General features: G+C 70.9%; 44 protein-coding genes, 3 tRNA genes, 1 other RNA gene and 1 pseudogene (1 of these 49 cut by a window edge). 17 read left to right on the top strand and 32 right to left on the bottom strand.

The genetic code is table 11. The annotated features are described in order from the left end of the window. From D8M39_RS02860 to D8M39_RS02845, 4 genes are all read right to left on the bottom strand, one after another. Window positions 1-475, bottom strand: the 5' portion of a protein-coding gene (locus D8M39_RS02860; protein ID WP_126874355.1) for an alkaline phosphatase family protein. The gene continues 596 nt to the left of window position 1, outside the view; the window shows 475 of its 1,071 coding nt (coding positions 1-475); the start codon lies at window positions 473-475; its stop codon lies off the left edge, out of view. Between the two features lie 71 nt (window positions 476-546). Next, a complete protein-coding gene (locus D8M39_RS02855; protein ID WP_055082694.1) occupies window positions 547-1,254 on the bottom strand; it encodes a DUF5998 family protein in 708 nt (235 codons plus the stop codon). Between the two features lie 58 nt (window positions 1,255-1,312). After that, entirely contained in the window at window positions 1,313-3,001 is a 1,689-nt protein-coding gene (locus tag D8M39_RS02850; RefSeq protein WP_126874344.1) for a serine/threonine-protein kinase, read from the bottom strand. A 13-nt stretch (window positions 3,002-3,014) separates the two neighbouring features. After that, window positions 3,015-5,705 (bottom strand): GNAT family N-acetyltransferase, encoded by a 2,691-nt coding sequence (locus D8M39_RS02845; protein ID WP_126874343.1) that lies wholly within the window; start codon window positions 5,703-5,705, stop codon window positions 3,015-3,017. Between the two features lie 70 nt (window positions 5,706-5,775). Here D8M39_RS02845 and D8M39_RS02840 point away from each other — a divergent pair, with 70 nt between their 5' ends. Further along, entirely contained in the window at window positions 5,776-8,340 is a 2,565-nt protein-coding gene (locus D8M39_RS02840) for a DNA topoisomerase (ATP-hydrolyzing) subunit A (protein ID WP_126874342.1), read from the top strand. 86 nt (window positions 8,341-8,426) lie between these two features. Here the strand turns inward: D8M39_RS02840 and D8M39_RS02835 are convergent, their stop codons facing one another. Next, complete coding sequence (locus tag D8M39_RS02835) at window positions 8,427-10,535, bottom strand: type IIA DNA topoisomerase subunit B (RefSeq protein WP_126874341.1); 2,109 nt, start codon at window positions 10,533-10,535, stop codon at window positions 8,427-8,429. A 230-nt stretch (window positions 10,536-10,765) separates the two neighbouring features. Here D8M39_RS02835 and D8M39_RS02830 point away from each other — a divergent pair, with 230 nt between their 5' ends. After that, window positions 10,766-10,966, top strand: a complete 201-nt coding sequence (locus D8M39_RS02830; protein ID WP_094393794.1) for a hypothetical protein — start codon at window positions 10,766-10,768, stop codon at window positions 10,964-10,966. 107 nt (window positions 10,967-11,073) lie between these two features. Here D8M39_RS02830 and D8M39_RS02825 read toward each other — a convergent pair whose 3' ends face one another. The 5 genes from D8M39_RS02825 to D8M39_RS02805 all read right to left on the bottom strand — a co-directional run bounded on the left by D8M39_RS02825 (window position 11,074) and on the right by D8M39_RS02805 (window position 17,586). Next, on the bottom strand, window positions 11,074-11,766 hold the full coding sequence (locus D8M39_RS02825; RefSeq protein ID WP_094393791.1) for a ubiquinone/menaquinone biosynthesis methyltransferase: 693 nt from the start codon (window positions 11,764-11,766) through the stop codon (window positions 11,074-11,076). Between the two features lie 32 nt (window positions 11,767-11,798). Beyond that, window positions 11,799-13,502, bottom strand: a complete 1,704-nt coding sequence (locus D8M39_RS02820; RefSeq protein ID WP_055082680.1) for an RNA polymerase sigma factor — start codon at window positions 13,500-13,502, stop codon at window positions 11,799-11,801. A gap of 181 nt (window positions 13,503-13,683) precedes the next feature. Next, window positions 13,684-15,177 carry a DUF4192 family protein gene (locus tag D8M39_RS02815; protein ID WP_126874340.1) on the bottom strand — a complete coding sequence of 498 codons (1,494 nt, stop codon included), beginning with the start codon at window positions 15,175-15,177 and terminating at the stop codon, window positions 13,684-13,686. Between the two features lie 125 nt (window positions 15,178-15,302). Next, window positions 15,303-16,598, bottom strand: coding sequence for a nitrate/nitrite transporter (locus tag D8M39_RS02810; RefSeq protein WP_094393787.1), 1,296 nt, complete (start codon window positions 16,596-16,598; stop codon window positions 15,303-15,305). Window positions 16,599-16,656: 58 nt separating this feature from the next. After that, the gene (locus tag D8M39_RS02805) at window positions 16,657-17,586 is read right to left on the bottom strand and encodes a proteasome assembly chaperone family protein (protein ID WP_055082674.1); all 930 of its coding nucleotides are present in this window, start codon (window positions 17,584-17,586) and stop codon (window positions 16,657-16,659) included. Between the two features lie 217 nt (window positions 17,587-17,803). Here D8M39_RS02805 and D8M39_RS02800 point away from each other — a divergent pair, with 217 nt between their 5' ends. From D8M39_RS02800 to D8M39_RS02785, 4 genes are all read left to right on the top strand, one after another. Continuing rightward, entirely contained in the window at window positions 17,804-19,330 is a 1,527-nt protein-coding gene (locus tag D8M39_RS02800) for a leucyl aminopeptidase (RefSeq protein WP_055082672.1), read from the top strand. 172 nt (window positions 19,331-19,502) lie between these two features. Then, entirely contained in the window at window positions 19,503-20,870 is a 1,368-nt protein-coding gene (lpdA, locus tag D8M39_RS02795; protein ID WP_094393785.1) for a dihydrolipoyl dehydrogenase, read from the top strand. Between the two features lie 114 nt (window positions 20,871-20,984). Then, window positions 20,985-23,204: a 2-oxoglutarate dehydrogenase, E2 component, dihydrolipoamide succinyltransferase gene (gene sucB / locus D8M39_RS02790; RefSeq protein WP_126874339.1), complete on the top strand. Its 2,220-nt coding sequence runs from the start codon at window positions 20,985-20,987 to the stop codon at window positions 23,202-23,204. Between the two features lie 209 nt (window positions 23,205-23,413). Continuing rightward, window positions 23,414-23,761, top strand: coding sequence for a hypothetical protein (locus D8M39_RS02785; protein ID WP_055082665.1), 348 nt, complete (start codon window positions 23,414-23,416; stop codon window positions 23,759-23,761). Window positions 23,762-23,982: 221 nt separating this feature from the next. Here the strand turns inward: D8M39_RS02785 and D8M39_RS02780 are convergent, their stop codons facing one another. Then, on the bottom strand, window positions 23,983-26,328 hold the full coding sequence (locus tag D8M39_RS02780; protein ID WP_126874338.1) for a hypothetical protein: 2,346 nt from the start codon (window positions 26,326-26,328) through the stop codon (window positions 23,983-23,985). A 75-nt stretch (window positions 26,329-26,403) separates the two neighbouring features. Between D8M39_RS02780 and lipB the strand changes: the two genes are divergently transcribed. The 3 genes from lipB (at window position 26,404) to D8M39_RS02765 (ending at window position 29,130) form a co-directional block, all read left to right on the top strand. Then, window positions 26,404-27,138, top strand: coding sequence for a lipoyl(octanoyl) transferase LipB (gene lipB / locus D8M39_RS02775; RefSeq protein ID WP_094393779.1), 735 nt, complete (start codon window positions 26,404-26,406; stop codon window positions 27,136-27,138). A 114-nt stretch (window positions 27,139-27,252) separates the two neighbouring features. Then, a complete protein-coding gene (gene lipA, locus D8M39_RS02770) occupies window positions 27,253-28,260 on the top strand; it encodes a lipoyl synthase (protein WP_094393777.1) in 1,008 nt (335 codons plus the stop codon). A gap of 120 nt (window positions 28,261-28,380) precedes the next feature. Further along, the gene (locus D8M39_RS02765; RefSeq protein WP_094393775.1) at window positions 28,381-29,130 is read left to right on the top strand and encodes a DUF4191 domain-containing protein; all 750 of its coding nucleotides are present in this window, start codon (window positions 28,381-28,383) and stop codon (window positions 29,128-29,130) included. 144 nt (window positions 29,131-29,274) lie between these two features. Here the strand turns inward: D8M39_RS02765 and D8M39_RS02760 are convergent, their stop codons facing one another. Then, window positions 29,275-29,721 (bottom strand): RDD family protein, encoded by a 447-nt coding sequence (locus D8M39_RS02760; protein WP_094393773.1) that lies wholly within the window; start codon window positions 29,719-29,721, stop codon window positions 29,275-29,277. A 234-nt stretch (window positions 29,722-29,955) separates the two neighbouring features. On the opposite strand from D8M39_RS02760, the gene glnA reads away from it, so the two are divergent. After that, a complete protein-coding gene (gene glnA, locus D8M39_RS02755) occupies window positions 29,956-31,380 on the top strand; it encodes a type I glutamate--ammonia ligase (protein WP_126874337.1) in 1,425 nt (474 codons plus the stop codon). Window positions 31,381-31,528: 148 nt separating this feature from the next. Here the strand turns inward: glnA and mptB are convergent, their stop codons facing one another. After that, complete coding sequence (gene mptB, locus D8M39_RS02750) at window positions 31,529-33,103, bottom strand: polyprenol phosphomannose-dependent alpha 1,6 mannosyltransferase MptB (RefSeq protein ID WP_238693925.1); 1,575 nt, start codon at window positions 33,101-33,103, stop codon at window positions 31,529-31,531. A 186-nt stretch (window positions 33,104-33,289) separates the two neighbouring features. Between mptB and orn the strand changes: the two genes are divergently transcribed. Next, window positions 33,290-33,919, top strand: a complete 630-nt coding sequence (gene orn, locus D8M39_RS02745; protein WP_256385981.1) for an oligoribonuclease — start codon at window positions 33,290-33,292, stop codon at window positions 33,917-33,919. Window positions 33,920-34,027: 108 nt separating this feature from the next. Then, window positions 34,028-34,103, top strand: a tRNA-His gene (locus D8M39_RS02740). A 178-nt stretch (window positions 34,104-34,281) separates the two neighbouring features. On the opposite strand, the gene D8M39_RS02735 is transcribed toward D8M39_RS02740, so the two are convergent. The 7 genes from D8M39_RS02735 to D8M39_RS02705 all read right to left on the bottom strand — a co-directional run bounded on the left by D8M39_RS02735 (window position 34,282) and on the right by D8M39_RS02705 (window position 41,413). Then, window positions 34,282-35,466 carry a zinc-dependent alcohol dehydrogenase gene (locus D8M39_RS02735; RefSeq protein ID WP_055085719.1) on the bottom strand — a complete coding sequence of 395 codons (1,185 nt, stop codon included), beginning with the start codon at window positions 35,464-35,466 and terminating at the stop codon, window positions 34,282-34,284. Window positions 35,467-35,649: 183 nt separating this feature from the next. Then, window positions 35,650-36,558 (bottom strand): SDR family oxidoreductase, encoded by a 909-nt coding sequence (locus D8M39_RS02730; protein WP_094393767.1) that lies wholly within the window; start codon window positions 36,556-36,558, stop codon window positions 35,650-35,652. A gap of 67 nt (window positions 36,559-36,625) precedes the next feature. Further along, window positions 36,626-37,279 carry a response regulator transcription factor gene (locus D8M39_RS02725; protein ID WP_094394744.1) on the bottom strand — a complete coding sequence of 218 codons (654 nt, stop codon included), beginning with the start codon at window positions 37,277-37,279 and terminating at the stop codon, window positions 36,626-36,628. 21 nt (window positions 37,280-37,300) lie between these two features. Continuing rightward, window positions 37,301-38,152 (bottom strand): glycosyltransferase family 2 protein, encoded by an 852-nt coding sequence (locus D8M39_RS02720; protein WP_126874336.1) that lies wholly within the window; start codon window positions 38,150-38,152, stop codon window positions 37,301-37,303. Next, window positions 38,149-39,279, bottom strand: coding sequence for a glycosyltransferase (locus tag D8M39_RS02715; RefSeq protein ID WP_126874335.1), 1,131 nt, complete (start codon window positions 39,277-39,279; stop codon window positions 38,149-38,151). The genes D8M39_RS02720 and D8M39_RS02715 overlap by 4 nt, the downstream gene beginning before the upstream one ends. Continuing rightward, window positions 39,276-40,337 (bottom strand): glycosyltransferase, encoded by a 1,062-nt coding sequence (locus D8M39_RS02710; RefSeq protein WP_126874334.1) that lies wholly within the window; start codon window positions 40,335-40,337, stop codon window positions 39,276-39,278. Before D8M39_RS02710 ends, D8M39_RS02715 begins: the two co-directional genes overlap by 4 nt. After that, window positions 40,334-41,413 (bottom strand): glycosyltransferase family 1 protein, encoded by a 1,080-nt coding sequence (locus D8M39_RS02705; RefSeq protein WP_126874333.1) that lies wholly within the window; start codon window positions 41,411-41,413, stop codon window positions 40,334-40,336. Before D8M39_RS02705 ends, D8M39_RS02710 begins: the two co-directional genes overlap by 4 nt. Window positions 41,414-41,746: 333 nt before the next feature. Here D8M39_RS02705 and def point away from each other — a divergent pair, with 333 nt between their 5' ends. Beyond that, complete coding sequence (gene def, locus D8M39_RS02700) at window positions 41,747-42,316, top strand: peptide deformylase (protein WP_094393757.1); 570 nt, start codon at window positions 41,747-41,749, stop codon at window positions 42,314-42,316. Window positions 42,317-42,358: 42 nt separating this feature from the next. On the opposite strand, the gene D8M39_RS02695 is transcribed toward def, so the two are convergent. From D8M39_RS02695 to D8M39_RS02670, 6 genes are all read right to left on the bottom strand, one after another. Next, on the bottom strand, window positions 42,359-42,625 hold the full coding sequence (locus D8M39_RS02695) for a hypothetical protein (RefSeq protein ID WP_094393755.1): 267 nt from the start codon (window positions 42,623-42,625) through the stop codon (window positions 42,359-42,361). Window positions 42,626-42,832: 207 nt separating this feature from the next. Next, window positions 42,833-43,609, bottom strand: coding sequence for a YaaA family protein (locus D8M39_RS02690; protein WP_126874332.1), 777 nt, complete (start codon window positions 43,607-43,609; stop codon window positions 42,833-42,835). Window positions 43,610-43,775: 166 nt separating this feature from the next. Further along, entirely contained in the window at window positions 43,776-44,258 is a 483-nt protein-coding gene (locus D8M39_RS02685; RefSeq protein ID WP_126874331.1) for a hypothetical protein, read from the bottom strand. A 97-nt stretch (window positions 44,259-44,355) separates the two neighbouring features. Continuing rightward, an RNA gene (rnpB, locus tag D8M39_RS02680) (RNase P RNA component class A) lies at window positions 44,356-44,732 on the bottom strand. Window positions 44,733-44,792: 60 nt separating this feature from the next. Then, window positions 44,793-45,521, bottom strand: coding sequence for a zinc ribbon domain-containing protein (locus D8M39_RS02675; protein ID WP_094393749.1), 729 nt, complete (start codon window positions 45,519-45,521; stop codon window positions 44,793-44,795). 80 nt (window positions 45,522-45,601) lie between these two features. Further along, window positions 45,602-46,495, bottom strand: coding sequence for a Nif3-like dinuclear metal center hexameric protein (locus D8M39_RS02670; protein WP_126874330.1), 894 nt, complete (start codon window positions 46,493-46,495; stop codon window positions 45,602-45,604). A gap of 70 nt (window positions 46,496-46,565) precedes the next feature. On the opposite strand from D8M39_RS02670, the gene msrA reads away from it, so the two are divergent. From msrA to epsC, 3 genes are all read left to right on the top strand, one after another. Beyond that, entirely contained in the window at window positions 46,566-47,105 is a 540-nt protein-coding gene (gene msrA, locus D8M39_RS02665; protein WP_055085740.1) for a peptide-methionine (S)-S-oxide reductase MsrA, read from the top strand. A gap of 107 nt (window positions 47,106-47,212) precedes the next feature. Continuing rightward, entirely contained in the window at window positions 47,213-48,148 is a 936-nt protein-coding gene (gene cysK, locus D8M39_RS02660; protein WP_126874329.1) for a cysteine synthase A, read from the top strand. Window positions 48,149-48,332: 184 nt separating this feature from the next. Then, window positions 48,333-48,917: a serine O-acetyltransferase EpsC gene (gene epsC, locus D8M39_RS02655; RefSeq protein WP_055085744.1), complete on the top strand. Its 585-nt coding sequence runs from the start codon at window positions 48,333-48,335 to the stop codon at window positions 48,915-48,917. A gap of 83 nt (window positions 48,918-49,000) precedes the next feature. Here the strand turns inward: epsC and gndA are convergent, their stop codons facing one another. After that, entirely contained in the window at window positions 49,001-50,458 is a 1,458-nt protein-coding gene (gene gndA / locus D8M39_RS02650) for an NADP-dependent phosphogluconate dehydrogenase (protein WP_094393743.1), read from the bottom strand. 115 nt (window positions 50,459-50,573) lie between these two features. Further along, window positions 50,574-50,644: transfer RNA gene (locus D8M39_RS12540), tRNA-OTHER, on the bottom strand. A gap of 189 nt (window positions 50,645-50,833) precedes the next feature. Between D8M39_RS12540 and D8M39_RS02645 the strand changes: the two genes are divergently transcribed. Next, window positions 50,834-50,909 (top strand) — tRNA-Val (locus tag D8M39_RS02645). Between the two features lie 146 nt (window positions 50,910-51,055). Here D8M39_RS02645 and D8M39_RS02640 read toward each other — a convergent pair. From D8M39_RS02640 to dnaE, 4 genes and pseudogenes are all read right to left on the bottom strand, one after another. Next, on the bottom strand, window positions 51,056-51,691 hold the full coding sequence (locus tag D8M39_RS02640) for a GNAT family N-acetyltransferase (RefSeq protein ID WP_126874328.1): 636 nt from the start codon (window positions 51,689-51,691) through the stop codon (window positions 51,056-51,058). Between the two features lie 342 nt (window positions 51,692-52,033). After that, window positions 52,034-52,492 (bottom strand): annotated as a pseudogene (gene nrdR / locus D8M39_RS12890) (transcriptional regulator NrdR); the annotation flags it as partial. Between the two features lie 3 nt (window positions 52,493-52,495). Next, window positions 52,496-53,899: a histidinol dehydrogenase gene (gene hisD / locus D8M39_RS02630; protein ID WP_126874327.1), complete on the bottom strand. Its 1,404-nt coding sequence runs from the start codon at window positions 53,897-53,899 to the stop codon at window positions 52,496-52,498. Between the two features lie 175 nt (window positions 53,900-54,074). Beyond that, window positions 54,075-57,569 (bottom strand): DNA polymerase III subunit alpha, encoded by a 3,495-nt coding sequence (gene dnaE / locus D8M39_RS02625; RefSeq protein WP_238693926.1) that lies wholly within the window; start codon window positions 57,567-57,569, stop codon window positions 54,075-54,077. Between the last annotated feature and the right edge of the window lie 102 nt (window positions 57,570-57,671).

The raw sequence follows: 57,671 nt of genomic DNA, 5'->3' as shown, positions 1-57,671 counted from the left end.
CGTGCACGCCCTGCGCTCCCACGAACCTGCCGCCGCGCAGCACCGCACGGGTCAGCGCCGAGGACTCGAACCGGGCGGAGCTCACGGTCACGGCGTCCACGTGGCGTGAGACCCGTTCCAGCACCGTCTCCCCCGGCTGCCACTGCAGGGGGTCGAGGGAGGCGGGCCAGTTGCCGAGCATGTTCACCACGCGGTCCGTGGCGGGATCCAGGACGTCGTAGCCCAGCATCCCGTGCTCGCCCGGGGTGCGCCCGGTGCCCAGGCACGAGAGCGAGACGGACGTGGTGGAGGGGAACGCGGCGTCGAGCTCCCCGAGCGACTGGGCCGATCGCAGCGTGGGAGCGTACCCGTTGACCTGCGAGAGCAGCCGCGAGCCGAGCCCGTCCACCAGCACCACCACGTAGCGCGGCGCGGCGGGCAGGCTCAGCGCGTTGCGGAACCCGGGGATCCCCAGCGCCGCCGCCGCGGAGGTCATCACCTCCCCCACGCTGCGGGAACCGTACCTCGGGGGTGCGGGCAGGCGAAGGGTCGGCGCGGCGTCCTCGCTCACGAGGAGCGCCCCGTGTCTCGCCCGTTGTGCCGGTGGCCGAAACGGGTGCGCGGTGCCGGGGTCTCGGTGCGGGCGGTGCCCTGGTGCTGCGGGGCCTGGGCGAGCTGCGCCCCCGAGTCCGTCAGCGGGGCCACGTTGGCCCGGCGCAGGGTCCGCGCGAACTCGCGGGCCCCCTCCACGGCGTCCTGGCCGTCCGCCTCGGAGCTGATGCGCATCACCACGTCCTCGCTCGCGGCCGTGCCCGAGTAGCCGTGGTCCGCCTGGCACTCCGGGTCCTCGCACATGGCGGGGTAGAGCTCGAGCTGCTGGGTGCCCGTCCAGCTGACGGCGAGGTTCAGCTCCATGATGGGGGTGCCGGGCGTGTAGTTCTGGGGCTGGTGGTACGCGTAGCTCAGCGTCACGGAGCGGATCTGGGAGATCGGCACGGTCTCCGTGGACACGCGTGCCACGGTCTCCGCGCCGGCGTCGTCGACCTGCTGGTCGTCCACGTGCGTGATGTGCAGGACGTCCTCCGCGAGCACGAGCGCCGTGATGTGGCGGTGCAGCTCGGTGTTCGTGAAGTGTGTCTCCAGCTGCACGAGGTGGGACACGGGACGCCTGCCGTCCAGGGAGTCCCTGACCACGTCCGTGACGAGCTGGGGGTAGAAGCCCGCCTTCTCGATGTCCTGGACCAGCCGTGAACCGTCGGGTGCTGAGAATGTCATGGCGCCATTGTCCTCCACCCGGGCGGGCGGGGCACATCCGTGACCGGGCGTGCCGGGTTCACGGGGTCACCACGCACGAGACGGTGCCGTCCTCCAGCTCCGTGCACACGGGCGTGGCGTCCGTGGTGGGGTCCGCGGTGGGCCCGGTGGGCGTCTCACTGTTCGGCTGTGCGGGGCTCGTGGCCGGCGCGGGCGAGGTGCCCGGGTCGGTGGAGGCCGCGCCGCCGCCCCACTGGGCCAGCAGCGGTCCCAGCCACACGTACCCCGCCACCAGCGCGAGTGCGGCCAGGGCCAGCACCAGCAGCCACCAGGGCCAGCGCGGGCCACGACGACGCCGCGAGGCGGCGTTCCCCCGGTCCGTGTCCGCCGGGTCCGTCGTCGCCGGATCCGTGGCGGCGGGGTCTGAGGCGGCCAGGTCCGTGACGGTCGCGTCCGTGGCCGTTGCCTGCGGGTCCTGCGCCGGCACGACGTCGTACGGACCGGCCTCGTACGGGCCGGCCTGCACCGTGGCCACCACGGGCTCGACCCCGGCAGGGCCGACCACTGGCTCCACCGGACCGGCAGGGCCCTCGTCGGCGGGAATGGCAACGGTGGCGTCCGTCGTCTCCCCGGGGGGATCCTCCGCCGGGGCCAGCTGCTCCGTGGGCTCCACCGGGGCGAAGGGTCGCAGCGGGTCCCCGGACCACTGCGCCGCCACCGGCTGCCCCGCAGCGACAAGGCCCTGCGCACGCTGCCCGTCAACCGGCTGTCTCCGAAGGTGTTGTCCCTGAGCTGGTTCCCCCTGGGCCGGCAGCGCCTTGCGGTGCACCGCGTGCCACGCGAGCGGTGCGTCCGGCGTGCCCGCCCCGGGAGGCAGTCGGGCGGCGTCGGCCACCGGGGACAGCTCCCGCTCCGTGGTGGGTTCCAGGACGTCGAACACCTCGAAGGGCTCGCCGTCCGCCGTCTCGCTCTGCTTGTTCTCGCGCTCCGGGGCGGTCTCCAACAGAGCGGTGACCAGCTCCTGCGCCGCCCGGGTGCGCTCCTCGGGCTCCCGGCTGAGCAGCCCAGCCACGCCCCGGCGCAGCACGGGCGAGTTCTCGAACAGCCCCAGCCGGGCAACATCGTCCGGGCCCAGAGGGTCCCCGCTGAGGTCAACCTCCGGCAGCACCATGCGCACGGCGGTCACGCCCGCGGCGTAGAGGTCCATGGTCGGAGAGGGGTTGCCGGGGGCGTACGCCTCGTGCGGGAGGTAGCCCGGGGTGCCCACCACGGTCCCGGTGTGCGTGAGCCGGGCGTCGTCCGTGCGCACCGCAATGCCGAAGTCCGCGAGCCGCGCGACCGGCGGGGCAGTGCCCGTGGGCTCGAGCAGCACGTTGGCGGGCTTCACGTCCCGGTGCACCCAGCCGCGGGTGTGCACGAACTGCAGGGCCTCGAGCAGCTGGTAGACGAGCTCCTCGGCGAGCGCGTCCGAGACCGGGCCGTTATCCTGCAGCGCGGCCTCCAGGGTGCCGCCTGAAACCAGTTCCATGGCGATGGCCACGTGCTCGTCCTCCGCGGCCCACCCGTAGGGGGCCACCACGTGCGGGTGCTCGAGGTTCACGGACTGTTCGCGCACGAAGCGCAGCAGGTCCGCGGAGTCGCGCTGGCGCAGCACCTTGGCAGCGCAGATCCGGCCGAGCCGCAGGTCCTGGGCGCGCCACACGGCACCGCTGCCGCCCTCCGCAACGGGCGTGAGCAGTTCGAAGCGTCCAGCGATCGTGTCCCGCACCCTGTCGGGGCCCCTAGCCCAGCATCGCGCGGCGGGCGCTGTCCGTGCGCTGTCCGGGGTCCCCGATCTTGACCGTGGCCGAGAGCACCGTGAGCACCGAGCCGGAGAGCACCACGGGGTTCAGTTCCAGGAAGGCGATCTCCGGGAAGCGGTCCTTGAGGAAGGCGACACGGTTGACGAGCTGCTCCAGGCCGGTCGTGTCCACCGGGGGCACGCCCTGGTAGCCGAAGAGCTTGCGGGCAGCCTTGGGGGCTCGCACCATGCGGGTGATGTCCCGGTCGGTGAGCGGGGGCACCCGGTGGGCCCAGTCGTCCAGGAGGTTCACCGCGTCCCCGGCCATCCCGAAGGAGAGCACGGGCCCGATCAGCGGATCCTCTGCCGCGCGCAGCACCACCGTCTGTCCGGTCGGGGCCATGGACTGTACCTCGAAGTCGGTCACGTCCCACCCCGCGAGCGTGCGCTTCATGGTCTCCACGGCAGTACGCAGCTGCCCCTCGTCCGCAATGTTCAGCACCACCCCGCCCAGGTCCAGGCGGTGGCGCAGGAACGGGTCCGTGGTCTTCAGCGCGACGGGGTAGCCGAGCCTGCCGGCAGCGGCCACGCCCTCCTCGAGGTCGTGGAAGCGCACGGACTCGAGCACACGGATTCCCGCGTGGCCCAGCAGCTCGTTGCGTTCCGCGACGCCGAGCTCGTAGAGGGCGTCCCCGGTGATCTTGCGGCGCTCGCGCTCCAGGAACTTCTCCACGGCGTCGAAGTCGAAGTCCTCCGGGTCCACCACCACGCCCTGGTCCTGCGAACGCCACGCGGTGTAGCCGATCACCCGCGCGAGCGCGTGCATAGCGGTTCCGGGCGAGTCGAAGCACGGCAACGCCGGGTGGCCGTCCGCGAGCACCGCGGTGGTCACGGCGTCCGGGCCGTGCTGGCCGGTGAAGACCGCCACCGTGGTGCGGTCGGCGGCGCTCGCCTCCTGCGCGACCGCTGCCGCGACCGCGCGCTGGTCCAGTCCGCGCACGGGCATCAGCACGAGCACCACACTGTCCACGTCCCCTGAGGTGAGCTGGGCGCGGACGGCGGTCAGCACGGCCTCGTGTGCGTCCCCGGCACCGCCGGAGGTATCGACCGCGCCGTCGACCGCCACGGGTTCCAGGCCCAGTCGCAACGCAGTGTCCTCGGTGAGCTGGGCGAGGGCCAGAGCGTTGGAGACCACCGCGATCCGGGCAGATGCGGGCAGTGGCTGGCTCTCGGTGATGGCCGCGATGTCCATGAGCTCCTCGGCGGTGGCCGCGCGGATCACCCCGGCCTGGCGGAACATGGAGTCCAGCGCACCCGGCGGTGCCTGGGTGACACGCCCGGTGTGGCCCGGGGGCAGCCGCAGCCCGGTGACCTCGGACTTGGCCACGATCACAGGCTTGCTCAGGGACAGCCGCCGCGCGATCCGGGAGAATTTGCGCGGGTTTCCCACCGACTGCAGGTAGAGCCCGCACACGGTGGTCCCGGGGTCGTCCTCCCAGTACTGCATGAGGTCGTTGCCGGAGACGTCCGCACGGTTTCCGGCGGAGAGGTAGCTCGACAGGCCCACACCGTGGCGCAGTGCCGCGCCGTAGAGCATGGAGCCAACGGCCCCGGACTGGGAGAACAGGCCCAGCCCGCCCCGCCGCGGCATCTCGGGGAGCACCGAGGCGTTGAGGGACACGTCCGGGTCCGTGTTCATCAGCCCCAGGCTCGCGGGGCCCACCACGCGCATCCCGGCCGCGCGGGCGATCCGCACGAGCCTGCGCTGGTCCGCCGCGCCGCTCGCGCCGTCCTCCGCATACCCACCCGTCATCACGACGACGGCCCGCACGCCGACCCTGCCGCAGTCGGCCACCGCCTCTTCGACGGCCTCGCGCGGGACAGCGATCACCGCGAGGTCCACCGCGGCGTCGATCTCCTGCAGGGAGGAGACGAACACGAGCCCCTCGCGCTCGTACGGCGTGTGGCCCACGCCGTAGAGGGTGCCGGTGTAGCCGCCGGTGAGGATCGCCTCAACCGCGTGGTGCCCTGCGTGGTCCGCGTGCGCCGAGGCCCCCACGACCGCCACCGTGGTGGGGGTCAGCAGCTGCTGCAGCGAACGCGCCTCGGCCCGGTGCTCCCGGGCGGCCATCACGGCCAGGGACTTCTCGGTGGGGTCGATGTCGAAGTCGACCATCACCACGCCGTCCTCGAACTGCCGGGAGACGTCGTAGCCGGCCTCCACGAAGACGTGGAGCATCTTGCGGTTCTCGGGCAGCACCTCCGCGGTGAAGCGGTCGATGCCGTTCTCGCGGGCCGCCGCGGCCAGGTGCTCCAGGAGGATGGAGCCGATCCCGCGCCCCTGGTGGTGGTCCGAGATCATGAACGCAACCTCGGCCACCCTTGGGCTGACGCGGTCGTAGCGGCCCACGCCGATCATCCTCCCGCCCAGGATCAGCACGAAGCACACGCGGTCCGTGTGGTCCACCGTGGTGAAGCGCTCCAGCTCCCGCTCGGAGAGCTGCGGCTTGTAGGAGAAGAAGCGCAGGTAGATGGAGTCCTGGGACTGGGAGGAGTGCAGCTGCTGCAGCAGGTCCTTGTCCCGGGGGCTGATGGGGCGCAGGTGGGCCGTGGCGCCGTCGCGCAGGATCACGTCCGCCTCCCAGTACTCGGGGTAGGCCTTCGGCTGCGGAGCTTCGTCGGTGGAACCCATAGACTTCAGAGTAGCCAACCGCCTGCCCCGGTCACAGGTGCACGCACCGATTTCAAGGAGTTCCCTCTCGATGGCACGCCGCCGCTCAGCCGCCCGCTCCCCCCAGGACGACCTGCCCGAGGACTTCGTCGAGCACATCGTGGACGTGGACGTCACCCGGGAGATGGAGACCAGTTTCCTGGAGTACTCCTACTCGGTGATCTACTCGCGCGCCCTGCCGGACGCCCGGGACGGGCTGAAGCCCGTGCAGCGGCGCATCCTGTTCATGATGGACCAGATGGGCCTGCGCCCGGACCGCGGCCACGTCAAGAGTGCGCGCGTGGTGGGCGAGGTCATGGGCAAGCTGCACCCCCACGGGGACGCGGCGATCTACGACGCGATGGTGCGCATGGCGCAGTCCTTCGCCATGCGCGTGCCACTGGTGGACGGCCACGGCAACTTCGGCTCGCTCGACGACGGCCCCGCGGCACCGCGCTACACCGAGGCCCGCATGGCCCCGGCCGCCCGCACGCTCACCGGGGACCTCGACGAGGACGTCGTGGACTTCGTGCCCAACTACGACAACCAGTTCCAGCAGCCGGGCGTGCTGCCCGCCGCGTACCCCAACCTGCTGGTCAACGGCGCCACGGGCATCGCGGTGGGAATGGCCACCAACATGGCACCGCACAACATGCGGGAGGTGGCTGCGGGTGCCCGTCACCTGGTACTCAACCCCGAGGCCACGCTGGAAGAGCTCATGAAGTTCATCCCCGGCCCTGACCTGCCCTCCGGGGGCCGGATCGTGGGCCTGGAGGGGATCCGGGACGCCTACCGCACCGGGCGCGGCTCGTTCCGCACGCGCGCCACGGTCTCCGTGGAGCAGGTCTCCCCCCGCAAGCAGGGCATCGTGGTCACCGAGCTGCCGTACATGGTGGGCCCGGAGAAGATCACCGAGAAGATCAAGGACGCGGTCCAGGCCAAGAAGCTCACCGGCATCTCGGACGTCGTGGACCTCACGGACCGCACCAACGGGCTGCGCCTGGTCATCGAGGTCAAGAACGGCTTCAACCCCCAGGCCGTGCTCGCGCAGCTGTACAAGCACACGCCGCTCGAGGAGTCCTTCGGGATCAACAACGTGGCCCTCGTGGAGGGCCAGCCCCGCACCATGGGGCTGCTGGAGCTGCTGCGGGTCTACACGGAGCACCGGATCACGGTGGTGCGCCGGCGGACCGCGTTCCGCCTCGCGAAGCGCCAGGACCGGCTGCACCTGGTCGAGGGCCTGCTGATCGCGATCGTGGACATCGACGAGGTCATCCAGATCATCCGCTCCTCCGAGGAGACGGCGCAGGCGCGGGACCGGCTGATCGCCGTCTTCGACCTCTCCCGTGCGCAGGCCGAGCACATCCTCGAGCTGCGGCTGCGCCAGCTCACCAAGTTCTCCCGCATCGAGCTCGAGGCGGAGCGGGACCAGCTGCAGAAGGAGATCGCCGAGCTCGAGGCGATCCTGGGGTCCGAGACCACGCTGCGCGGCGTCGTCGCGGACGAGCTGGCGGAGACGGCCGAGAAGTTCGGCGACGACCGGCGCACGGTGCTGCTCGAGGCCGAGGACCTGCCCGCGGTCACGGCGGCCCAGGCCGGCGGGAAGAAGGAGCCGGCCACGTCCGTGGCCCTGGAGATCAGCGACGACCCGTGCTGGGTCTTCCTCTCCACCACCGGGCGGATCGCCCGCAGTGCCGCGCGCACCCCGCTCGCGGACGCCTCGCGCCGCTTCAAGCACGACGCCCTGAGCAGCGTGGTGCCGGCCACGGCGCGCGGGGAGATCGCGGCGATCACCTCCACGGGCCGCATGCTGCGCGTCTCGTGCGTGGACATCCCGGTGCTCCCGGACTTCGACGGCGTTCCCCGGCTCGCGGACGGCGTCCCCGCCGCGGACTTCCTGGGCCTGGAGAAGAAGGAGGAGCTCGTGGGGCTCGTGCCCCTCAACGAGGTCGTCGCAATCGGCACGGCCGAGGGCGTGGTCAAGCGCGTGAACCCGGACTACCCCCTGAACCTGGACCAGTGGCCGGCGATCAAGCTCAAGGACCGCGACCGCGTGGTGGGCGTCGGCGCCGCCCCGGACAGCGCGGAGCTCGTCTTCGTCTCCTCCGACGCCAAGCTGCTGCGCTTCCCCGCCTCCGCGGTGCGCCCCCAGGGCAGGACCGCGGGCGGCGTCGCCGGCATGAAGCTCGCCGCCGGTGAGCGCGTGGTCTTCTTCGGCGCGGTGCTGCCGCGCGAGTCCACCGTGGTGGTCACCCAGGCCCGCAGCGACGGCCAGCTGCCCGAGATGGGCGAGGCGTCCCTGAAGGTCACCCCGCTCGCCGAGTTCCCGAGAAAGGGACGGGCCACCGCGGGCGTGCGGGCCCAGCGGCTGCTCACGGGCGAGGACGGCCTGACACTGGCGTGGGTCGGCCACGGCCCCGCCAAGGCGGTCTCCCCCGCCGGTGTCGCGCGCTCGCTGCCCACCGAGTACGGCCGCCGGGACGGCTCGGGGGTGGGGATCGACCGAGCCGTGGCCGCGATCGGGCCCGCTCTCACGGGGCTTGCGGTGGGTGAGGAGTCGGACGCGGGTACCGCGAGCTCCGCAGACGCCGCCGACGACGCTCCGGACGTTTCCTAGGCTCGGCAGGACCGGCCCGCTCGCGGGAGCCGTGGCCGCTCCCCGTGCCCCGCGTCGTCATCCACCGCCCAGAAAGGCGCACCGGATCAGGCGTCGATCTGCTCCTGGTTCAGGTGTGAGGCACCCGCGACGATGAAGTCCTTGCGCGGGGCCACCTGCGAGCCCATGAGCAGCGAGAAGGCGTGCTCCGCGGCCTCGGCGTCCGCCACGCGCACCCGGCGCAGCACACGGTGCCGGATGTCCATGGTGGTCTCCGCGAGCTGGTCCGCGTCCATCTCACCCAAGCCCTTGTAGCGCTGGATGGGCTCCTTGTAGCGGCGCCCCTGCTCCTCGAGGCTGCCCAGCAGCGTGTCCAGCTCTCGCTCCGAGTACGTGTAGACCATCTCGTTGGCCTTGGACCCGGGGTTCACGATCTGCACGCGGTGCAGCGGCGGAACCGCGGCGTAGACCCGCCCCGCCTCCACCAGCGGTCGCATGTAGCGGTAGAACAGGGTCAGCAGCAGGGTGCGGATGTGGGCGCCGTCCACGTCAGCGTCCGTCATCATGATGACCTTGCCGTAGCGGGCGGCGTCGAGGTCGAAGCTGCGCCCGGAGCCTGCGCCGATCACCTGGATCAACGCGGCGCACTCCGCGTTGGCGAGCATGTCCGTGATGGAGGCCTTCTGCACGTTGAGGATCTTGCCGCGGATGGGCAGCAGCGCCTGGTAGTTCGAGTTGCGGGCGAGGCGCGCGGTGCCCAGTGCGGAGTCCCCCTCCACGATGAACAGCTCTGAGCGGTCCACGTCCGCGGAGCGGCACTCCACGAGCTTGGTGGGCATGGACGAGGTCTCCAGTGCGTTCTTGCGTCGCTGAGTCTCCTTGTGCACGCGCGCGGAGATCCGGGACTTCATCTCCGCGACAACCTTCTCCAGCAGCTGGTTCGCCTGGGCCTTGTCGTCGCGCTTCTTGGAGGTCAGCTGCTTCGTCAATTCCGACTCGATCACCTTCGCCACGATCTGGCGCACCGCCGGAGTGCCGAGGACCTCCTTGGTCTGGCCTTCGAACTGCGGCTCTGCCAGGCGCACCGTCAGCACCGCGGTGAGCCCGGCCAGGACGTCGTCCTTCTCGAGCTTGTCGTTGCCCGCCTTGAGTTTGCGCGAGTTCGCCTCCACCTGCTTGCGCAGCGTCTTCAGCAGCGCGGTCTCGAAACCGCTCAGGTGCGTGCCCCCCTTGGGTGTGGCGATGATGTTCACGAACGAGCGGACCGCGGTGTCGTATCCGACGCCCCAGCGCAGGGCCACATCCACCTCGCACGTGCGCTCCACGTCCTGCAGCTGCGCGTGCCCGGAACCGTCCAGCACGGGCACCCGTTCGCTGAACGTCCCCTGCCCCTGCAGCCGCCACACGTCCGTGACGGGGGCGTCCGGGGCGAGGAACTCCGCGAACTCGGAGATGCCACCGTCGTACTGGAAGACCTCTTCCACGGGACCGTCCGCGCCCGGGGTGCCCGGCAGCCTGCGTTCGTCCGTGACGGTGATGCGCAGGCCCGGGATCAGGAACGCCGTCTGGCGTGCACGGCGCACGAGATCCTCGGTGGAGAACTTGGCGTCCGGGGTGAAGATCTGGTCGTCCGCCCAGTAGCGGATGCGCGTGCCCGTGACCCCGCGCTTGGCCTTGCCCACCACCTGCAGGTGCGAGTCCGTGGTGAAGGGCTCGAACGGGGCGTTCGGCGACGGCGCACCCTTGTCCGCGAACGTGCCCGGCTCACCGCGCTTGAAGGACATCTGGTAGGTCTTCCCGCCGCGGTCCACCTGGACGTCCAGGCGCGAGGAGAGCGCGTTGACCACAGAGGCGCCCACGCCGTGCAGACCGCCGGAGGCCGAGTAGGACCCGCCGCCGAACTTGCCGCCCGCGTGCAGCTTGGTGAACACCACCTCCACACCGGTCAGCCCTGTGCGCGGCTCGGTGTCGATCGGGATGCCGCGGCCGTCGTCGTGGACCTCCACGCAGCCGTCCTTGTGCAGGATCACCGCGATGTCCTGACCGTAGCCCGCCAACGCCTCGTCCACGGAGTTGTCGATGACTTCCCACAGGCAGTGCATGAGACCCCGCGAGTCCGTGGAGCCGATGTACATGCCCGGGCGCTTGCGCACCGCTTCCAGTCCCTCCAGCACGGAAAGGTGACGGGCGTTGTATTCGGAGCGAGACGGTGTCACGGTAAAGCTTCTCCCGGAGTCTGGGGGTGCCGCGCGCGGGCGGGGTGGGACTGTCTCACTCTAGACGGCGGCCCCGACGTTTGTGCGCGGTGGGCGAAACCGCGGGATCCCGGGAAGCAATCCCCGGGCCCGTGGGTTGTACTGGAACGTGCGGCCCCGGGTGTTCCCGGGACCGCACCGCGGCCGCACCGGCGTGCGAGGCCGCATCCCGTACTTGTGAGGAGGATCCCATGAACGCGACTGTCGAAACGCGTGAACTCAACGCAACCCACCGTTGCGACGCCTGCGGTGCCCAGGCATACGTGCGCGTGGTCCTCGAGTCCACGGGCGGCGAGCTGCTGTTCTGCGCCCACCACGCCCGCGTCAATGAGGACAAGCTGCGTCCCCTGGCGTCATCGTGGCAGGACGAGACCCAGCGCATCGGAGCCTGAGAAGACCACGCGGCCCGGGTGACACCGGGCCTTGAGGACGACGAGAAGGGGCACGCATCCATGGATGTGTGCCCCTTCTGCTGCGTCCAGCAGTGTCGTCCGCGAACTCAGGACCCGGGCTTGCGGCCCCAGAGGATCACGTTGGTGCCCAGGTACTTGCTCTCGTAGCCCACGTCCACAAAACCGGCCTCGCGCATCAGCTCCGCAACGCGGGCGGGCTGGATGAACCCGAGCGTGGAGTCCTTGAGGTAGTCGTAGGCGCGGCGGTCTCCCGCCACCACCTGACCGAGCAGAGGCAGCACCACGCTCATGCCCGCCGAGATCGCCAACCGCAGCGCGCCCCGGGGCGGCGCCGTCTCCAGCACGACGACGCGGCCGCCCGGGCGCAGCACCCGCACCTGCTCAGCCAGCACGCGCGGTACGTCGCTCACGTTGCGCAGCAGGTAGCCGTGCGTCACCGCGTCGAAGGACTCGTCGTCGAAGCGCAGGCTGTGGGCGTCCGCGAACTCCCACGTGATGGCGTCGGCACCGGGTTTGGTGCGGGCCGTCTCGAGCATCTTCTCCGAAAAGTCCACGCCCGCGACCTCCGCCCGCGGTTCCCGACGTCGCAGCGCCAGGGCGATCTCGCCGGTGCCGGTGGCGATGTCCAGGACCCGGCCCCCGGGACCCACGCCGGCACGCTGGGCGACCTCACGGCACCAGGCCGCGTGGCGGCCAAGCGTCATGAGCGAGTTGACCCGGTCGTAGGAGGTGGTGATCCGGTTGAAGATCCCCTGTACCTGCGTGTCCCGTGCGGTCATCGTGTGCTCCGCTCCCGCGGTCGTCCCTGTCATCAGTCCAGGTAGTCCCGCAGCACCTGGGAGCGGGACGGGTGGCGCAGCTTGGACATGGTCTTGGACTCTATCTGGCGGATCCGTTCGCGGGTCACCCCGTAGACCTTGCCGATCTCGTCCAGGGTCTTGGGCTGGCCGTCCGTGAGCCCGAAACGCATGGCCACCACACCGGCCTCCCGCTCGGAGAGGGTGTCCAGCACGGAGTGCAGCTGCTCCTGCAGAAGGGTGAAGGACACCGCGTCCGCGGGCACCACGGCCTCGGAGTCCTCGATGAGGTCGCCGAACTCGGAGTCGCCGTCCTCACCCAGTGGGGTGTGCAGCGAGATGGGCTCACGGCCGTATTTCTGTACCTCCACGACCTTCTCCGGCGTCATGTCCAGCTCGTTGGCCAGCTCCTCCGGGGTGGGCTCGCGTCCCAGGTCCTGGAGCATCTGGCGCTGCACGCGGGCCAGCTTGTTGATGACCTCCACCATGTGCACGGGGATGCGGATGGTGCGGGCCTGGTCCGCCATGGCGCGGGTGATGGCCTGACGGATCCACCACGTGGCGTACGTGGAGAACTTGAAGCCCTTGGTGTAGTCGAACTTCTCGACCGCACGGATCAGGCCCAGGTTGCCCTCCTGGATCAGGTCCAGGAAGAGCATGCCGCGACCAGTGTAGCGCTTGGCCAGGGAGACCACGAGGCGCAGGTTCGCCTCGAGCAGGTGGTTCTTCGCGCGGCGGCCGTCGTGGATGACCCACCGGTACGCCCGGCGGGTGTCCGCGTCCATGGAGTCCTGCTCCTCGGCGAACTTGTGCTCGGCGTAGAGGCCGGCCTCGATGCGCAGCGCGAGGTCCACCTCCTGCTCCGCGTTGAGCAGGGCCACCTTGCCGATCTGCTTGAGGTAGTCCTTGACGGGGTCCGCGGTGGCGCCGGCGACCACGACCTGCTGGGCCGGGGCGTCGTCGTCGTCGTTGTTGGTCAGCACGAAGCCACGGGCGCTGCGGTCCTGGCGGCCCTTCATGAGCTGCGCGGACTCCTCGACGGAGGCCTGCTGCGACTCCTGCGACTCCTCGTCCTCGTCCTGGGGCTCCTCGGTGGTGAGCTCGTCCTCGGCGAGGACCTCGTCCACGGGATCGGCCTTCTTGCGGCCCCGGCCGGTGCCGGCGGGCTTCGCCGCGGGCTTGGCGGCCGCCTTGCGGGTGGCGGGCTTCGCCGTGCCGGACGCCGCGGAGGCGGCGGTCCTCGACGCGCCGGTGCTCTTGCTGGCGGCCGTTTTCGTCGCCGTCGTCTTCGTGGCGGTGCTCTTGGTGGCCGTGGTCTTGGTGGCCGTGGACTTGGTGGCCGTGGTCTTGCGCGTGGTCGTCTTCTTCGGAGCCGCCGTCTTGCGCGCGGCGGTCTTCTTCGCCGCGGGCTTCGTCTCGGTGGCAGCAGTCTCCGGCGTCGTGGACCGGGGTGCCGCGGACTCGTCGGTGGCCTGAGCGGGGGCCGCGGACGACGACGCCGCAGTGGTCTTGGTCGCGGCGGTCTTGCCCGCGCTGCTCGCCGCCGCGGTGGTGCGCTTGGCGGCGGTGGACTTGCGGGCCACCGTCTTCTTGGCCGCGGTCGACTTCTTGGCCGGGGCCTTCTTGGCAGTGGTGGTCTGGGCGGTGGTCTCAGCCGAGTCGGTCCCCGCCTCGGGAGCCTGTGATCCGGATGCGGTCTTGCTGGCAGCTGGTGACACGGAAAGCCTTTCGTTGGACAGACACAGGGTGCGCGCCGCACCAGCGGCCAACACACCTATGACCCTGTCAAGTCCAGCACCGCGACACGCGGTTCTCGCCGGGACTCTGAGGGTCCTACACCCGGCAACGCCGCCCACCCCGGGATTGTTCCCGGGGTGGGAATCTTTTTCGCCGCGGGACTCAACCGGTGGTCTGCCGCACCCACCAGCTCCGCCCCGGCCAGCCCGTCCGGGGGTCCGTGCACCACCACGGCGTGGCCTGCCGGGCCAGACGCCGCCGCACCTCCTCGACCGCACCCACAGGGCTCGCCGCGGACTCCTGGAGTTCCTCCTCGCAGCGTGCGAGCAGCCGCCCGGCCGAGTGCGCTCGTCCCCGGAACACTTCCAGCTGCGCGAGAGCAGCCACCACGGTGGCCGCCGTCTCCGCGGACAGCAGGTGCTCCGACCCCAACGGGTCCTCGAGTGGACGGAAGCCGGCACGGTCCACCCGGGGTCGGTCCAGCGCCGCCCGGGAGTGGCCCTGCTCCGACCGGGGGCAGTCATGGTCCGCCCGGTCGCGGTGCTGGTCCGCCCGGGCGTGGGTCACGGCGTCGAGCACCTGGAGGATGCGGTACGCGGTCTCGACACTCTCCCAGTGCGGCGGGCCGTCCCACTCACCGGCCACGGCCACGACGCACCGCAGGGCCTCCTCGACGGCGTCCCCCGCGGGCTCCGGCCCCTCGGGTCCCCCGTGAACCCGTGCGAGGGCGGGAGCCAGGGCAAGCCACGCGGACTCCGCACGCGCACGCTCCCCGCACAGCCACGCGTAGAAAAGGCATGTGCGCGTGGCCTCGTCCCGCAGGCCGTCGAGCATGCCCCGGAGGTCTGCGGCGGGCGTCTCGAGCACCGCCGTCACCCAGTCCCGCCGGCGCCGTTGCACGCGCTGCAGCGTGCGTTCCCAGACGGCGAGCGCCGTCGGCCCGCACGGCAGCGCAGCTCCGGGTCCCGGCGTGCCGCTGGAGCGTGGTGTGCCAGCGGACCGGCAACCACGAGGTGCCGCATCTGCTCCCGGGCGGGGCTCACCCCCGGTGGTCGCACTCCGGGGCTCCTGACCGCGGGTCTCCACCTCCGGAGTTGTAACGGACCCGGGCCCATCGAGCTCCCTCGCCTTCTCCCGCAGGGCCTTCTGCCACCGGGGATCGTCCCCCGGTGCCGGCGGCTCCAGGGCGCTGCCCAGCGCGATGAGCTGCGCGTTGACCGGGCTCTCCTCGACCAGCGTGCTGGTACGGGCCACGTCCGGCTGGGCCGGGTCCCACCAGAACTGCGGCGTCACCAGGAGCACGGTGAGCAGCTCCACCCCCACCGTGCGGACGATCTGCTCCCACTGCACCGTGAGCGCGGCGAGCTCATTCACAGGGCACTCCGGCACGGACTCCCGGTAGACGACCACGATCACGTCCGAGACGCCAGGCACGTGCTCGAGGGCCTCGGCCAGTTCACCGCCCACCACCTCCGGTGGGGCCCCGGCCGGAGGCTGTGCCATGGCCAGCAGGAGGAAACCGGTGTCCCCGCCGGTCACGGCCAGGACGCACTCGTCGCGGGGCCGGTGCCCCAGCTCGTGCGGGATCAGGGCCAAAAGGTCCTCGGGGTGTTGGATGCGGAGGACGGGTCCGTGGTCCTCGTGGGTCAGAGTCATGGGACCAGCCTCGGCGCACCGCAGCCCGGGGAGGAGCGCGCCGCCGTTGCCTCGGGACGGGCGGGGACGACGACGCGTCGCACCGTCACCTGTGCAGGCCGCCCACCGTGCGGCTCGCGGTCGGCTCAGACCGCGTCGGGGCCGTGCGCCCGGCGCACCTTGTGGGTGCAGCGCAGGATCGCCACGGTGCCCACGAGGGCGACGAGGCCCTGGGCCGCGATCGCGGGACGGAACGCCTCGCCGTCGTACAGGCTGGGTGAGAGCCCTGCGCCGTGCAGGAGGTCGAGCACCAGACCCGTCACGTAGATGGCGAGCAAGGACGCCGCGAAGCCGCCCACGTTGGCGAGGCCGGTGGCCGTGCCGCCGCGGTGCGGGGGGTTGAAGGCGCGCACGATGTCGAAGGCCATCATCGAGGCCGGCAGGGACAGCGCGATCATGCACACGCACACGTACACCACGGCCAGGGGTGCCTGCCCCGGCCACAGCAGCAGGATCGCCCACCCGGACCACGCCACCAGGCAGAAGAGGAGCACCAGGCGGGAGCGGCGTCGGGCGAACCGTGCGCTGAGCTTGCCCACGATAGGTGCCACGACCACGTTGAAGACCACGTAGACCGTCATCACGAACGACGCCTGCGTGGGATCGAGCCCCTGGGCGTTCTGCAGGTACGGGTAGGCCCACATCAGGGCGAACGTGTTGCCCGCGAACTGCACGGTGAAGTGCACCCAGAACCCTAGCTGGGTGCCCGGCTCGCGCAGGGACTGGCTCATGGAGGCACGGACCGAGGCGAAGGAGATGCTGTCGTTGAGGACCCGCACCCCCGGCGGGTTGTTGCGCAGCACGAGACCGGAGAGCACCGCCGCGAGCACGCACATGCCCGCCATCGTCACGAAGGACGGCACCCACCCGGTGGCGTGCAGCAGCACGGCGAACGGGATGACGGAGAAGAGCTGCCCCAGGTTGCCGGTCATGCCCACCACCTGGGTGAGCATCGGCACCTTCAGCGCGGAGAACCACACGGGAAGCAGCCGCATGACGCACACGAACGTGGCGGCGTCGCCGGCGCCCACCAGGATGCGCCCCACCACGCCGCCGGCCACGGACTGTGCCGCCGCGAGCTGCAGCTGGCCCGCAGCCATCGACACAGCACCAATGGTGATCAGGATGCGCGGACCGTAGCGGTCAACGAGCACACCCACGGGCACCTGCAGCACGGCGTAGACCAGCACCTGCATCATGGAGAACATCGACAGCCCGGAGGCCGCCGTCTGGAACCGGTCAGCCGCCTCCACGGTGGCCACGCCGAAGCTCGTGCGCTGCGCCACGGCGGAGAAGTACGCGAACACCCCCACCGCCAGGATCAACCACGCGGTGGTCGAGTCCTTGTACCTGGACGGTGGGGGTGTTGCTGCGTCCGACATGCGGGAGGGCCTCCACGGGCTGGTTCACGGCGACCCGCGCACGTGGGCCACGGGTCCTCTACTGCTGGTGGTCCTCCGGGTCGCTGCGAGCGGCCAGGAACGCCTCTGCGGCGGCACCGAGGTCGTCGGCGTCGGGGAGGTCGGCGTCGTCGGGCCCGGCGAGGATCGAGCGGCGGGCGGACGCGTCCACCACGTCATCGTATCGCCGTTCCATGTTCTCGATCACGGCCTGCACCTCCGGCGAGGAGCCGGCCTGCTCGTCGATCTGGCGGATCACGTCCCGGGACGCCTCGCGCAGCTCGTCCGTGGGCAGCGTGCGACCGGTGACGGCGCTGAGATACTCCAGGGCCGCCACCGCCGCCTGCGGGAGGTAGGACTCCGCGAGGTACTGCGGCACGTGCACGGACAGCCCCACGTGGTCGATCCCGCCCTCCTGCAGCCGCAGCTCGAGCAGGTGGGACGCGGACGCGCTGATCTCGAAGGTCGGTTTGCTGCCGTCCGTGCGGGGCAGCAGGTCAGCGCGGGGCCCGTGCGCGGAGACCAGCACGGGACGCGTGTGGGGAACCGGCATGGGGATCCCGCTCACCAGCGCCACCAGGCTCACGCGCAGCCGCTGCGCGAGTCCCACCACGGCGGCCGCGAAGCGCTCCCACTGGGTGTCCGGCTCGGGGCCGGTGAGCAGCAGGAAGTGGCGGTCCAGCCCGTCCGTGACCACGTGAAGGTTCAGTTCCGGGGCCTCCCAGTCCTCGAAGTGGTCCTCCGCGAACGTCACGCGGGGCCGCCGGGAGCGGTAGTCGTAGAGCTGGTCCAGGTCGAAGCGGACCACGGTCTCGCTGGGCATGGAGTCGAGGATGACGGCCTCGATCTGACCGGCAAGGTGACCCGCCTCCACGTACCCGGACAGCGCGACGATCAGGGGCAGGCCCCGCAGCCGCTCGTCGCTCAGCAACGCGGGATTGCCCAGGTACAGGGCCGTGGGATCCAGCACTTCTCCTCCTTGGGGGCTCGTGTGCCGCTCGCCCCGGGAAGCGGGGCCGGACGCGGCGTCTGCTGGTGCAACGCGGCCCCGGGCACCGCCTATTCCCCTGTGCGCGTCGCGGCGGGTCGTTAGGATCGGTCACACGTGGGCGCACCGCGCGCCCGGGACCGGCGCAGCACCCCTGCCGCCGGGCCCGTTCCCAGGACATCCGTGAAAGGACGCCACAGTGACCACACCGCAGGAGATCCTCGCCACCCACGAGGTGCAGCTCACCGTCACCACCAAGCCCCTGGGGGGCACCCCCGCGGACGCGCTGGTCCTCGGCGTCTCCCACGACGGCGCCGTCGCGGTTCCGGGCGATGTCAAGGGCGGCGTGCGCCGTCGCCTGAACGAGCTCGCCGAGCGCGCCGGTGCGCGCGGCAGGCTCGAGAGCGTCGTCGTGGTGCCCGCGCCCGACGACGTCCGCGCGGGCGACGTCCTGTTCGTGGGACTCGGCCGGGGTGAGGGGGACGAGCGCCGCGAGAACCTGCGCCGCGCCGCCGGTGCCGCCACCCGTGCCCTGCAGGGGCGGGCCGCGTCCGCGACCGTCGCGCTGCCCGTGACCGACGCCGACGACGCCCAGGCCGTTGCCGAGGGTGTCGCCCTCGGCGCGTTCCGCTACACCGCGCAGAAGTCCCGCACCCTCTCGGACGACGACGCGCCCCTGGCCTCGGCCGCCGTGGCGGTTCCCAAGAACCTCGGCAAGGACGCCGGGCCCGCGCTCCAGCGCGCCGCGCACGTGGCGCGTGCCGTGCGCCTGGCCCGCACGCTCGTGGACCTCTCCCCTGACACCGCGACCCCCGAGTTCGTGGCGGACGTGGCCCGCACCGCCGCGAAGGGCACGAAGGTCTCGGTGGAGGTCCTCGCGGAGAAGGAGCTCGCCCGTGGCAACTACGGCGGCCTGCTCGGCGTGGGTGCCGGATCAGTCAACGGACCGCGCCTGGTGAAGGTGCGCTGGGCCCCGTCCCGCGCCAAGAAGCACGTGGCGCTCGTGGGCAAGGGCATCACGTTCGACTCCGGCGGCCTCTCCCTGAAGCCCCCGGCCTCGATGATGACGATGAAGTCGGACATGGCCGGCGCGGCCGCCGTGCTGAGCACCGTCCTCGCCGCGGCCGCGCTGGAGCTCCCCGTGGCCGTGACCGGCTGGCTGTGCCTCGCCGAGAACATGCCCTCGGGCTCCGCAACCCGCCCCGGCGACGTCCTCACCATGCACAGCGGGCACACCGTCGAGGTGCTGAACACGGACGCCGAGGGCCGTCTCGTCCTCGCCGACGGCCTGTGGGCCGCCGGGCAGGAGCACCCTGACGCCATCGTGGACATCGCCACCCTGACCGGCGCGCAGATGGCCGCCCTCGGTGTCCGCACCGCCGGCGTGATGGGCGACGACGACGCCCGCGACCTCGCCGTGCGGGCCGCCACCCGCGCCGGGGAACCGGCCTGGCCCATGCCCCTGCCGGAGCACCTGCGGCCCTCGCTCGACTCGTTCGTCGCGGACCTGAAGAACATCGGGGACAAGCACGGCGGGATGCTCGTGGCCGGGTTGTTCCTGCGGGAGTTCGTCCCGGAGCACCGCGGGCGCCGGATCCCCTGGGCCCACATCGACATCGCCGGGCCGTCCTTCAACGAGTCCCAGCCGTGGGGCTACACGCCCAAGGAGGGGACGGGCTTCGGCGTCCGCACCCTGCTGACGATCGCTCAGGAGCACGCCGAGTAGGGTTCTGCCCTGCGCGGACACGCCACGCGGCGGGGGCCCACCGGCACGCAATACATGGTGGGCCCCCGGGCGTGGCGTTAGGCTGGACCCCAACCGTGACCGCCCTTCACAGACCCAGGATCGGGCCTCGGGCGGGCACCCTAACCAAGCACTCGAACCCCGAGGAGCCAACGTGGCCGACAACCAATACGACATCCTGGTCCTGGGCGGAGGATCCGCCGGGTACTCCGCCGCACTGCGCGCGGTCCAGCTGGGCTACAGCGTGGCTCTGATCGAGAAGGAGAAGCTCGGCGGCACGTGCCTGCACTGGGGCTGCATCCCCACGAAGGCGTACCTGCACTCGGCGGAGCTGGCCGAGGGCGCCCGGGAGTCCGAGAAGTACGGCATCAAGGCCACCCTCGAGTCCATCGACATGGGTGCGGTGCGCGACTACAAGAACAAGATCGTGCAGGGCAAGTACAAGGGCCTGACCGGGCTCATGAAGATGCGCAAGGTGGACGTCGTCGCCGGCAACGGCAAGCTCACCGGGCCCAACACCATCGACGTGGACGGCACCACCTACACCGGCAAGCACATCATCCTGGCCACCGGCTCGGTCTCCAAGACCCTCGGCATCGAGATCGGCGGCCGCGTGATGACCTCCACCGAGGCGCTGGAGATCGACTTCGTCCCCAAGTCCGCGATCGTGCTTGGCGGCGGTGTCATCGGCTGCGAGTTCGCGTCCATGTGGCGCTCCTTCGGCGTGGACGTCACCGTGATCGAGGGCCTGCCCCACCTCGTCGCCAACGAGGACCCGGCCATCATCAAGACGCTCGAGCGCGAGTTCAAGAAGCGCGGCATCAAGTACAACCTGGGCACGTTCTTCGAGAAGGTCGAGCAGAACGACGACGGCGCCAAGGTCACCCTCGCGGACGGCAAGGAGTTCGAGGCCGACGTCGTGCTCGTGGCCGTGGGCCGCGGCCCCAACACCGCGGACATGGGCTTCGAGGAGCAGGGCATCCCCATGGACCGCGGCTTCGTGACCCCGAACGAGCGGCTGCACACCGGCGTGGGCAGCATCTACGCGATCGGCGACATCGTCCCGGGCGTGCAGCTGGCTCACCGCGGCTACCAGCAGGGCCGCTTCGTGGCCGAGGAGATCGCCGGGCTGAACCCCGTGGTCGTCCCGGACATCAACGTCCCCAAGGTCACCTTCACCGAGCCGGAGATCGCGTCCGTGGGCTACTCGCAGCCCAAGGCCGAGGAGAAGTTCGGCAAGGACAACGTGGAGACCTTCGAGTACAACCTGGCCGGCAACGGCAAGAGCTCGATCCTCGGCACCGGCGGCTTCATCAAGCTGGTGCGCGAGAAGGACGGCCCCATCGTCGGCTTCCACGCGATCGGCACCCGCATCAGCGAGCAGATCGGCGAGGGCCAGCTCATGGTGAACTGGGAGGCCTACCCGGAGGACGTGGCGGCGTTCGTCCACGCCCACCCCACGCAGAACGAGGCCATCGGCGAGGCGGCCATGGCGCTGGCCGGTGTCCCGCTGCACGGCTGATCCACTGGAACCGGGTGCCCGCCCTCGGGCGGGCACCCGGTTCCCCACTCCGCCGGGGCCCGCACCCAGGCCCCCGCACACTTTTCGAATCTTGAGAGAGGGACGGACGAAACAATGTCTGAAACCGTGAACCTGCCCGCACTGGGCGAGTCAGTCACCGAAGGTACCGTGACCCGCTGGCTGAAGCAGGTGGGCGACGAAGTGGCCGTGGACGAGCCCCTGCTGGAGGTCTCCACGGACAAGGTCGACACCGAGGTCCCCTCCCCCGTGGCCGGTGTGATCGAGAAGATCCTGGTCGAGGAGGACGAGGACGTCGAGGTCGGTGGCGCGCTGGTCGTCATCGGCGACGGCTCCGGCGACTCCGGTTCCGACGACGCCGCCGCGCAGGACGACGCCCCGGCGGAGGCCTCCGAGGAGCCCAGCGAGCAGAAGAGCGAGCCCGAGCAGGCTCCCAAGGCTGACACGAAGCAGGCTTCGGGCAACTCCGTGGAGGTCATCCTCCCGGCGCTGGGCGAGTCCGTGACCGAGGGCACCGTGACCCGCTGGCTCAAGCAGGTCGGCGAGACCATCGAGGTCGACGAGCCCCTGCTGGAGGTCTCCACCGACAAGGTCGACACCGAGGTCCCGTCCCCCGTGGCCGGCACCCTGCTGGAGATCAAGGTCCAGGAGGACGAGGACGCCGAGGTCGGCCAGGTGCTGGCCCTCGTCGGCGACGAGTCCGCCGCCGGGTCCTCCGACTCCGACAACGGCTCCTCCGACCAGTCCGGTGAGACCAAGGCCGAAGAGGTCGAGGACGCCGCGACCACCGCCGACTCCGGCGAGAACACCGAACAGGCCGCCGAGACCAAGACCGAGCAGGCTCCCAAGGCTGACACGAAGCAGGCTTCGGGCAACTCCGTGGAGGTCACCCTCCCGGCGCTGGGCGAGTCCGTGACCGAGGGCACCGTGACCCGCTGGCTCAAGCAGGTCGGCGAGACCATCGAGGTCGACGAGCCCCTGCTGGAGGTCTCCACCGACAAGGTCGACACCGAGGTCCCGTCCCCCGTGGCCGGCACCCTGCTGGAGATCAAGGTCCAGGAGGACGAGGACGCCGAGGTCGGCCAGGTGCTGGCCCTCGTCGGCGACGAGTCCGCCGCCGGGTCCTCCGACTCCGACAACGGCTCCTCGGACAACGGCTCCTCCGACCAGTCCGGTGAGACCAAGGCCGAAGAGGTCGAGGACGCGGCAACCACCGCCGACTCCGGAGAGAACACCGAACAGGCCGCGGAGGCAAAGACCTCTCAGGCGTCGAAGCCTGCGGCCGAGGCACCCAAGGCGGAGCAGACGCCGTCGAAGCCGGCCGAGTCCGCCCCGTCCGCGGGCAAGGACGTGCCCGGGTACGTGACGCCGCTCGTGCGCAAGCTGGCCCGCGAGAAGAACGTGGACCTCTCCACGATCTCCGGCACCGGCGTGGGTGGCCGCATCCGCAAGCAGGACGTCCTGGCCGCCGCCGAGAAGTCCGAGAAGTCCGCTGCTCCCGCCATCGCGGACACCGGAGCGGACATGTCCCCGGCCGTGGCCACGCAGGGCTCCGGCAAGGCGGCTCCGGCCGCTGCCCCGGCAGCCGATCCCAAGCGCGGCACCACCGAGAAGGCCCCCCGCATCCGCATGACCATCGCCAAGCGGATGCGCGAGTCCCTCGAGGTCTCGGCGCAGCTAACGCAGGTCACCGAGGTGGACATGACCCGTGTGGCGCAGCTGCGGCAGAAGGCCAAGGACCAGTTCCAGAAGCGCGAGGGTGCCAAGCTCACCTTCATGCCCTTCTTCGCGAAGGCCGTGGCCGAGGCCCTGCAGGCGCACCCCGTGCTCAACGCGACGTTCAAGGAAGACTCCAAGGAGATCGTCTACAACTCCTCCGAGGACATTGCCATCGCCGTGGACACCCCGCGCGGGCTCCTCGTGCCTGTGGTCAAGAACGCGGGTGACCTGAACCTGGGCGGCCTCGCCAAGCAGATCGCCGAGCTGGGTGGCGCCGCCAAGGACGGCAGCATCTCGCCGGACGCCCTGACCGGTGGAACGTTCACCATCACGAACATCGGGTCCTTCGGCGCGCTGTTCGACACGCCGATCATCAACCAGCCCCAGGTCGGCATCCTGGGCACGGGCTCGATCGTGAAGCGGCCCATGGTCATCACGGACGCGGACGGCAACGACACCATCGCCATCCGGCACATGTGCTACCTGTCCCTGACCTACGACCACCGCCTGGTGGACGGCGCGGACGCCGGCCGCTTCCTGAGCACCCTCAAGAAGCGCCTCGAGGCCGGTCAGTTCGAGTCCGAGGTGGGTCTCTGAGACTGACCGCCCGGCGGTGGGGCTGACACGGTCGGACCCGTCGCACCGGTGCCTGCGGGCCCGGACCACTGAGTGCTGACAGCGCTCGGGGTCCGGGCCCGCCGTCGTCCCCGCGCACATAGTGTCGTGGTTCTTGGGTGCTGCGGATGCTTACCCTCACACCCCCGCAGGTGTCAATGGGTCAGGGGAAACTCCGTTACCCTCGAAGCATGACCTTTCTTCTCAACCTCATGCTCTTCCTGCACATCGTGGGTGTGGCCGTCATCGTCGGCACCTGGATCTACACCATGAAGCGCCCCACCGTGACCGTCGCCCAGTTCTGGGCCGCCGTGCTGATGCTCGTCACGGGCCTCGGCATGGTGGGTTACTACGAGATGAACGGTGGCGGGATCAACTACGCCAAGATCGGCGTGAAGCTCGTCATCCTCCTGGTGGTGCTCGTGGCCGCGTTCATCGGCATGCGCAAGACCCAGCGGGGTGAGCAGGTCTCCACCGGCCTCGCGCACGCCGTGGGCGGCATGGCCCTCATCAACGCCGCGGTGGCCGTCTTCTGGTGAGCCGCTGACCACTGACGAACGCCCGGGTGCCTGCACCCGGGCGTTCTGCATGTCTGCCCTCGTGGCCGCGTACCTGCGGGCCGGCGACGAGGCCCCGGCAGGTGGACTGCATCCCCCTGCGGTGGCAGGCCATTCCCCTGGGACCATGACTCCCCCCTCCTCCCGAGCGGTTCGCTTCCCCGGACTCGTCCGCTGCCCATACCGACCCGCCCGGAGCGCGGTCATCCCGCGGCAGTGACCGGGGTGACGTCCGCGAGGCGCCAGCCCTCCGCTGTGGACGTGATGGTGATGCGCAGCCGCTGCCTCGCCGCGTCCCCGTCCCGCGTCACGGCGGAGCCCGTCGGGAGTGCGCCCCGCCAGCCCCGGGTGACCACCTCGGCGTCGTAGGTCCTCGTGCGGGCGGCGTCGGCGGGCGAGAGGTGCGCCGCAGCGTCCGGTTTCTGCTCGGCAAGGGAAACGACCTCCATCCGGACTCCCGAGAGCTCTGTCACCCCGGTACCCGCGCCGCCCTGGGCGGCCGCCCGGCGGATCAGGTCGCGGTCCCTGGCCGCGAGGCCGGACCGCGGGACGTACACCTCCTCCGCGGCGGCCTCGTCACCGGCCGCGAGCGCGGCCGCCCGCCGGGCCACGAGGTCCCCGACCGCCTCTCGGGCTTCCCGGTCCTTGTCCTGCATGCTCTCCCCGGGCGCCGCTCCGGCCGTGGACCCGGCCGAGGCAGTCGGCGAGGCGGCGCGCGGTGATCCATTCGAGTCCGGGTCACCCTCCCGCGAGGCCGCCCGCCCCGGATCGGCCGCCGCCTCACCGGTGGCTGAGGGGAGAGTCTTCGCGGCCTGGCCACCCGCGGCTCCGCCGGGTTCCGACGACGCCGTGGCCTCGGTTCCGGCCTGGATGTCGCCGTGGGACCAGCCCACGAACGCCCAGACGAGTGCGGCGGCGGCGAGAACGGCCGCAGCGAGAGCGAACACACGACGTCGCCCCGGGCCTTGTCCTTCCACGGCCACGGTACGTCCGGCGACCGACCCGGCTGGACTCGTCCGGTCCTTCCCCGTGCCGCGTTCGCGCCCTCCCGGCAGCTGCAGTCCGGCAGCCAGGCGGAGGCGGCGTCGCTGCTTCACCACCGTGCCGTCGGCGCGGATCACCTCGGGTGTCATGCGCTCGGGCGGGCGACGCGCGGGCGACGGCCGTCGTACGGGGGCATCGAAACCGGCGGCGAGCTCGTGGGCGGAAGGCCGCTGCCCGTGGTCGTCGCACAGTGCGGCCTCGAGCATCAGCACCAGGTGACGCGGCGCGGTGGGGCACATGAGGCTCAGGGGCACGCGGTGGGAGTCCGGTCCCGGGTAGCGCCCGGTGAGCGCGAGCCAGCCCGTGACGGCGAGGTCGTGGACGTCCTGCGCCGCGCTCGCCCCGGTGGCGGAACCCGCCGCCACCGGCCCCGCCGCGTCCCGGTGGTGCTCGACCCGGTCCAGGCCCACTGCCCGGTCCAGGCCCACGGCCCGGTCCGCAAGCTCCTGGTGTGCGTCCACGTCCTGTGCCTGTCCCCATGCCGGAGGACCGTGGAGGGCACCGGCACGAACGCCGTAGCCGTCCAGCAGCGCCCTGCCGTCGGGGGTCACGAGCACGTGCCGCGCACTCAGCGCGCCGTGCACCCACCCGCGTTCGTGCAGCCGTGACAGTCCCCGGGCGGCGTCCGCGAGGACGGGCAGCAGCGCCTCGGGTGCCACTCTGCCCTGCTCCCCCATGATCTCGGTGAGGGGTCGGGCTCTCACGTGCTCGGCCACGAGGGCGCCCCGGACCACGCCGTCCTCACCGTGTGAGCCGCCCGCACGGACCGCCGCGTCCCCGCCGGTGTCGCCGACCCCGTGGGTCGCTCCGTCCGCGAGGACCGCCCGGGCCCCCACGAGCGCGGGATGGGTCTCGTGTGCCCAGGCGCCGACGAGCGCCGCGAAGTCGGCCTCGACCGGGCGGCGTCGTGCGGGGTCCTCGGACACGGCGAACGTCACGGTGAACCCCTCGCGGGTGGACTGCTCCCGGGCGAGCCACGTGCGCGTGCCGCCGCCCTCCGCGAGCCGCTCGACGAGTTCCAGCCCCTCACCCCGCGCTGCACGCTGCTCCACCGCGAGCGCCGGCCCCGGGCCAGCCACGTCTCTGGCGCCGGTTCCGAGCACGGTGGCGGCTCCGGTTGCGGTTGCGGCCTCTGCATGGTGGTCACCGGCGCACCCGCCATCGACCAAACCTGCTGGCTGCTCCGCAGACAGCTCGGAAACGGGCGTCGCAGTGGACGGTGGTGCGGCAGCGGGCATGGCAGATGCCTGCGGTGCAGCAGCACGCGAGACCGGCCCGGCGGCGGGTGGAACGTCTTCTGCACGGTCGAGCGGCAGTGGCGGCGGAGCGGAACGCGAGTCTCCCCCGTGCTCGAGGGAATCGGGCGAGGGGTGCTTCCGCTGGGCGGCCCGCACCCGTTCCTCGGCGGTGCGGTGGCGCCCGGTGGCCTCGCTCGCCGTGTCCTCGACGTCGCCGGGACGCTCCGCAGCGTGGCGCGTCCGGGCCTGGGCTCGATGTTCGCTCATGGCACCACTGTGCCCGTCGGGAACCGTGTCCGCGCACGTTATCCACAGGCCAGGGGGAAGGGATAAGCTGTCCGAATGGCTCTGCACTTCGAACGCATCGGCTTGGCACCGGACCTGGTGAACTACCGCGAGTGCCTGGACCTGCAGCGTGAGGTCCACCGGGAGGTCGTGGCCGGAACGCGCGGCAACACTGTCCTGATGGTCGAGCACGACCCCGTCTACACGGCCGGGCGCAGGACCGAGCAGCACGAGTACCCGTGGGACGGCACCGAGGTGGTGCCCATCGGCCGCGGCGGCAAGCTCACCTACCACGGCCCGGGCATGCTCGTGGGCTACCCCATCGTGCGCCTGCCGATTCCCCTGGACGTCGTGCGCTTCGTGCGGGTCCTCGAAGAGGTGATCGTCGCCGTCGTGCGGGACTTCGGGGTGCCCGCCACCACCGTCGCAGGCCGCTCCGGGGCGTGGGTTCTCGCGGACGAGCGCGGACCGGACCGCAAGATCTCCGCCATCGGCGTCCAGGTCTCCAAGCGCGCCACCATGCACGGCTTTGCCCTGAACTGCTCCAACGACCTCCGCCCCTTCGGCAGGATCATCCCCTGCGGGATCACGGACGCGGGCGTCACCTCCCTGAGTGCGGAGACCGGGAATCGGATCGACCCCGTGGACGTTGTCGCGCGTATGGAGCAGGAGCTCTCTGCCCGCGAGGCGGACCTGTGCGTCCCCTTCGAACCGCCCACCCCCGCGCCCGCACCCGTGCTGCGGCCCCACCACGTTCCCGCCGCCGCACCGGAGGCCACTGCCGTGTCCTGACATGCAGCCCGCTGTCCTGACACACCCCAGCCGCAGACAACTGTCGACAAACGGCCCCGCACCACCGCACCGGGTGGGCACGGGCCACGCCAGCGCCACCAGCGAGGAGAACCCATGACCATCGCCCCCGAAGGCCGCAAGCTGCTGCGCGTGGAGGCGCGCAACGCTGAGGTCCCCATCGAGAAGAAGCCGTCCTGGCTGAAGAACACCGCGAAGATGGGCCCCCAGTTCACGGAGCTGAAGTCCATGGCCCGCGGCCGCGGACTCCACACGGTGTGCGAGGAGGCCGGGTGCCCCAACATCTACGAGTGCTGGGAGGACCGCGAGGCCACGTTCCTCATCGGCGGGGACACCTGCACCCGGCGCTGCGACTTCTGCGACATCGCCACGGGCAAGCCCGGCATGGTGGACGTGCAGGAGCCCCGCAAGGTGGCCGAGTCCGTGCGGGACCTGGGCCTGCGCTACGCCACGGTGACGTCCGTGGCCCGTGACGACCTCTCGGACGGCGGCGCGTGGCTCAACGCGGAGACCATCCGTGCGATCCACGCCATGAATCCGAGCACCGGCGTGGAGATCCTGATCCCGGACTTCAAGGGCCAGCCGGACGCCCTGCAGCAGGTCATCGACGCCCAGCCCGAGGTGTTCGCGCACAACCTGGAGACCGTCCCGCGCATCTTCAAGCAGATCCGCCCGGCCTTCGCGTACGAGCGCTCCCTGGACGTCCTGACCCAGGGCAAGGACAACGGCATGATCGTGAAGTCCAACCTGATCCTGGGCATGGGCGAGACGGACGACGAGGTCTACGAGGCGCTGTGCGACCTGCACGACGCCGGCTGCGACATCATCACCCTCACCCAGTACCTGCGCCCCGGCCCCACGTTCCACCCGATCGACCGCTGGGTGAAGCCGGAGACCTTCGTGGAGCTCTCCAACGCCGCCGAGGAGATCGGCTTCCTGGGCGTCATGGCCGGGCCGATGGTCCGCTCCAGCTACCGCGCCGGCAAGCTGTGGGCCCGCGCCATGAAGAAGATGGGCCGCGAGATCCCGGAGCACCTCTCGCACATCGACGACTCCGGCTCCGCCACGCAGGAGGCCTCGAGCCTGCTCGCCCGGCTGAGCTGAGCCGGCACCGCCCCACCACGACGACGCCGCCCGCGACCCGGGCGGCGTCGTCATCTCCGCGCCCGTCCCCCAGCGGATAGAATGACCGCGATCCCCTACCAGCGACTGCGAGGAACCACCGTGTCACCAGCCACGTCCACCAAGGCCAAGGCCGCCGAGCGCGACCGCAAGCGCGAGGAGAAGCGCCAACGCAAGGCCGCCAAGGGGCCCGGCGTCTTCGCGCAGATGAAGCAGGTCTTCCAGATGACCCGCGAGCAGGAGCCGAACATCCTGTGGTGGATGATCCTGCTGGGCCTGGGCGTGCTGCTGGTCTTCCTGCTGATCGGTGTGGCGCTGGGCAACTGGATCACCTGGCTGCTGATCGGGATCCCCTTCGCCGTGCTCGCCGCGGTGATCCTGCTCTCCCGGCGTGCTGAGCGAGCCGCGTTCTCCCGGATCGAGGGTCAGCCCGGCGCCGCCGGGGCCGCGCTGTCCACCCTCAAGCGGGGGTGGATCGTGGAGGAGGAGCCCGCTGCCATGGATCCGAAGTCCAAGGACCTGCTGTTCCGCGCCGTGGGACGCCCCGGCGTCGTCTTCATCACCGAGGGCCCGGTGAACCGCGTGGACAAGCTCGTGAAGAAGGAGCGCCGCCGGATCGGGCCCGTGATCCAGAACGTGCCGATCCACGTGATCAAGTCCGGCAACGGCGAGGGCCAGGTGCCCCTGAACAAGCTTGCCAAGCAGATGCGCGGGCTGGACAACAAGCTCACCAAGCAGGAGGTGCAGGTGGTCCACCGCCGCATGAACACCCTGCAGAACCGTCTGCCGATCCCCAAGGGCGTGGATCCCATGCGTGCCCGCCCGGACCGCAAGTCCATGCGGGGCCGCTGAGCGGAGCAGCACCACCGGGAACGACGGCGAACGGGCCGGGCCACGAGGCCCGGCCCGTTGTCCGGGCCCGCACCCGGCGCAGCGGCAACGGCTGTCTGCGGAGACAGCCCCGTCCCTCCCGGGTAGCCAGTCTTTCCCGTGCCGTCAGCGCACGCGCACCAGCACGGTGTCCACCGCACGGTCGTGCAGCCCCCGCTGGTCCTCGTCCGGGACGAGCGGAGGGATCACCAGGCACAGCAGCAGCGTGCGCACGAACGCCTTGCCGAACCCTGCCGGGCGCCCGTCCATCGTCTGCACCTGCAGCCCCATGACCCAGTGCCCGATAGTGCGCCCGAAGAAGCCGACCATGAGCACGCTGAGCACGAAGAACACGGCCAGGTTCATCAGCCCCGAGCCGTTCCAGCGGGACAGGAACAGCCCCGCGATTACGAGCGCCAGCAACCAGTCGAGCACCAGGGCCACCAGCCGGGCGGGGAAGCGTGCGATCGAGCCGGGACCGCGTTCCGGGCGCCCCCACCGCTCACCCGGGTACTGCGAGCCCTCCCGGGGTGCGCCGTCGAGCCACGAGCCCATGTCCTGCCGAGAAACCATGACCTCAACCCTAGCGGCCCGATCCTCCCGGCCGGGCCACCCGCCGGTAGAGTGGAGGTGTACTGACCGGTCGGCAGGCCCTTCCGTGGGAGTGCTTCGTGTTACACGCACGAAACACCCGTGACACCGTCGGGCAACGCCAGGTTCCTACGCTGGACACCAGAACCGGACGCTCGCGGCGGTTCCACCCGCCGTGGCGCCGATCGGACGCCCACAGAGAAGGAGAACAGGTCCATGTTCCAATCAGCCGAAGAAGTGCTGTCGTACATCCAGGACGAAGAGGTCGTCTTCGTCGATCTCCGCTTCACGGACATGCCCGGTGTGCAGCAGCACTTCAACCTGCCGGCCAAGGCGGTGGACGAGGACTTCTTCACTGACGGACAGCTGTTCGACGGCTCCTCCATCCGCGGCTTCCAGGGCATCGCCGAGTCCGACATGCAGCTCATCCCGGACCCGCAGTCCGCGTTCGTGGACCCGTTCCGCGTGGAGAAGACCCTGGTGGTCACGTGCTCCATCGTGAACCCCCGCACCGGTGAGCCCTACCACCGCGATCCCCGCGGCGTGGCCGAGCGCGCCGAGGCGTACCTGGCCTCCACCGGCATCGCGGACACCGCGAACTTCGCGTCCGAGGCCGAGTTCTTCATCTTCGACGACGCCCGCTTCCAGGTGGAGCCGCAGTCCACGTTCTACAAGATCGACTCCGAGGAAGCACCGTGGAACAGCGGTCGCAAGGAGGAGGGTGGCAACCTCGCCAACAAGACCGCGGTCAAGGGCGGCTACTTCCCCGTCTCCCCCGTCGACAAGCAGGCGGACCTGCGTGACGCCATGTCCGTGGCGCTGGACGACGTCGGCCTGGAGGTGGAGCGCTCCCACCACGAGGTCGGTGCCTCCGGCCAGGCGGAGATCAACTACAAGTTCTCCACCCTCACCGCCGCGGCGGACGACCTGCTGAAGTTCAAGTACGTCATCAAGAACACCGCGGACGCGTTCGGCAAGACCGCCACGTTCATGCCCAAGCCGGTCTTCAACGACAACGGCTCCGGCATGCACTGCCACCAGTCGCTGTGGAAGGGCGGCGAGCCGCTGTTCTACGACGAGAAGGGCTACGCGGGCCTCTCGGACCTGGCCCGCTGGTACATCGGCGGCCTGCTGGAGCACTCCTCTGCGGTGCTGGCGTTCACTAACCCGACCGTGAACTCCTACCGTCGTCTGGTCAAGGGCTACGAGGCCCCCGTGAACATGGTGTACTCGCAGGGCAACCGCTCCGCGGGCATCCGCATCCCGATCACGGGCACGAACCCCAAGGCCAAGCGTCTGGAGTTCCGCGCACCGGACCCCTCGTGCAACCCGTACCTGGCGTTCGCCGCGCAGCTGATGGCCGGTCTGGACGGCATCCGCAACCGCATCGAGCCGGCGGATCCCATTGACAAGGACCTCTACGAGCTTCCCCCCGAGGAGGCCAAGGACATCAAGAAGGCCCCGGGCACCCTCGAGGAGGCCCTGAAGGCGCTGGAGGAGGACCACGAGTTCCTGCTCGCCGGCGACGTCTTCACCGAGGACCTCATCGAGTCCTGGATCGAGTACAAGCGTGAGAACGAGCTCAAGCCGCTCTCCCTGGTCCCCCACCCCCTGGAGTTCCAGCTGTACTACGGCGTGTGATCCCGCAGCCGGATTCGCCGAGGGCCCCGCTCGTCACGAGCGGGGCCCTCGGTCCGTCTCTGTCGCCCCGGGTGGCGCTGCGGTCCAGTGCGCTGACGCCGCGCGCAGGCGCGGCACCCTCGGGAGCCGGGGACGACGACGTCGTGCCCTACAGCACCGCGGCGCGGCCGCGGCGGTGCGCCTGGTCGCGGGCGATGCGCCGGGTGGCGGGGTCGAGCACCCACAGGTACACGCCGTACGTGCAGGCCACGAGTGCTGCGATCACGCGGGCGGCCAGGAGGTTGAGGTCCAGGTAGGGGAAGACGTCCAGCTGGTCCGCCACGGCGTAGACGGTGAAGAACGCCGTGATGAAGAACAGGACGTCCACCTGCCAGTCGTTGCGGATGCCCGTGACCGCGAACAGCGGGATGAGCCACACCACGTACCAGGCCTGGATGATCGGGGACAGCAGCACGAAGGCCGCGAGCGCCCACGCGAGCCGCCGGAAGATCTTGGCGTCACGGCCCACGAACATCAGCACCACGACCACGAGGGCGGCGAGCGCCGTTCCTGCGGAGTGCACGGCGTCCATCCACGCGGAGCCGTTGAGGCCCCACGAGCTGCCCACGAGCTGCGCGAAGAGCCCGAGCAGGCCGATGGGCGCGTACCAGATGTACACGGTGCCGGGGGTGGAGACCGCGGAGACCCAGCCGAACCCGAAGCCGCTGAGCAGCCCCATGAGTCCGAGCAGCGCGAGGGAGTAGGCCAGGGTGAGGGCCCACACCACGAACCGGCGGGGCCAGGAGGCGTTCTTCCCAGCCCACAGCAGGCCCACGAAGGGCAGGAAGACCAGGGTGATGGGCTTGATGGCCACGGACAGCGTCACGAGCGTGGTGCCGAGCAGCCCGCCCTTCCAGTTGCGCTGCACCGCGGCGGCGTAGGTGCCGAGCAGGGCGAGGGCCAGCATGATGGCGTCGTTGTGCGCGGCGACCACGAAGTTGGTGAGGAACAGCGGGTTGGCCACGGAGAGCCACAGGGCGCGGCGCGGGTTCACGCCGTGCAGTCGCGCCAGGCGCGGAACGACCCACATGCACGCGATCACCGCCAGCACGCACAGGCCGCGGAACAGCAGCACGGCGAGGTCCGGGTTGCCCCCGGAGAGGGTGACCACCAGCTGCTCGAGCCACAGGAACACGGGGCCGTAGGGCGGCGGAGACTCGGCCCACAGCGGGTCCGCGCCGAGCTGGAAGAAGTTGTCGATCGAGGAAACACCGGACTCGTAGGGGTTCAGCCCGTTGAGCATCACGCGCCCCTGGCCGATGTACGAGTACACGTCCCTGCTGAACAGGGGGATGCTCACGAGCATGGGCAGGGTCCACGCCCCGATCGCGACGAGCACCCAGCGGGCGCTGGCGGGCCCCCAGGGGTCGAGCTTCTGACCGAGTCGCAGCCACTGCCGCACCAGGAGCATGGCCCCGAGCGCCAGCAGGAGCACGGAGACGACCACGCCCACGGTCTCGAACCGCATCCAGATGACCAGGGGGTTGCGGCGCAGCCCGGACACGCTCGCCAGCCACCCGACACCCAGGGACCCGAACGCGAGCATGAGCGATCCGAGGGTCCCCATCAGCACGGTGCGTGTGAGTGAGGACGCACTCGTGTCCTCGGGGACCAGGCAGCCGGGGTCTTGGCGCCCGGGGGCGGGTGCTGCCGGCTGCCGGGCCTTCCTGGACGTGGTGCGCACTGCGAGGGCCTCCCAGTGGTCGTCGCGTCGGTCGGAGTCGTGACCGCCCGCAGGCGGTGCCGGCCGCGCGAGAGTCGCGGGGGCGGCGTCGGGCCCGATCCTACCGCGCGTGCGGACGCCGACGACGGCGCGCAGCCGGGTGCGCGGGTGGGAGCTGGCCGGGAACGACGCGATAGATTGGTGGGTGTGACGACTGGAAACCGGAGAATAGTGTGGATCGACTGCGAGATGACGGGGCTGTCCCTGTCCGATGACGCGTTGATCGAGGTGGCCGCGCTCGTGACCGACGACGAGCTCAACGTGCTGGGCGACGGCGTGGACGTGGTGATCAGGCCCCCGCAGGCCGCCCTGGAGCAGATGAACGACTTCGTGCGGAACATGCACGAGACGTCCGGGCTGCTGCCCGAGCTGGAGAACGGCACGGACATGGCCACCGCCCAGGCGAAGGTTCTCGACTACATCCGCGAGTGGGTGCCCGAGCCCGGCAAGGCACCGCTGGGCGGCAACTCCGTGGGCACCGACAAGACGTTCCTGTCCCGGGACATGCCCGAGCTCGTGGACCACCTTCACTACCGGATCATCGACGTCTCCACGATCAAGGAGCTCGCGCGGCGCTGGTACCCGCGGGCGTACTTCCAGGCCCCGGAGAAGACCGGCAACCACCGCGCGCTCGGGGACATCGAGGACTCCATCGACGAGCTGCGCTACTACCGCCACATCCTGTTCCCCGGTGACCCGGGCCCCACCTCCGACGACGCCCGGCGGGTCGCGGCACTCATCAAGGCCTCCCCCACGCGCACGGCCGAGCGGGGCTGATCCGGCTGACCCGTTCGCGCGCGTCCCGATGCGCGCAACGGGGCCCGCGTGCGCTATAGTGGTCGTCGTTGCCCGGCGGGACGGAAACGTCACGCGGTGGCACGCATGGTGGGCGTAGCTCAGTCGGCAGAGCGCCTGGTTGTGGTCCAGGAGGTCGCGGGTTCAACCCCCGTCGCTCACCCCATCACAGAAGAACGCGGCATCCCTTGCGGGTGCCGCGTTCTTCGCATGTCAGAGGTGTCACCGGAGGGGCTGGGGGTCTCGTCCCGGGTACCGGGGCCCAGACGGGCTGAGGGACCGGGAATCTCCCCCGGTCCCTCAGCGCGGTGTCTCCCCGACTCCGGCGGCGAGGACAGCCCGTGCTAGGGCTTGAGCACCACCTTGAGGCAGCCGTCCTTCTTCTCCTGGAACATCTTGTACGCCTCGGGCGCGTCCTCCAGGGACACGTGGTGCGTGGCCAGCGACTCCAGCCCCAGCACGTCCTCCGGGCGGCTCGCGATCTCCAGCAGCTCCTGCGTCCAGTGGCGCACGTGGCACTGGCCCATGCGCATGGTGATGCCCTTGTCGAACATCTCCATCAGCGGCATGGGGTCGGCCATGCCGCCGTACACGCCGGACAGGGACACCGTGCCCGCGCGGCGCACGCTGTGGATGGCCGTGTGCAGGGCGTCCAGGCGGTCGATGCCCGCGGTCTCCATGGCCTTGCGGCCCAGCGGCTTGGGCAGCCGTGCCACGCCGGCCACGACCTTCTCCGCAACCGGGTTGCCGTGGGCCTCCATGCCCACGGCATCGACCACACCGTCCGGGCCGCGCCCGTTCGTCATCTCGCGCAGGGTCGCGGCGACGTCGTCCACCTCGCGCAGGTCGACGGTCTCCGCACCCCAGCTCTTCGCCACGGCGAGGCGCTCGTCCACGAGGTCCACGGCGATGACCCGTTTCACGCCCTGCAGCTTGGCGGAGCGCACCGCCAGCTGGCCCACGGGTCCGAGACCGAGGACCGCCAGGGTGTCCTCCTCCCCCACGTTGGCGTACTTCACGCCCTGCCACGCCGTGGGCAGGATGTCGCTGAGGTAGAGGAACCGCTCGTCGGCGAAGCCCTGGGGGAGCTTGACGGGGCCGAAGTCCGCGTGCGGCACGCGCACCCGCTCGGCCTGCCCACCGGGCACGGAACCGTAGAGGGAGGAGAAGCCGAACAGTGCCGCGCCCGTGCCCATCGCGCGGATCTGGGTGGTCTCGCACGCGGCGTAGAGCCCGCGGTCGCACATCCAGCAGTGGCCGCACGCGATCACGAACGGAACCACCACGCGGTCACCGGGGGCCAGGTGCTCCACACCGGGCCCGACCTCCTCGACGACGCCCATGAACTCGTGGCCCAGCACGTCGTTCTTGTGCAGGTACGGCCCCAGCACACCGTAGAGGTGCAGGTCCGAACCGCAGATCGCGGTGGAGGTCACCCGCACGATCGCGTCCGTGGGTTCCTGCAGAACGGGATCGGGAACGTTCTCGACCCGGACGTCGCCGAGTCCTTGCCATGTCAGTGCTCGCATTCGACCAGTAAAGCACGTCCACGCGGGCACGGCACCACCCCTTGCGGGGGCCTGCTCAGGAGAGGCCCACCCGGCGTCGTCGCGCCCGGCGGCGTCACCCCCCCCCGACGTCGCCCCGGACACGACGAGGGGCGGAACGGTGTCCCGTCCCGCCCCTCGCGGCACTGCTGTGTCCGGGTGGACTCAGAAGACCGGCTTGCCGCCCGTCACGCCGATCACCGTGCCGGAGACGTAGGACGCCTCCGCCGGGCTGGCGAGGAACACGAAGGCACCGGCCAGCTCGGAGGGCTGGCCCGCACGGCCCAGCGGGGTGTCGCTGCCGAAGGCCGGCATGGACTCGCCAGCCTTCGTGGCCGGCTGCAGCGGGGTCCAGATGGGTCCCGGGGCCACCGCGTTGACGCGGATGCCCTTCTCGCCCAGCTCGCTGGCCAGGTTGACCGTGAAGTTGTTGATCGCGGCCTTGGTGGAGGCGTAGTCGATCAGGTTCTCCGAGGGGTCGTAGGCCTGGATGGAGCTCACGTTGATGATCGAGGAGCCCTCCTTCAGGTACGACAGCGCCTGCTGGGAGACCCAGAACAGGGCGTAGAGGTTGGTCTTAAAGACCCGGTCCATCTCCTCGGTCTTCAGCCCCTGCAGGCCACCGTCACGGCGGGCCCACTGGAAGCCGGCGTTGTTCACGAGGATGTCGAGGCCGCCGAGCTGCTCGGCGGCGTCGTCCACCACACCGCGCGCGGCCTTCTCCTCGCGAAGATCCGCGGGGAGCAGGACGGCCTTGCGGCCGGCCTTCTCGATCCACTGCTTGGTGTCCTGGGCGTCCGACTCCTCCTCCTGGAGGTAGTTGATCGCCACGTCCGCGCCCTCTCGTGCGAACGCGATGGCCACGGCGCGGCCGATGCCGGAGTCACCGCCGGTCACCAGGGCCTTGAGACCCTCGAGGCGGCCGCGGCCCACCCAGTTCTCCTCGCCGTGGTCCGGGAAGGGGGTCAGGTCCGTGGAGAGTCCCGGAGGGGTCTGCTCCTGCTCGGGGAAACCACCCTCGGGGCCTGCCAGCTCCTGGGCCTTCTTGTCTGCCGCAAACTTGTCATCGCTCATGTACCCATTGTGCCCCGCCGCTCCCGGGCCTGTCGCCCACCCGGCGGGGTGCACGCACGGCTGTTCGTCAGAAGCTGACGGTGTGGCCCTGCTGGTCCCGGGGGTCCATGCCGTGCGTGACGCCCCACAGCACGGCCTGGCTGCGGCGCTCCACCCCCATCTTCCGGTAGGCGGAACGGATGTAGGACTTCACGGAGTTGATGCTGAGGTAGCAGGTTCGGGCGATGTCGTCGTTGGTCAGCCCCTGGGTGATCAGGGCGATGACCTCCGCCTCCCGGGCGGAGAGACCCTCGGGGCGCCCGGGCCAGTCCGGCACCTTGATCTCCTCCCGCACCACCTCGGGGCTCACCACGAGCTCGCCGTCGTGGACCCGGATCAAGGAGTCCGCGAGGTCGCTCGCGCTCAGCTCCTTGGAGAGGCACCCGTGCATCCCGAGACTCAGTGCCTCTTCCACCTGCGGGGCGCCCGTGTGCCAGGTGTACATGACCACCTTGTCGCACAGGGGGTTCTCGAGCAGGCAGCGGACGTCGTCCCGTCCCCGGTCCCTCGCCGCGAAGGCGTCGTAGAGCACGATGTCCGCGTGACGGGCCAGGCGGTGGCCGGAGTCCAGTTCGACGACGTGCAGCCTGGGGTGGTCCTCCAGCATGCGGGCGATGCCCTCGACGACGACGGGGTAGTCGTTGACGAGGGCGAGTGAGATGTCAGGGGGTTGCGAAATCACCACCCGAGCATAATAGTAAGGTCACGAATCAATACTCGAACGATGTTCGACAACCACCCAGTCCGCTCCCAGGCGGGTGAGGACACCCCGCTCGGCCATCGCGGTGAGCCACCCCTCCATGGGGTCGAAGCCCCAGGTCCGGCGGAAGATGTTCGCGTTGCGTGCGATCGCCGCGGCGTGCTGCACGGGCGGTGACTGCGTGGGGTGGTGCTGGTGGTAGACGGCCGCGCCGCCGAGCCACCACAGGCTCCCCCCGGCCGCCGCGAGCCGCTGGCCGAAGTCCGTGTCCTCTCCCCCGTAGCCCACGTAGCGCTCGTCGAAACCCCCGGCGTCATCCCAGGTTCGCACCGTGGTGGCCATCGACAGGGACCACAGCATCCGCGGGTCGGCCGCCACGAGCTCCCCGGCCGGAGGAAGCACCCGCGCGGCGTGGTCACGGCCCCGCCGGGCGACCTCCTGCGCGGTGTAGTCCTCCTCCGCCATGCCCTCGGGAAGGTACTGCACACGCCCGCTGACGACGGCGCGCCGTCCCGCCAGGCGCTCGAGGGCACCGCGGTACTCGCGCACCACGTCCCGGTGCGGCAGGCAGTCGACGTCGAGCAGGACGACGCTCTCGGCGCCGATCTCGGCGGCCCGCGCCACACCGGCGTTGCGCGCGGCCGCCAGCGGCAGCTCCCCGGTGTCCGTGCGCTCCAGGGCCACGAGGTCGGTGGGCAGCTCCGGCCGCAGGGACAGCACCTGCGCGATCCCGGGATCTCCCATGCTCACGACCACGTGGCTCAGCGGCGCCTCGCTCTGTGCGGCGAGCCACTCCCGCTGCCGGCGCAGGTGCGTGTGGCGGCCGCTCGCGATGGTCACGACGGCTACGTTCATGACGCGTTCCCCTGCAGAATGCCCTCCATCGCGCGGGCCGCGCGCTGGGCGCCGTCGCCGTGGCGCCACGCCCGCCAGCGCTCTCCTCCGAGCGCCAGAGCCCGATCCAGCAGCTGCGGCCACCGTTCGGACTCCGGCCACTCCTGCAGACCCACGCAGATCCCCGCGCGGTCCAGGGCGGCCGCCGTGTGCGCCTGCTCGTCGTGCGGCCGCGGCTGCGCGACCACGACGGCGTGGGCTTCGGCCGCGGAGAGCTCGGCCACCGCGTTGTTCCCGCCGTGGGAGACGACGACGTCCGCCTCGTGGATCTCCCGCCACAGGTCCGGGGAGGGGTTGTCCGGGGTGCGCACCAGCCAGGACCAGCCCGGGGTGGCCGCGCGGGCGGCGTCGACCTCCGCGTCCCCCACCACGGTCCCGCCGCGACCCCACACCACGAGCACGCGACGCCCGGCGCCCGGCACGGCAGAAGCGGCCGTCCCGTTCGCGGTGGCCTGGTCCGCGGGGACCTGCTCCGCGCCGTCGGCGGGTTCGGCCTCGGTACCTGCCGCGACGGGACCGTGCTCGGCCTCCGCTGCGAGCGCGCCTTGTTCTGCTGCCCCGGGCGCGACGCCGTCTACTCCCCCGGCGGCGTCGAAGCGGGAGATCGCCCCCGTGAACGTGGTCTTGCGGGTCCACTCCTCGGGCCAGTAGTCCTCGGCCGTCTCCCGGGACCACGGTGCGATCAGGGCGGTGGCGGCGTCATAGGCCGCGCAGTGTGTGCGGTCGGTGCGGTCCCCCCGCATGGTCATGACCACCGTGGGAACCCCCATCAGCCGCGCGAGCAGCGTGACCTCGGCGGAGGTGTCCGTGACCATCAGGTCCAGGCCCCGCCGCAGGTGCTCCGCCATGATCCCCATGCGCTCGCGATACCCGGGGTGCCCGAGCGGCGCCCAGTGCAGCACACCGTTGGCGGTGGGGTCCACGGGCTGCTCGGCGAGGTCTGGGGGCAGCTGGACCCACTCGCCCGGCCAGTCGGCGGGGCGTTCGAGGCTGCTGAACCCCGTGACGGGGACGTCGAGCTCCCGGGCGATCTGGGTGGCCCGGTTGCGGTGGCCGAGGCCGTGGTGGTGGATGTAGTAGCCGATCACGGGCGCACCAACTCCTGGTAGAGGGCCACGTACGCGTCCACCGTGGCCGTCAGGGAACAGTTCTCGAGCGCGTAGTCGCGCACCTTCTCGCGGTCCATGGCCACGACGTCCGGCAGCAGCCGCGCGGCGGCGGCGACCGTGGCGACGTCGTCCGCCCCGGGCTGGCTCGTCAGCCCGCCGGGCGCGCGGACCACCTCGCTCAGCCCACCGCGGGCCACCGCGAGAACGGGGGTGCCGCAGGCCATCGCCTCCGCGGCCACGAGCCCGTAGGGCTCCTCCCACGCCGGCGTCACGAGGCACGCGGCGCTCTCGCCCACCAGGGTGCGCAGCGCGCGCGTGCCCAGGTGGCCCACGTGGACGATGTCCTCGCCCAGCAGTGGTCGCAGCTTGGACTCGTAGTACTGCCGGTCCGAGACCGGCCCGGCAATGCGCAGCTTCCAGCCGGCGCGGCTCGCGATCAGCGCGGCCACGTGGGGCGCCTTCTCCGGAACGATCCGCCCGGACCACACGAGGGTGTCACCGCCCGGGCCGGGTCCCCACTCGAGGGCGTCCACGCCGTTGCGGATCACCCGGGCGGGAGTGACCGTGCTCCACAGCTGCGCCACGGAGTCGCTCACCGCCACGGTGTGGGCGCTCGGGGTCAGCCGCAGCGCCGGCTCGAGCCAGGGTGTGGCGGGCGTGTGCAGCGTGGTGAGCAGCGGCTGCGGGATGGCCGGGGACATCACGATGGGCAGGTAGTGCAGGGAGTTGTTGTGCACCACGTCGATGTCCGCGCGTCGCGTGAACGCGCGCATCACCTGCAGGTAGGAGAACGTCTCCCGCACCTGCGCCTCGGGCGGCATGGCGACGTCGTTGCGGGCCTCGTCGCTGAGCACGAGCGGCTCCACGTCCAGCTCCTCGATGCCCAGGGACGGGTCCGAGCCGGGTGCGGCGAAGACCACCACCTCGATCCCGCGGCGCTTGAGCCCCCGTGCCAGGTGCCACGTGAAGGACTCCAGCCCGCCCGAGAACGGCGGCGCGATGGGAAAGCGGTCGTGCGCGAGCAGCGCGACCTTCATCCGGACCTCCCGTCCTCGCGGGCGACCGCGGCCAGCGCGCGGCGGTACACCCGCTCGTGGGCGGCGGCGATACGACGTCGCTGCTCGGCCCGTTGCTCGGCGCTCGCCTGCCACGGGCCGGTCCCGGGCAGACTCGCGAGCGCGGCCAGGACCTGGTCCTCCCGCGGCTCCCCGGCGTCGTCCCAGTCGAACGCGAGCACACCCGGGTGCTGGTCGTGGTAGAAGCCCACCGTGGGTGCCAGTACGCGGGTGCCGAGGTCGTGGCACAGCTCCAGCCACCCGGAGTGCGTGCCGAAGCGGTACGTGAGCACGGAGAGGTCGAGGCCGCGCAGGTAGTCCTCCAGCTCGGCGTCGTCGTAGAGCTCGTGCACGTGCACCCGCACGTTGGGGGTGCCCTCCGCGCGCGACAGGAGGTCGACGACGTCGCCGTCCCAGTGGCGCGCACCCGGCGTCACCACGTCCGTGTGGGCGTCCAGCACCAGTTCGATGTCCCCGCGCGCCGCCGCGGCCACGAGCAGCCGCGCGACCGGCAGCGGGTTCATGTTGGGGCGCATGCTCTTCACGTGCAGCCCCACCACGGGCACGTCCCGGACCGGCGGGTGCTCGCGCCACCGCTCCAGCGGCAGCAGGTGGGGGTGCGGGATCACCTCGGCCGCGCGACCCCAGCGCCGCTCGATCTCCCGTGCGGCGCCGTCGGTCAGGGTGATCAGCTCGTCCGCCGCCGGGATCAGGACGTCCAGGGCGGCGTCCTGCGTGGCCGGGTCCACCTGGTGGGGGTTGCGCAGGTCGTGGACCGTGTAGACGAACGCCTTGCCGTGCTCGTGCAGGGTGTCCACGATGCGCCGCAGGTCCTCGGGCGCGACCTGGTCGAAGCCGAAGTGCAGGTGGTAGAGGTCGAACTCGTCCGCGTGCTGGCGAATCCAGGCGTCGTCGAGCATGACCAGCGGCCACCACGGGGCGCCCGGAACGGGATGCGCCGGGGCGGGGTCCGGGAGCCGGTGGACGCCCAGCTTACCGGCGGGGTCGCTGAGGTGCCGGACGTACACGTGGCCGTGGGGCAGGGACGCGATCCTCACTCGGTGGAACCTCCTGCGCTCGGGACGGACGACGGTGGGCGGTGGTGCACGCTGCGGGCGGGACCGTGCCCGGCGCGAACGGTCTCGACGCGCGAGGGGTTCGCGGACGACGTCGTCGCGCTCCGTGATCGTACTGCCCGGGGCGCGGCTGGGGCCCTGCGGACGCGGACGGGACCCCGGGCCGACGATACACAACGTGCTGATGGTCACGACACGATATATTGTGCTCCGGCCGCGCGGTCACCGCGCGGACCACGCACTTCAGACCCCCGGGCCGGTCCCGGGGCCCCCTCCGCAAAACCCGCCCCACCGCCGACTCCGAGGTACCCCCGCATGAGCATCCGTCCCATTGTGATCTCCGGCAATCCCGTGCTGCACCGTCCCGCCGCGCGGGTCACGGAGTTCGACGACGCCCTGCGGGAGCTGATCGCGGACATGCACGAGACGATGGACGCCTCCCACGGCGTGGGGCTCGCCGCCCCGCAGATCGGCGTGGGCCTGCGGATCTTCACCTACATCTTCGAGAACGAGGACGGCGTGGCGCCCCGGGGCACGCTCGTGAACCCCGTGCTGACCACGGGGAAGATCAGTGAGAAGGCACCGGACCCGGACGAGGAGGCCGAGGGCTGCCTCTCCGTGCCCAGCCAGGCGTGGCCCCTCAAGCGCGCGGACTGGATCCGGATCGCGGGCCAGGACGGCAACGGGGATCCCGTGGCGTTCGAGGCCACCGGGTGGTTCGCCCGCGTGATGCAGCACGAGTACGACCACCTGGACGGCAAGCTCTACGTGGACCGGCTCAACCCCAAGTGGTCCAAGAAGGCCCGCAAGGCGATCGCCAAGGAGAAGTGGGGCACGGACTCGACCTGGCTGCCGGGCGTGGACGAGGATCCGTTCGGCCACTGACGGCTGCCCCTGGGGACGGCCTCTTTCGAGCCATGATTCGGCTCAGTTGCTGAGCGCACGAATCGCATCGGATATGGATGCGTCCGGGTGCTCCCGGCGGTAATTCTTCACGTCTCGTGGCTCGACCCCTTCCGGAAGACCGTTGATCCCCTCCGGGTTTCCCAGGATCGACGAGCGACCGAGCAGCAGGGTGAGAAGCGCCCCACATGCCATCACCAGAGCCAGGGAATTGTGGTCCGTGATGCTGAAGATCACGACGGCGCCAAGGAGCGCCACAAAACCAATGATCTGAAGAATCCTGATCGCCATTGTCGGTGTCGCCTTTCTTAACCGCGCCGTCCACTGCAGGGAAATGTGCCGGCGCCCCGGTGTTCATTCGGTGACCGTCGAATTTACGGATATTTTTCCCACCGGTCAATGAATGTCGACGTCGTGGCGGGTTTCAGCGAGACCAGATCGTCGACATGCGTACTTGTGACCCCGCCTGCGGGCAAGGCCGCCCGGCTCGCTGCAGGATCACTGCGGGTCCAGCACCACCGTGAGCACACCCACCTTGCGGGCAGTGGGCTCGGTCAGTTCCACCGTCCAGTGCTCGGCGAGCGCGTCACGCACGTCTGCCACGGTCGCGAGTTCGGTTCCCGACGCCGCCACTTCGCACAGCTGCCGCGCGACGACGCCGCGCGTGTGCTTCGCGTGGTGCGAGACCACCGAGCGGGAGCCGTCCGGCTTCAGCTGCTCCACCCGCACCGTGACCGTCCGAGCTGCCGGGGGCTTCCAGGCCGCCGCGTACGCCGCTGAGCGGCAGTCCACCACCACGCCGTCCGCGGCGAGCTCGTCGAGGACGGGGGTCAGCCGGGGCTTCCACCACGCGCTGAGCTTCCCGGTCGCGGGCAACGCCGTTCCCATCGACAACCGGTAGGCGGGAATCCGGTCCGTCGGGCGCACCGCTCCCCACAGTGCGGACACCACGAGGAGCGACTCCTCGGCCACGCGCCTCGCCTCCGGGGACAGCGAGCCCGCGTCCAGGGCGTCGTAGAGGACTCCCGTGTAGACCTCCAGAGCCGGCGCCGCCGGTGCGGTGCGCAGGCGACGGTTGCGGGCGACGTCGTCGGCCAGGGAAGGCCCGACGCCCAGCACGGCGAGCGCGTCCGGGCGCTCGCTCACGGCGGCGAGCGCGTCCGCGAGCTCGGACCGCGCACCGGTGAGTGCGGGCAGGTCGAGTGATGCGAGGTCCAGCGGATCGCCACTCGCGGGGGCGGTCTTCGACTCGGAGGGCGGCAGCAGAATCAGCACCCCACGAGTGTAGGCGGCGTGGCCGGTCCCCTGGTGCCGCCGGAGACCGTACGGGTCGTCTCGACGGATCGACGACGACGGCGCGCGGCAGGGTCCCGGGACAGGTCGCCCGCGCTCCAGGAGCCGACCACCGGAGGCTACGGCGTCGGGGGCCGCGGCTGGGTCCTCAGAGCGGGCGCACACCCACCGCGTAGAGGGCCTCGGTGACCATGGCGCCGACCTTCTTGAGGGTGCCCAGTTCGGGGCCCGCCAGGATCTGCAGTCCGCCCCCGTAGGTGCCGTCCGCGTGGTTGCTGCCGCCGATCCACACGGTCCGCCCGGCCTCCAGCTGGGACGCCTGCGGGTCCTGGGCGGCACGCTCCTGGTTGCGCAGGATCTCCTCGACCTGCGCGGGGCTGTGCTCCCCGGACGAGGCGGCGCCCAGGGCGGCGACGTACAGCGGTTTGCCGCCAGCCGGACGCACCTCGATAGAGGCCTTCAAGGTCTTGTACTTGGCCTCGAGCTGATCCGCCGGGCCGTCGTAGAAGACCTCGTTCTCGGCCGCGATCCGCACGTGACCCGGCGACACGGTGAGCACCACCGGGTGGGACTTGCTGGTGAGCATCCGCGTGTAGCAGTGCATGCCGACGGTGATGGGGCTGACGTCCATGGGAGGCTCCTCGGAGAATTGGGGGGATCCGGTAAAACCATCATGACGCACATCACGGACAAGTCCACGGTGGGTGCGCGCTTCACCGGGGATGTGGTGGACAGGTGGGCCTGTGAGCCGGGTTCTGTGCCGCGGCCGGTTGCCCGCACCGCGGTGGCGACCATCCATCTAGGCCGTGCGTTGCCGCACGGCTCGAGCAGCCTACCCGGACGCTCGGGCGAGCAGCCCTCGAACGCGCCCTGCATGGCCTTGCTCCGGACGGGGTTTACCGAGCCACACCGGTCACCCGGTGTGCTGGTGGTCTCTTACACCACCTTTTCACCCTGACCCGCACTCGGCGGGCGGTCTGTTTTCTGTGGCACTGTCCTGCGGGTTTCCCCGAGTGGGTGTTACCCACCGTCCTGCCCTGTGGAGCCCGGACTTTCCTCGAGACGCGTCGTGACGACGACGCCGCGCGGTCGCCCAGCCCACCTGTCCGCCCCGATCCTACCGCGAGGCACACGCGGTGCAGGCACGGGTGCTGGACGACGGGCCTCAGAGCAGGAGCATCGCACCGCACTCGGGGCACTGCGGGATCGTGGACTCGGGCGTGGCCTCCAGGGCGGCGGCGTCCGCCGGGCTCAGCCGGGTGCCGCACGCCCCGCACGTCCCGTTCTCGTAGCGGGCGACGGCGATCCGCCCGCCCCCGCGCGCGTTGCGGTGCTCGTCGTAGCGGGCGAGCAGGGCGGCGTCCGGGAACGCGGCGGCCATGCGTGCGCGCTCCCCCGTCAGACGCTCGTGCTCCGACTTCAGGGCGGCCAGCTCGGCGTCGCGCTCGGCAACGGCCGAGCGGGCCTCGGCGTCCGCGGCCCGCAGCAGGGGCAGCTTCCGCTCGCGGTCCGCCGCCACCTCCTCGGCGTGGTCCATTGCCGCGAGCTGCTCCTCCTCCGCGACGGCGCGCTGGGCGGTGAGAGACTCGATCTGGTGCTGGATGCCCAGGAGGTCCTTGGACGTGCCGCCGGCGTTGAGCCGCTTCTCGTCCCGTTCAATCCGGGACTGGATCTCCGCCACCTTCGTCTCCGCGGCGACGACGGCGGTCTCGGCCTCGGCCTTCGCGGCGTCCAGGTCGCGCGAGGCCGCGATGGCCTGGGCCCGGCGCCGCAGCAGCGCGGCCACCGACTCGGAGCTCTGCAGCGACCGCGCCCGGTTCACCGTGGTCAGCAGCCGGGAGTCGAGGCCCTGCAGCTCGAGGAGGGCGGGGAGCGAGCTTCGGGACGGTGTCATGACGATCTCCTCGAGGTCAGCGGTACGGCGGTGTGGCGGATCGGAGCTGCGGCGGTGCGGACGGTGGGATTGGTGGCGGCTCAGTCCTGGTCCTGCGGGGCGGCGGTCACCCGGAAGTCCCACGGATCCGTGCGCAGCCCGCTCACGTGGGTCTCCACGTGGAAGCCGCGCTCGGCGAGCAGGCGCTGCAGGTCCTTGGCAGCCCACGGCAGCCACGGTGCCTCGCTGCCCCAGTGGGTCGCGTCGATCAGAGCGGGCGTGCCGTGACCGCCCGGTCCCACGGCCCGCTCCCGCGCCTCGGAGGCCGGGTGGTGGCGGAGGTCCGCGGTGACGAAGACGTCCGCCCCGTGCTCCCGCACCTCGTCGAAGATGGAGTCGCCCGAGCCCCCGCACACGGCCACGGTGCTCACGCGGCGTTCCGGATCCCCGGCCACACGCAGTCCCTGCACCCCCTGGGGGATCCGCGCGGCAAGGCGCTCGGCGAGCTCCCGCAGAGTCACGGCCCGTTCGAGGGTCCCCACGCGTCCCAGCCCCACGGCCGGGTCCGTGGCGTGCGGCACCAGCGGTGCGGCGTCGTCGGGATTCACCCCGCACGTCGCGATCAGGGCGTCCGAGACGCCGCGGCGCGCGGCATCAGCGTTGGTGTGGCAGCACAGCAGGGCGCAGCGGTTCTCGACCAGGTCGTGGATGGCGCGGCCCTTGAAGCCCTCCGCGGACACCGACGTGACGCCGCGCAGCAGCAGGGGGTGGTGGGTGAGCAGCATGTCCGCGCCCGCGTCGACCGCCTCCCGCACGACGCCGTCCACCGGGTCCACGGCGAAGTGGATCCGCCTGACCACCGCGCCGGGGCGGCCCGTGACCAGGCCGGAGGCGTCCCACGACTCCTGGAGCCGGAACGGCCACAGGGCGTCCGCGGCGCGGACCACGTCCTGGACCGTGGGGTGGGGCGTTCGGGACGGCTGATCGGTGCTCATGGGCCCATCCTATGAGCACGGCCACGCAGCGGCCCGGGAATCTTCCGCCGCGCGCCGCGTTGTACAGGGCATGACTGAATCGACACCGCAGACGTTCGTGCTCGCCGGTGGCTGCTTCTGGTGCCTCGACGCCGTCTACCGCAGGGTGCGCGGCGTGCTCGGGGTCCGCAGCGTCTACACCGGGGGCCACACCGAGCACCCGGACTACGAGTCCGTGTGCTCCGGGACCACCGGCCACGCCGAGGCCGTGGAGGTCACGTTCGACCCCTCCGTGGTTCCCGCGGACGTGATCCTGGACCTCTTCTTCACGGGCCACGACCCCACCACGCTGAACCGGCAGGGCTACGACGTGGGCACCCAGTACCGCTCCGCCATGTTCCCCGCCGACGACGAGCAGCGTCGCCTCTTCGAGGCCGCGATCACCCGCGCCCAGGAGCTCTTCGAGGACCCCGTGGTGACCACCGTGGAGCCCCTGGGACCGCTGCACGAGGCCGAGGACTTCCACCAGGACTTCTACGGCAACCAGCCCTTCAACGGCTACTGCCAGGTGATCATCAACCCCAAGCTCGCGAAGGTCCGCAAACATTACGCCGCGTGGCTCACGGACTGAACGGGCCCAACCCGCACCGATACGCTGGAGAAGATTCTGTGCAGGCCCCCGGCCGCGCCCGTGAGCGCGCCGCGGCACTGCGTGGCAACCGAACAGGAGAGATTTCCATGGGCAAGATCTACAACGACGTCACCGAGGTGGTCGGGGGCACTCCCCTGGTCCGCCTGAACCACCTGGACGAGGGCCTGCCCGGCAACGTGGCGGTCAAGCTCGAGTTCTACAACCCCGCGAACTCTGTGAAGGACCGCATCGGCAAGGCCATCGTGGACGCCGCCGAGGCCTCCGGCCAGCTCAAGCCGGGCGGAACGATCGTGGAGGGCACCTCCGGCAACACCGGCATCGCCCTGGCCATGGTGGGTGCTGCCCGCGGCTACAAGGTCATCCTGACCATGCCCGAGACCATGTCCACCGAGCGCCGGGTCATGCTGCGCGCCTACGGTGCCGAGATCGTGCTGACCCCGGGCGCGGACGGCATGCGCGGCGCCGTGGACAAGGCCCAGGAGATCGTGGACACCGCCGAGAACGCGGTGCTCGCGAGCCAGTTCGCCAACCCGGCGAACCCCCAGGTGCACTACGAGACCACGGGCCCGGAGGTCTGGGAGGACACGGACGGGCAGGTGGACGTCTTCGTGGCGGGCATCGGCACCGGCGGCACCATCTCCGGCGTCGGGAAGTACCTGCGCGAGCAGAAGCCGGACGTGCGCCTCGTCGCCGTGGAGCCCTCCGACTCCCCGCTGCTGACCGAGGGCAAGGCCGGGCCCCACAAGATCCAGGGCCTCGGCGCGAACTTCGTGCCGGACGTCCTGGACCGCGAGGTCTACGACGACGTCTACGACGTCACCGTGGAGGACTCCGTGAAGGTCGCCCGTGACCTCGGCACCAAGGAGGGCATCCTCGGTGGCATCTCCTCGGGCGCCATCGTGTGGGCCGCCCTGCAGGAGGCCGCCAAGGAGGAGAACCGCGACAAGCTGATCGTGGCTGTGGTCTGCGACTTCGGCGAGCGCTACATCTCCACGATCCTCTACGAGGACATCCGGGGCTGATCGCCCCCACCAACGGGCGCCGCGGGTGCCCGGGGCCTGCGCCCTCACCGGCGCGCCCCGGGCACCCGTTCGTCGCTTCCGCCGCCTCCCGGCCCGGCGCCCAGCGCGCGGACGTGACCTCCTCAGCCCGCCGACCTGGGACAATGGACCGGTCTGCCGGTCCACCACCGAAGGGGAATTCCACGTGAGCTTCTGGCGCCGACTCCGCGAGGACATCGACACGGCCCGCACCCACGACCCCGCGGCGCGCTCCGCCGTGGAGATCGTGCTGAACTACTCCGGGCTGCACGCCATCTGGGCGCACCGGCTCTCCCACCGGCTGTGGCAGGACCCCGAGCGCCGGCTGCTGGCCCGCACCGTGTCCCAGTTCGCGCGCTTCGCCACCGGGGTGGAGATCCACCCGGGGGCCACGATCGGCCGCCGCTTCTTCATCGACCACGGCATGGGCGTGGTGATAGGGGAGACCGCGGAGATCGGCGAGGACGTCATGATCTACCACGGCGTCACACTGGGCGGCCGCTCGCTGGAACCGGTCAAGCGCCACCCCACCATCGGGGACCGCGTCACCATCGGCGCGGGGGCCAAGATCCTGGGTCCCCTCACCGTGGGCCACGACTCCTCCGTGGGCGCCAACGCCGTGGTGGTCAAGGACGTCCCGGAGGACTCCATCGTCACGGGCATCCCCGGCAAGGTCCGCCGCAGGACCCCGGAGAAGCAGGAGCCGCTCGTGGACCCGGCCACCTACATCGACCCCGCCATGTGGATCTGAGACCCCCACCCACGAGGCAGAGCGGGCCGGTTCCCCGAAGGGAACCGGCCCGCTCTGCTTCTGTCAGGACGTCGGTCCTGGGATCAGGAGACGACCTCGGAACGGTCCCCGCTCCACAGCACGTGGAAGCTGGACTCGGGGTCGTCGATGCGCTTGTAGGTGTGCGCGCCGAAGTAGTCGCGCAGACCCTGGGTCAGCGCGGCGTTCAGGCGCGGGCGGCGCAGACCGTCGTAGTACGCGAGCGCCGAGGAGAACACCGGGGCGGGGATGCCGCGCTCCACCGCGCGGGCCACCACGCGACGCCATGCCGGCAGGGCGTCCTCGATGGACTCCACGAACTCGGGCGCGAAGAGCAGGTTCAGCGGGGCCTTGTCGCCCTCGTAGGCCTTCATGATCACGTTGAGCAGCTCGGCGCGAATGATGCAGCCGTTGCGCCACAGGCTCGCGATCGTGGCCAGGTCCAGGGTCCAGCCGTACTCGCGCCCGGCCATGGTGAGCATGTCCAGGCCCTGCGCGTAGGCCACGAGCTTGGACGCGTAGAGCGCCTTGCGGACGTCCTCCACGAACCCGGGGTCACGCACGACGTCCTCGGTGGTCTCGCCGATGCCCGCCGGCAGCACCTCCTGGGCCTCCTTGCGCATGGCGGGCTCGGAGGAGGACAGTGCGCGGGCGAACACGGACTCGGCGATCGCCGTGACCGGCGAGCCCAGCTCGAGCGCCTCCTGCACGGTCCAGCGGCCGGTGCCCTTCTGCCCCGCGGCGTCCGCCACGATGTCGATGAACGGCTTGCCCGTCTTGGGGTCCACCTGGCGCAGCACCTGCGCGGTGATCTCGATCAGGTAGGAGGACAGCTCAGTCTTGTTCCACTCGTCGAACACGTCCGCCTGCTCGGCGGGCTCCAGACCCGCCACGGAGCGCAGCAGCTCGTGCGCCTCGCCGATGACCTGCATGTCCGCGTACTCGATGCCGTTGTGCACCATCTTCACGAAGTGACCTGCACCGTCGGTGCTGATCCACGCGCAGCACGGAGCGCCGTCCTTCGCCTTCGCGGAGATGTCCTCGAGCATGGGCCCGAGCGTCTTGTAGGACTCCTCGGAGCCGCCCGGCATGATGGACGGGCCGTTGAGCGCGCCCTCCTCGCCGCCGGAGACGCCCACGCCCACGAAGTGCAGGCCCTTCTCGGCGAGCTCACGCTCGCGGCGGCGCGTGTCCTGGAAGTAGGAGTTGCCGCCGTCGATGATGATGTCGCCCTCGTCCAGCAGCGGCGTGAGCTGCTCGATCACGGCGTCCACGGGCGCACCCGCCTTGACCATGATCATCACGCGCCGCGGCTTCGCCAGCGAGTCCACGAGCTCCTGCATGGTCTCCGTGCGGACGAAGTCCCCCTCGGAGCCGTGCTCGGCGAGCAACGCGTCCGTCTTGCCCACGGAGCGGTTGTGCAGCGCCACGGTGTAGCCGTGGTGTGCGAAGTTGCGAGCCAGGTTGGCGCCCATCACGGCCAGGCCGGTGACACCGATGTCTGCTTTCTTTTCTGCTGCCATGCGTCCTAGCCTATCCACCATGCCGCCGTGCCAGTAGCCGGGGCGCGGTGGCGTGGGACAGGCCCCGACATGCACGGAACCCCCGGGAGCCGCGGCTCCCGGGGGTTCCGGTGTGTGGTGGAGACCGACGGAATCGAACCGCCGTATCTGTCACGCCCGAAGGCGATCCAGCGCACCAGCGTCCCCTGGTGTGTTGATCTCGACAACGAGTACAGCCTAACGCATTCATCGCGTCGAGTGTCAAACCCGCTCCAGGCTGCCGTGGGGAACATCACGCCGGGTCGACGACGCCTCGTTGGGCGAGTTCCCGACCGACCGGTAGGCTGTCCCCCATCGGGTGCTGGCAGCTGTTCCAGTCGTGCCCACCCGATCCTGGGGCCTTTAGCTCAGCTGGTAGAGCGCTACGTTTACACCGTAGATGTCGTCGGTTCGATCCCGGCAGGGCCCACCACGCGAGCACTGCAGTGACACCCATGGTGCACGAGCAGGCCACCTCCACCCTCAGGGGCTTTCGCCTCGCCGCTTTCGGCCGGTACGCCGCGCAGCGCGTGGGGGACGCCCGAAGCCACCTGGCACGCCGCCGAGACGCCGGCTGCGTCACGCCACCGCCGGGCGCACCATCCCGATCGCGGGAACGGTCCCCCGGCACGGTACGGGCCCCCGCGACACGAAGCCGAAGCGCGCGTAGTACGGCACGAGGTCCTGCGTGGAGGCTTCCAGGTAGGTCTCCACGTGCTCGCCGTCGACCTCCCGCAGCCGGTCGTTCAGCAGCACGGTGCCCACCCCTTCACCGCGCACCTCGGGAACGGTCCCCACGGCCTTGAGGTACCAGTGCGGCGCGTCCGGATGCGCCTCGTGGGCGAGACGTTCGGTGACCAGCGCGTCCGGGAAACGCTGCCGGAAGACCGAGAGGTAGGACAGCAGCCCGGGGACCATCTGGCGCAGGGACACCTTCTCGCCGGGCCCCTCCCACAGCGCCACCCCGAGCACCTCCCGCGCACCCCGGCGCCTCGCGAGGTAGGCGTGGCCACCGGCCGCGAGCGTCTCGCGCAGGATGCGCCGCCACAGACGGGTGAGCGGGCGCAGGACGTCCCCGCGGGGCAGCAGCCCCACGACGTGCGGGTCCACGGAGAACGCGCGAGCCAGGACGTCGGCTGCGGTGTCGACATCCTGGGGCGAGGCGCGGACCACGTCCACATCCCCTCCCGTGCGGTCATGTGTGTTCTGTTTCATAGACACACCGCGAGAATAACAGCCGAGGTCCCGCGGCCGACCGGACCGCCGTGCCCCCACGGCCGCAACCGAGGGCTGGACTGGTCAGAGCAGTCGCGGCTGGGTCACGGTGTCCGCGGGCTTCTTGGCCCGGCGACGACGCGGCGCGGCCGGCTTCTCCTCCCCCGGAGCCTGCGCGGCCGCAGCCGCGGCGGTCTCGGCGGTGGGCGCTTCCGTGTCCGAGTCGGCCGACGGCTTGGCACTGTCCTGAACGGGCGCGGTGTCCGGGGCGGTCGCGATGCGACGCGTCGAGCGGCGTCGGGCCGGGGCGTTCTGCCCGGCCGGCGGCACGAGCGTCTGCTGCCCGGCGAGCTCCGCCTGCTGGTCGCGCAGCACGTCAATGGCCCGCTCGAAGTCCTCGAGGTCCTCGAACGCCTGGTAGACGGACGCGAAGCGCAGGTAGGCGACCACGTCCAGGCGGCGCAGCGGCGGGAGGATGGCCAGCCCGACGTCGTGGGCCTCCACCTCCGCGCTGCCCGAGGCGCGGATCGACTCCTCGACCTCCTGGGCGAGCATCGCGAGGTCGTCCTCGCTCACCGGCCGCCCCTGGCACGCCTTGCGCACGCCGTTGACGATCTTCTGCCGGTCGAACGGCTCGGTGACCCCGGAGCGCTTGATGACCGAGATGGAGGTGGTCTCCAGCGTGGAGAAGCGGCGGCCGCACTCGGTGCAGCGGCGGCGTCGCCGGATGGAGGTGCCGTCGTCGGAGGTGCGGGAGTCCACGACCTTCGAGTCGTTGTGGCGGCAGAACGGACAGTGCACGGCTCAGCCCCCCGAGACGGTGTCGGTGTCGGCGCCCGTGCCACGGTCCTCGCCGCGCAGCGTGACCGCGCGCCCGTGGGCAGGGAGGTCCTCGCTCGCGGACAGTGCCACGATGTCCTCCTCCAGCGCGGCCAGCGCCTCGCGCGAGTACTCGATCACCTGGACGGCCTTCATGAAGGAGGCCGCCTGCAAGCCTGAGCTGAACACGGCGGTGCCGCCCGTGGGGAGCACGTGGTTGGACCCGGCCGCGTAGTCGCCGAGCGGCACGGGGCTGTACGGTCCCACGAAGACGGCGCCGGCGTTGCGGATCCGGGCGGCCACCTCGCTCGCGCCGCGCGTGTGGATCTCCAGGTGCTCCGCGGCGTAGGCGTCCGCCACGGCCACGGAGACGTCGAGGTCGTCGGTGAGCACCACCCCGGACTGCGGCCCGCTCAGCGCGGTCATGATCCGCTCCCGGTGCTTTGCCTCGGGGACCTGCACGGTGAGCTGTTCCTCCACCGCGCGCGCCAGCTCCGGGGAGTCCGTGATCAGCACGGAACCGGCGGCCGGATCGTGCTCCGCCTGGGAGATCAGGTCCGCGGCCACGTAGCGGGGGTCGGCGGAGTCGTCCGCCAGGACCGCGATCTCGGTGGTCCCGGCCTCGGCGTCCACCCCCACCACCGAGCGCAGCTGCCGCTTGGCCATGGCCACGAAGATGTTGCCCGGGCCGGTGACGGTGTTCACGGGCTCCAGGACGTCCTCGCCGTCCACGACGCCGTGCGCCATGGCCGCGAGCGCCTGCGCACCGCCCACGGCCCAGACCTCGTCCACGCCCAGCAGCCCCGCCGCGCCGAGAACGACCGGGTGCGGCAGGCCCCCGAACTCCTTCTGCGGCGGGGAGCACAGCACCACGGTCTCCACCCCGGCCGCCTGGGCCGGGACCACGTTCATCACCACGGAGGACGGGTACACGGCCAGCCCGCCGGGAATGTAGAGCCCCGCGCGCCGCACGGGAGTCCAGCGGTGGTGCAGGGTGGCACCGGGAGCCACCTCGATAGTCACGTCCGACGGGCGCTGTGCGGCGGCGAACGCCCGCGTCCGCTCGATCGCGGACTCCAGACCGTGCCGCACGGCCGGGTCCAGGGCGGCGACGGCGCGCTCGATCTCCTCGGGCGCCACCCGGATGCGCTCCTGCTCCACGCCGTCGAACTTCCGGGCGAGCTCGCGCAGAGCACGTGCTCCGCGAGCCTTCACGTCCTCGATGATCCCCCGCACCGCGTCCTCGGCGTCCACGACCGACGACGGCGCCTGCCGGGGCACCGCGGCGCGCAGCTCGCTCCAGCCCAGGTGCGTCCCCCGCAGGTCGGTGACCCGCAGGTACGAGCCGGGGGTGGCGGTGGACGCGGGGATCAGGGGTTGCTCAGTCACGTTTTCAGTCTACAATCGCGCGTCAATCGGACGGGGCGCGAGCGGACGAGGCCTCGGCGCCGCGCGTCACGGGGCACCGCCCGTCACCGGGCGCCGTCGGGAGCGGACCGGGGAGGAACGGACCGGTGCGCCGCCGTGGTGGCCCGGACACCGCGGCGGCCTCGCGCGGCTCGGCTCACGCCTCCAGGCAGGCCGGACCGAGCAGCACCTTGAGGTCCCCGAACAGCGCTGGCGAGGGGTTCACACGGTACTCCGGACCGAGGCGCATGACCTGGGTGCTGCGGCGCGTGTCCAGGTGGATGCGCACCTCCGAGTCCCCCTTGTGGTTGCGCAGCACCTCGCCGATCCGGCGGATCGTGGCCTCGGTGGCCCGGTGCTCCGGCAGCGCCACGCACACCGGCCCGGAGGAGCCGTCCACGCTGAGCTCCGGCACCGTGAGCTCCTGGGCGGAGATCGAGATGGAGCCGTCGTCGCGGCGCTGCATCCGCCCCTTGATGACACAGATCAGGTCCTCGGTCAGGACCCCGGCGATCGGCGCGTACGCCTTGCCGAAGAACATCACCTCGATGGAACCCGAGCGGTCCTCCAGCTCCACGCGTGCATAGGCGTTGCCGGAGGTCTTCGCGATCCGCCGCGAGAGCGAGGTGATCATGCCCCCGATGGTGACCACGGCGCCGTCGGGCCGGGTGTTCTCCTCCGTGAGCAGCGGCGCGATGGCCGTGTCCGTGTACTGGCCCAGGGCGTCGTCGAGACCGCGCAGCGGGTGGTCCGAGACGTAGAGGCCCAGCATCTCGCGCTCGAAGGCCAGCAGGTCCTTGCGCTCCCACTCGGGGACGTCCGGGACCTCCACGGAGAACGTCTCCTGCTCCGTGTCGTCCGAACCGCCCATCGAGAAGATGTCGAAGGTGAACTCGCCGTTGTCCTCCTTCTTCTTCTGCGCGACGACGTCCTCGACCGCCTGCTCGTGGCACATCACCAGGCTCCGGCGCGTGTGGCCCAGCTGGTCGAACGCACCGGCCTTGATCATGGACTCGATGGTGCGCTTGTTGCACACCACGGCCGGGACCTTCGCCAGGAAGTCGTTGAAGGAGGTGAACTTGCCCTCCTCGTTGCGCGCACCCACCATGGCCTGGACCACGTTGGCGCCCACGTTGCGCACCGCACCCATGCCGAAGCGGATGTCGGTGCCCACAGGGGTGAAGTTCAGCTCGGACTCGTTCACGTCCGGCGGCAGCACGGTGATGCCCATGTGACGGCACTCCGTGAGGTACATGGCGAGCTTGTCCTTGTCGTCGCCCACCGAGGTCAGCAGCGCCGCCATGTACTCGGCCGGGTAGTGCGCCTTGAGGTACGCGGTCCAGTAGGACACCAGTCCGTAGGCCGCCGAGTGCGCCTTGTTGAACGCGTAGTCCGAGAACGGCAGCAGGATGTCCCACAGGGCCTTGACCGCCGCCTCCGAGTAGCCGCGGTCGATCATCCCCTGGTGGAAGCCCTTGTACTGCTTGTCCAGCTCCGCCTTCTTCTTCTTGCCCATGGCACGGCGCAGGATGTCCGCCTGGCCCAGCGAGTAGCCGGCCACCTTCTGGGCGATCGCCATCACCTGCTCCTGGTACACGATCAGGCCGTAGGTGGTGCCCAGGATCTCCGAGAGCGGCTCCGCGAGCTCCGGGTGGATGGGTGTGATCTCCTGCGCGCCGTTCTTGCGCAGCGCGTAGTTCGTGTGGGAGTTCGCGCCCATGGGCCCCGGGCGGTACAGGGCGATGGTCGCGGAGATGTCCTCGAAGTTGTCCGGGCGCATCAGCTTGAGCAGCTGCCGCATGGGCCCGCCGTCCAGCTGGAACACGCCCAGGGTGTCACCGCGCGCGAGCAGGTCGTAGGACCCGGCGTCGTCGATCGGCAGGTGCTCCAGGTCCAGCACGAAGCCGTCCCGGTTGAGCGTGATGTTCTCCAGGGCGTCCGAGATGATCGTGAGGTTGCGCAGCCCCAGGAAGTCCATCTTGATCAGCCCCAGGCCCTCGCACGTGGGGTAGTCGAACTGCGTGATGACCTGCCCGTCCTGCTCGCGGCGCATCAGCGGGATGATGTCGATCAGCGGGTCCGAGGACATGATCACGCCGGCCGCGTGCACACCCCACTGGCGCTTGAGCCCCTCCAGGCCCTGGGCGGTCTCGAAGACCTTCATGGACTCGGGGTCGTCCGCGAGGATCTCGCGCAGCTCCCCGGCCTCGTCGTAGCGCTTGGCGTCCTCGTCGTAGACGTCCTGCAGGGAGATGCCCTTGCCCATCACGTCCGGCGGCATGGCCTTGGTGAGCCGCTCCCCCATGGAGAACGGGTAGCCCAGCACGCGCGAGGAGTCCTTCAGCGCCTGCTTGGCCTTGATGGTGCCGTACGTGACGATCATGGCCACGCGCTCGTCGCCGTACTTCTCCGTGACGTAGTGGATCACCTCGGAGCGGCGGCGGTCGTCGAAGTCGACGTCGAAGTCGGGCATGGACACGCGGTCCGGGTTCAGGAACCGCTCGAAGATCAGCCCGTGCGCCAGGGGGTTCAGCTCGGTGATGCGCATGGCGTACGCGACCATGGAACCGGCGCCGGAGCCACGCCCCGGGCCCACGCGGATCCCGTTGTCCTTGGACCAGTTGATGAAGTCCGCGACCACCAGGAAGTAGCCCGGGAAGCCCATCTGGATGATGATCTTCTTCTCGTACTCCGCCTGCTCGCGGACGTCGTCCGGGATGCCGCCCGGGAAGCGGTAGTGCAGCCCCTTCTCGACCTCCTTGATGAACCACGAGGTCTCGTCCTCGCCCTCCGGCGTGGGGAAGCGCGGCATGTAGTTGGCGGAGGTGTCGAAGTCCACCTCGCAGCGCTCGGCGATCTCCAGGGTGTTGTCGCACGCCTCCGGGAAGTCCCGGAACACCTCGCGCATCTGCTCCGGGGACTTGAGGTAGAACTCGTCCGCGTCGAACTTGAAGCGCTTGGGGTCCTGCAGGGTGGAGCCGGACTGCACGCACAGCAGCGCCGCGTGGGACTTGGCGTCCTCCGCGTGGGTGTAGTGCAGGTCGTTGGTGGCTACCAGGGGAAGGTTCAGGTCCTTGGCCAGGCGCAGCAGGTCGCCGGTGACCCGCTTCTCGATCCCCAGCCCGTGGTCCATGAGCTCGCAGTAGAAGTTCTCGGCGCCGAAGATGTCCCGGAAGTCGGCGGCGGCCTTGACCGCCTCGTCGTACTGGCCCAGCCGCAGCCGGGTCTGCACCTCGCCGGAGGGGCAGCCGGTGGTGGCGATCAGACCCTTGCCGTACTGGTTGAGCAGCTCCCGGTCCATGCGCGGCTTGTAGAGCTGGCCCTCCAGGGACGCCTTCGTGGACGCGCGGAAGAGGTTCTGCATGCCCTCGCTGGACTGCGCGAGGAGGGTCATGTGCGTGTAGGCACCGGCACCGGAGACGTCGTCGCGCCCGCCGTCCGCGAACTTCACGCGCGTGCGGTCCTGCCGGGCCGTGCCCGGGGTCAGGTAGGCCTCCACGCCGATGATCGGCTTGATGCCGGCCGCGCGGGCCTTGTTCCAGAAGTCGAAGGCCCCGAAGACGAACCCGTGGTCCGTGGTGGCCAGGGAGTCCATCCCCAGCCGGTGGCACTCCTCGAAGAGGTCGTTCAGGCGCGCGGCACCGTCCAGCATGGAGTACTCGGTGTGCACGTGGAGATGGGTGAAGCCTTTTTTGCCGGTCGCCGAAGTCACGGGACAAGTCTAGGCGGCGGCTCCGACACCCACCGCCCGCGG

It is taken from the genome of Kocuria sp. HSID17590 (assembly GCF_003989485.1).
Lineage (GTDB): Bacteria > Actinomycetota > Actinomycetes > Actinomycetales > Micrococcaceae > Kocuria > Kocuria salsicia.
Note: the sequence above shows the minus strand (reverse complement) of the source record. Positions and strands in the feature narration are given on the sequence as shown.

Excerpts from the sequence above, each read along its gene's own strand:
- D8M39_RS02855 (WP_055082694.1), bottom strand. The coding sequence starts at position 1,254 with ATGACATTCTCAGCACCCGACGGTTCACGGCTGGTCCAGGACATCGAG.
- D8M39_RS02845 (WP_126874343.1), bottom strand. The coding sequence starts at position 5,705 with ATGGGTTCCACCGACGAAGCTCCGCAGCCGAAGGCCTACCCCGAGTAC.
- D8M39_RS02840 (WP_126874342.1), top strand. The coding sequence starts at position 5,776 with ATGGCACGCCGCCGCTCAGCCGCCCGCTCCCCCCAGGACGACCTGCCC.
- D8M39_RS02830 (WP_094393794.1), top strand. The coding sequence starts at position 10,766 with ATGAACGCGACTGTCGAAACGCGTGAACTCAACGCAACCCACCGTTGC.
- D8M39_RS02825 (WP_094393791.1), bottom strand. The coding sequence starts at position 11,766 with ATGACCGCACGGGACACGCAGGTACAGGGGATCTTCAACCGGATCACC.
- D8M39_RS02815 (WP_126874340.1), bottom strand. The coding sequence starts at position 15,177 with ATGACTCTGACCCACGAGGACCACGGACCCGTCCTCCGCATCCAACAC.
- D8M39_RS02810 (WP_094393787.1), bottom strand. The coding sequence starts at position 16,598 with ATGTCGGACGCAGCAACACCCCCACCGTCCAGGTACAAGGACTCGACC.
- sucB (WP_126874339.1), top strand. The coding sequence starts at position 20,985 with ATGTCTGAAACCGTGAACCTGCCCGCACTGGGCGAGTCAGTCACCGAA.
- D8M39_RS02785 (WP_055082665.1), top strand. The coding sequence starts at position 23,414 with ATGACCTTTCTTCTCAACCTCATGCTCTTCCTGCACATCGTGGGTGTG.
- D8M39_RS02780 (WP_126874338.1), bottom strand. The coding sequence starts at position 26,328 with ATGAGCGAACATCGAGCCCAGGCCCGGACGCGCCACGCTGCGGAGCGT.
- lipB (WP_094393779.1), top strand. The coding sequence starts at position 26,404 with ATGGCTCTGCACTTCGAACGCATCGGCTTGGCACCGGACCTGGTGAAC.
- lipA (WP_094393777.1), top strand. The coding sequence starts at position 27,253 with ATGACCATCGCCCCCGAAGGCCGCAAGCTGCTGCGCGTGGAGGCGCGC.
- D8M39_RS02760 (WP_094393773.1), bottom strand. The coding sequence starts at position 29,721 with ATGGTTTCTCGGCAGGACATGGGCTCGTGGCTCGACGGCGCACCCCGG.
- glnA (WP_126874337.1), top strand. The coding sequence starts at position 29,956 with ATGTTCCAATCAGCCGAAGAAGTGCTGTCGTACATCCAGGACGAAGAG.
- D8M39_RS02735 (WP_055085719.1), bottom strand. The coding sequence starts at position 35,466 with ATGCGAGCACTGACATGGCAAGGACTCGGCGACGTCCGGGTCGAGAAC.
- D8M39_RS02730 (WP_094393767.1), bottom strand. The coding sequence starts at position 36,558 with ATGAGCGATGACAAGTTTGCGGCAGACAAGAAGGCCCAGGAGCTGGCA.
- D8M39_RS02720 (WP_126874336.1), bottom strand. The coding sequence starts at position 38,152 with ATGAACGTAGCCGTCGTGACCATCGCGAGCGGCCGCCACACGCACCTG.
- D8M39_RS02710 (WP_126874334.1), bottom strand. The coding sequence starts at position 40,337 with ATGAAGGTCGCGCTGCTCGCGCACGACCGCTTTCCCATCGCGCCGCCG.
- def (WP_094393757.1), top strand. The coding sequence starts at position 41,747 with ATGAGCATCCGTCCCATTGTGATCTCCGGCAATCCCGTGCTGCACCGT.
- D8M39_RS02695 (WP_094393755.1), bottom strand. The coding sequence starts at position 42,625 with ATGGCGATCAGGATTCTTCAGATCATTGGTTTTGTGGCGCTCCTTGGC.
- D8M39_RS02685 (WP_126874331.1), bottom strand. The coding sequence starts at position 44,258 with ATGGACGTCAGCCCCATCACCGTCGGCATGCACTGCTACACGCGGATG.
- D8M39_RS02675 (WP_094393749.1), bottom strand. The coding sequence starts at position 45,521 with ATGACACCGTCCCGAAGCTCGCTCCCCGCCCTCCTCGAGCTGCAGGGC.
- D8M39_RS02670 (WP_126874330.1), bottom strand. The coding sequence starts at position 46,495 with ATGAGCACCGATCAGCCGTCCCGAACGCCCCACCCCACGGTCCAGGAC.
- msrA (WP_055085740.1), top strand. The coding sequence starts at position 46,566 with ATGACTGAATCGACACCGCAGACGTTCGTGCTCGCCGGTGGCTGCTTC.
- cysK (WP_126874329.1), top strand. The coding sequence starts at position 47,213 with ATGGGCAAGATCTACAACGACGTCACCGAGGTGGTCGGGGGCACTCCC.
- gndA (WP_094393743.1), bottom strand. The coding sequence starts at position 50,458 with ATGGCAGCAGAAAAGAAAGCAGACATCGGTGTCACCGGCCTGGCCGTG.
- D8M39_RS02640 (WP_126874328.1), bottom strand. The coding sequence starts at position 51,691 with ATGAAACAGAACACACATGACCGCACGGGAGGGGATGTGGACGTGGTC.
- dnaE (WP_238693926.1), bottom strand. The coding sequence starts at position 57,569 with ATGCTGGACGGTGCCGCGCGCCTGAACGACCTCTTCGAGGAGTGCCAC.